The 57671-nt window shown below is 67.9% G+C and carries 54 protein-coding genes and 4 tRNA genes (2 of these 58 only partly in view); 14 read left to right on the forward strand and 44 right to left on the reverse strand.

The annotated features are described in order from the left end of the window. From HD599_RS07730 to HD599_RS07780, 11 genes are all read right to left on the reverse strand, one after another. On the reverse strand, positions 1-477 hold the 5' portion of the coding sequence (locus HD599_RS07730) for a shikimate kinase (RefSeq protein ID WP_343061961.1). Its footprint begins 39 nt before the window's first position; the window shows 477 of its 516 coding nt (coding positions 1-477); it begins with the start codon at positions 475-477; the stop codon falls past the left edge of the window. Continuing rightward, on the reverse strand, positions 470-1678 hold the full coding sequence (gene aroC, locus HD599_RS07735; RefSeq protein WP_184235572.1) for a chorismate synthase: 1209 nt from the start codon (positions 1676-1678) through the stop codon (positions 470-472). Before aroC ends, HD599_RS07730 begins: the two co-directional genes overlap by 8 nt. A gap of 35 nt (positions 1679-1713) precedes the next feature. Then, positions 1714-2325: an antibiotic biosynthesis monooxygenase gene (locus HD599_RS07740; RefSeq protein ID WP_184235575.1), complete on the reverse strand. Its 612-nt coding sequence runs from the start codon at positions 2323-2325 to the stop codon at positions 1714-1716. Positions 2326-2372: 47 nt separating this feature from the next. After that, complete coding sequence (locus HD599_RS07745) at positions 2373-3221, reverse strand: shikimate dehydrogenase (RefSeq protein ID WP_184235578.1); 849 nt, start codon at positions 3219-3221, stop codon at positions 2373-2375. Beyond that, positions 3218-4552: an endolytic transglycosylase MltG gene (mltG, locus tag HD599_RS07750; protein WP_184235582.1), complete on the reverse strand. Its 1335-nt coding sequence runs from the start codon at positions 4550-4552 to the stop codon at positions 3218-3220. The genes HD599_RS07745 and mltG overlap by 4 nt, the downstream gene beginning before the upstream one ends. Continuing rightward, entirely contained in the window at positions 4549-5016 is a 468-nt protein-coding gene (gene ruvX / locus HD599_RS07755; RefSeq protein WP_184235584.1) for a Holliday junction resolvase RuvX, read from the reverse strand. The genes mltG and ruvX overlap by 4 nt, the downstream gene beginning before the upstream one ends. A 1-nt stretch (position 5017) precedes the next feature. Next, complete coding sequence (alaS, locus tag HD599_RS07760) at positions 5018-7672, reverse strand: alanine--tRNA ligase (RefSeq protein WP_184235588.1); 2655 nt, start codon at positions 7670-7672, stop codon at positions 5018-5020. A 63-nt stretch (positions 7673-7735) separates the two neighbouring features. Continuing rightward, positions 7736-7924, reverse strand: a complete 189-nt coding sequence (locus tag HD599_RS07765) for a hypothetical protein (RefSeq protein ID WP_184235590.1) — start codon at positions 7922-7924, stop codon at positions 7736-7738. Between the two features lie 27 nt (positions 7925-7951). Beyond that, complete coding sequence (locus HD599_RS07770; RefSeq protein WP_184235593.1) at positions 7952-8320, reverse strand: DUF948 domain-containing protein; 369 nt, start codon at positions 8318-8320, stop codon at positions 7952-7954. Positions 8321-8479: 159 nt separating this feature from the next. Next, a complete protein-coding gene (rpsD, locus tag HD599_RS07775; protein ID WP_184235596.1) occupies positions 8480-9109 on the reverse strand; it encodes a 30S ribosomal protein S4 in 630 nt (209 codons plus the stop codon). 284 nt (positions 9110-9393) lie between these two features. After that, the gene (locus HD599_RS07780; RefSeq protein ID WP_184235599.1) at positions 9394-10818 is read right to left on the reverse strand and encodes a replication-associated recombination protein A; all 1425 of its coding nucleotides are present in this window, start codon (positions 10816-10818) and stop codon (positions 9394-9396) included. A 104-nt stretch (positions 10819-10922) separates the two neighbouring features. Between HD599_RS07780 and HD599_RS07785 the strand changes: the two genes are divergently transcribed. The 3 genes from HD599_RS07785 (at position 10923) to HD599_RS07795 (ending at position 13701) form a co-directional block, all read left to right on the forward strand. Continuing rightward, positions 10923-11711, forward strand: a complete 789-nt coding sequence (locus HD599_RS07785; RefSeq protein ID WP_184235602.1) for a peptidylprolyl isomerase — start codon at positions 10923-10925, stop codon at positions 11709-11711. A gap of 92 nt (positions 11712-11803) precedes the next feature. After that, complete coding sequence (locus HD599_RS07790) at positions 11804-13036, forward strand: DUF349 domain-containing protein (RefSeq protein ID WP_184235605.1); 1233 nt, start codon at positions 11804-11806, stop codon at positions 13034-13036. A 95-nt stretch (positions 13037-13131) separates the two neighbouring features. Beyond that, positions 13132-13701: a type IV toxin-antitoxin system AbiEi family antitoxin gene (locus HD599_RS07795; RefSeq protein WP_184235608.1), complete on the forward strand. Its 570-nt coding sequence runs from the start codon at positions 13132-13134 to the stop codon at positions 13699-13701. Here HD599_RS07795 and HD599_RS07800 read toward each other — a convergent pair. The 16 genes from HD599_RS07800 to HD599_RS07875 all read right to left on the reverse strand — a co-directional run bounded on the left by HD599_RS07800 (position 13680) and on the right by HD599_RS07875 (position 27646). Further along, complete coding sequence (locus tag HD599_RS07800) at positions 13680-15932, reverse strand: RelA/SpoT family protein (RefSeq protein WP_184235611.1); 2253 nt, start codon at positions 15930-15932, stop codon at positions 13680-13682. The genes HD599_RS07795 and HD599_RS07800 overlap by 22 nt on opposite strands. A 31-nt stretch (positions 15933-15963) precedes the next feature. Further along, entirely contained in the window at positions 15964-17001 is a 1038-nt protein-coding gene (gene secF, locus HD599_RS07805; RefSeq protein ID WP_184235613.1) for a protein translocase subunit SecF, read from the reverse strand. Continuing rightward, a complete protein-coding gene (gene secD, locus HD599_RS07810) occupies positions 17001-18737 on the reverse strand; it encodes a protein translocase subunit SecD (protein WP_184235616.1) in 1737 nt (578 codons plus the stop codon). Before secD ends, secF begins: the two co-directional genes overlap by 1 nt. A 97-nt stretch (positions 18738-18834) precedes the next feature. Further along, positions 18835-19356 carry a preprotein translocase subunit YajC gene (locus tag HD599_RS07815; RefSeq protein ID WP_184235619.1) on the reverse strand — a complete coding sequence of 174 codons (522 nt, stop codon included), beginning with the start codon at positions 19354-19356 and terminating at the stop codon, positions 18835-18837. A 70-nt stretch (positions 19357-19426) separates the two neighbouring features. Beyond that, positions 19427-20449 (reverse strand): Holliday junction branch migration DNA helicase RuvB, encoded by a 1023-nt coding sequence (gene ruvB / locus HD599_RS07820; protein WP_184235622.1) that lies wholly within the window; start codon positions 20447-20449, stop codon positions 19427-19429. Then, the gene (ruvA, locus tag HD599_RS07825; protein ID WP_184235625.1) at positions 20446-21060 is read right to left on the reverse strand and encodes a Holliday junction branch migration protein RuvA; all 615 of its coding nucleotides are present in this window, start codon (positions 21058-21060) and stop codon (positions 20446-20448) included. The genes ruvB and ruvA overlap by 4 nt, the downstream gene beginning before the upstream one ends. Beyond that, on the reverse strand, positions 21057-21656 hold the full coding sequence (ruvC, locus tag HD599_RS07830; protein WP_184235628.1) for a crossover junction endodeoxyribonuclease RuvC: 600 nt from the start codon (positions 21654-21656) through the stop codon (positions 21057-21059). Before ruvC ends, ruvA begins: the two co-directional genes overlap by 4 nt. Positions 21657-21659: 3 nt before the next feature. Beyond that, positions 21660-22421 (reverse strand): YebC/PmpR family DNA-binding transcriptional regulator, encoded by a 762-nt coding sequence (locus HD599_RS07835; RefSeq protein ID WP_184235631.1) that lies wholly within the window; start codon positions 22419-22421, stop codon positions 21660-21662. Between the two features lie 44 nt (positions 22422-22465). Further along, entirely contained in the window at positions 22466-23068 is a 603-nt protein-coding gene (locus HD599_RS07840) for a hypothetical protein (RefSeq protein WP_184235633.1), read from the reverse strand. Between the two features lie 23 nt (positions 23069-23091). Then, positions 23092-23694, reverse strand: a complete 603-nt coding sequence (gene pdxT, locus HD599_RS07845; RefSeq protein WP_184235635.1) for a pyridoxal 5'-phosphate synthase glutaminase subunit PdxT — start codon at positions 23692-23694, stop codon at positions 23092-23094. After that, complete coding sequence (gene pdxS / locus HD599_RS07850; protein WP_184235637.1) at positions 23684-24586, reverse strand: pyridoxal 5'-phosphate synthase lyase subunit PdxS; 903 nt, start codon at positions 24584-24586, stop codon at positions 23684-23686. The genes pdxT and pdxS overlap by 11 nt, the downstream gene beginning before the upstream one ends. Positions 24587-24631: 45 nt before the next feature. Beyond that, a complete protein-coding gene (locus tag HD599_RS17965; protein ID WP_184235639.1) occupies positions 24632-25189 on the reverse strand; it encodes an HIT domain-containing protein in 558 nt (185 codons plus the stop codon). Continuing rightward, positions 25189-27168 carry a threonine--tRNA ligase gene (thrS, locus tag HD599_RS17970; protein ID WP_184235640.1) on the reverse strand — a complete coding sequence of 660 codons (1980 nt, stop codon included), beginning with the start codon at positions 27166-27168 and terminating at the stop codon, positions 25189-25191. The genes HD599_RS17965 and thrS overlap by 1 nt, the downstream gene beginning before the upstream one ends. 198 nt (positions 27169-27366) lie before the next feature. Next, positions 27367-27438, reverse strand: a tRNA-Val gene (locus HD599_RS07865). Between the two features lie 26 nt (positions 27439-27464). Then, positions 27465-27535: transfer RNA gene (locus HD599_RS07870), tRNA-Cys, on the reverse strand. Between the two features lie 39 nt (positions 27536-27574). Further along, positions 27575-27646: transfer RNA gene (locus tag HD599_RS07875), tRNA-Gly, on the reverse strand. A 269-nt stretch (positions 27647-27915) separates the two neighbouring features. On the opposite strand from HD599_RS07875, the gene HD599_RS07880 reads away from it, so the two are divergent. Both HD599_RS07880 and HD599_RS07885 read left to right on the forward strand, forming a co-directional pair. Continuing rightward, positions 27916-27988 (forward strand) — tRNA-Val (locus HD599_RS07880). A 72-nt stretch (positions 27989-28060) separates the two neighbouring features. Continuing rightward, entirely contained in the window at positions 28061-28861 is an 801-nt protein-coding gene (locus tag HD599_RS07885; RefSeq protein ID WP_184235642.1) for an EI24 domain-containing protein, read from the forward strand. Here HD599_RS07885 and HD599_RS07890 read toward each other — a convergent pair. From HD599_RS07890 to zapE, 5 genes are all read right to left on the reverse strand, one after another. Beyond that, the gene (locus tag HD599_RS07890) at positions 28845-29624 is read right to left on the reverse strand and encodes an amino acid ABC transporter ATP-binding protein (protein WP_184235644.1); all 780 of its coding nucleotides are present in this window, start codon (positions 29622-29624) and stop codon (positions 28845-28847) included. The genes HD599_RS07885 and HD599_RS07890 overlap by 17 nt on opposite strands. Continuing rightward, positions 29611-30270, reverse strand: a complete 660-nt coding sequence (locus tag HD599_RS07895) for an ABC transporter permease subunit (RefSeq protein WP_184240452.1) — start codon at positions 30268-30270, stop codon at positions 29611-29613. The genes HD599_RS07890 and HD599_RS07895 overlap by 14 nt, the downstream gene beginning before the upstream one ends. Positions 30271-30275: 5 nt before the next feature. Continuing rightward, the gene (locus tag HD599_RS07900) at positions 30276-31091 is read right to left on the reverse strand and encodes an amino acid ABC transporter substrate-binding protein (protein ID WP_184235647.1); all 816 of its coding nucleotides are present in this window, start codon (positions 31089-31091) and stop codon (positions 30276-30278) included. A 156-nt stretch (positions 31092-31247) separates the two neighbouring features. Beyond that, on the reverse strand, positions 31248-32516 hold the full coding sequence (locus HD599_RS07905; RefSeq protein ID WP_184235649.1) for an ammonium transporter: 1269 nt from the start codon (positions 32514-32516) through the stop codon (positions 31248-31250). 286 nt (positions 32517-32802) lie between these two features. Then, on the reverse strand, positions 32803-33822 hold the full coding sequence (gene zapE / locus HD599_RS07910) for a cell division protein ZapE (protein WP_184235651.1): 1020 nt from the start codon (positions 33820-33822) through the stop codon (positions 32803-32805). A gap of 172 nt (positions 33823-33994) precedes the next feature. Here zapE and HD599_RS07915 point away from each other — a divergent pair, with 172 nt between their 5' ends. Both HD599_RS07915 and HD599_RS07920 read left to right on the forward strand, forming a co-directional pair. After that, positions 33995-34897 carry a sulfurtransferase gene (locus HD599_RS07915; protein ID WP_184235655.1) on the forward strand — a complete coding sequence of 301 codons (903 nt, stop codon included), beginning with the start codon at positions 33995-33997 and terminating at the stop codon, positions 34895-34897. An 8-nt stretch (positions 34898-34905) separates the two neighbouring features. Next, positions 34906-35343: a SufE family protein gene (locus HD599_RS07920; protein WP_184235658.1), complete on the forward strand. Its 438-nt coding sequence runs from the start codon at positions 34906-34908 to the stop codon at positions 35341-35343. Here the strand turns inward: HD599_RS07920 and HD599_RS18320 are convergent, their stop codons facing one another. Beyond that, positions 35344-36567 (reverse strand): alpha/beta hydrolase family protein, encoded by a 1224-nt coding sequence (locus tag HD599_RS18320; RefSeq protein ID WP_343061965.1) that lies wholly within the window; start codon positions 36565-36567, stop codon positions 35344-35346. A gap of 54 nt (positions 36568-36621) precedes the next feature. Here HD599_RS18320 and HD599_RS07930 point away from each other — a divergent pair, with 54 nt between their 5' ends. The 4 genes from HD599_RS07930 to HD599_RS07945 all read left to right on the forward strand — a co-directional run bounded on the left by HD599_RS07930 (position 36622) and on the right by HD599_RS07945 (position 41884). Beyond that, positions 36622-37218, forward strand: coding sequence for a DUF3000 family protein (locus HD599_RS07930; RefSeq protein ID WP_184235661.1), 597 nt, complete (start codon positions 36622-36624; stop codon positions 37216-37218). Further along, positions 37211-38467, forward strand: coding sequence for an HRDC domain-containing protein (locus tag HD599_RS07935; protein WP_184235664.1), 1257 nt, complete (start codon positions 37211-37213; stop codon positions 38465-38467). Before HD599_RS07930 ends, HD599_RS07935 begins: the two co-directional genes overlap by 8 nt. Positions 38468-38540: 73 nt before the next feature. Beyond that, positions 38541-39746 carry an acetyl-CoA C-acyltransferase gene (locus tag HD599_RS07940; RefSeq protein WP_184235667.1) on the forward strand — a complete coding sequence of 402 codons (1206 nt, stop codon included), beginning with the start codon at positions 38541-38543 and terminating at the stop codon, positions 39744-39746. After that, positions 39746-41884 (forward strand): 3-hydroxyacyl-CoA dehydrogenase NAD-binding domain-containing protein, encoded by a 2139-nt coding sequence (locus HD599_RS07945; RefSeq protein WP_184235670.1) that lies wholly within the window; start codon positions 39746-39748, stop codon positions 41882-41884. Before HD599_RS07940 ends, HD599_RS07945 begins: the two co-directional genes overlap by 1 nt. Positions 41885-42024: 140 nt before the next feature. Here the strand turns inward: HD599_RS07945 and HD599_RS07950 are convergent, their stop codons facing one another. From HD599_RS07950 to dut, 7 genes are all read right to left on the reverse strand, one after another. Further along, positions 42025-42606 carry a hypothetical protein gene (locus HD599_RS07950; RefSeq protein WP_184235673.1) on the reverse strand — a complete coding sequence of 194 codons (582 nt, stop codon included), beginning with the start codon at positions 42604-42606 and terminating at the stop codon, positions 42025-42027. A gap of 60 nt (positions 42607-42666) precedes the next feature. Beyond that, a complete protein-coding gene (locus tag HD599_RS07955; protein WP_184235676.1) occupies positions 42667-43083 on the reverse strand; it encodes a BP74-related protein in 417 nt (138 codons plus the stop codon). After that, positions 43084-45027 carry a 1-deoxy-D-xylulose-5-phosphate synthase gene (gene dxs / locus HD599_RS07960; RefSeq protein ID WP_184235679.1) on the reverse strand — a complete coding sequence of 648 codons (1944 nt, stop codon included), beginning with the start codon at positions 45025-45027 and terminating at the stop codon, positions 43084-43086. 9 nt (positions 45028-45036) lie between these two features. Beyond that, positions 45037-47847, reverse strand: a complete 2811-nt coding sequence (acnA, locus tag HD599_RS07965; RefSeq protein ID WP_184235682.1) for an aconitate hydratase AcnA — start codon at positions 47845-47847, stop codon at positions 45037-45039. 163 nt (positions 47848-48010) lie between these two features. Beyond that, entirely contained in the window at positions 48011-48745 is a 735-nt protein-coding gene (locus HD599_RS07970) for a DUF3159 domain-containing protein (protein WP_221420458.1), read from the reverse strand. A 2-nt stretch (positions 48746-48747) separates the two neighbouring features. Continuing rightward, a complete protein-coding gene (locus HD599_RS07975) occupies positions 48748-49380 on the reverse strand; it encodes a DUF3710 domain-containing protein (protein ID WP_343061966.1) in 633 nt (210 codons plus the stop codon). Beyond that, positions 49377-49835: a dUTP diphosphatase gene (dut, locus tag HD599_RS07980; RefSeq protein WP_184235685.1), complete on the reverse strand. Its 459-nt coding sequence runs from the start codon at positions 49833-49835 to the stop codon at positions 49377-49379. Before dut ends, HD599_RS07975 begins: the two co-directional genes overlap by 4 nt. Before the next feature lie 55 nt (positions 49836-49890). On the opposite strand from dut, the gene HD599_RS07985 reads away from it, so the two are divergent. Continuing rightward, the gene (locus tag HD599_RS07985; RefSeq protein WP_184235688.1) at positions 49891-50358 is read left to right on the forward strand and encodes a DUF3093 domain-containing protein; all 468 of its coding nucleotides are present in this window, start codon (positions 49891-49893) and stop codon (positions 50356-50358) included. Here HD599_RS07985 and HD599_RS07990 read toward each other — a convergent pair. Next, the gene (locus HD599_RS07990) at positions 50355-50648 is read right to left on the reverse strand and encodes a DUF4193 domain-containing protein (protein ID WP_184235691.1); all 294 of its coding nucleotides are present in this window, start codon (positions 50646-50648) and stop codon (positions 50355-50357) included. The genes HD599_RS07985 and HD599_RS07990 overlap by 4 nt on opposite strands. Positions 50649-50850: 202 nt before the next feature. Between HD599_RS07990 and sepH the strand changes: the two genes are divergently transcribed. Further along, complete coding sequence (gene sepH / locus HD599_RS07995) at positions 50851-51897, forward strand: septation protein SepH (protein ID WP_184235694.1); 1047 nt, start codon at positions 50851-50853, stop codon at positions 51895-51897. 75 nt (positions 51898-51972) lie between these two features. On the opposite strand, the gene HD599_RS08000 is transcribed toward sepH, so the two are convergent. Beyond that, the gene (locus HD599_RS08000; RefSeq protein WP_246376124.1) at positions 51973-53064 is read right to left on the reverse strand and encodes an alkaline phosphatase family protein; all 1092 of its coding nucleotides are present in this window, start codon (positions 53062-53064) and stop codon (positions 51973-51975) included. Between the two features lie 57 nt (positions 53065-53121). Between HD599_RS08000 and HD599_RS08005 the strand changes: the two genes are divergently transcribed. Beyond that, on the forward strand, positions 53122-55620 hold the full coding sequence (locus HD599_RS08005) for a DNA gyrase/topoisomerase IV subunit A (RefSeq protein WP_184235700.1): 2499 nt from the start codon (positions 53122-53124) through the stop codon (positions 55618-55620). Positions 55621-55633: 13 nt separating this feature from the next. On the opposite strand, the gene HD599_RS08010 is transcribed toward HD599_RS08005, so the two are convergent. Next, complete coding sequence (locus HD599_RS08010) at positions 55634-56029, reverse strand: hypothetical protein (RefSeq protein ID WP_184235703.1); 396 nt, start codon at positions 56027-56029, stop codon at positions 55634-55636. A gap of 37 nt (positions 56030-56066) precedes the next feature. Then, positions 56067-57671, reverse strand: the 3' portion of a protein-coding gene (locus tag HD599_RS08015) for a DNA gyrase subunit B (RefSeq protein ID WP_184235706.1). Its footprint extends 483 nt past the window's final position; only the last 1605 of its 2088 coding nucleotides appear in the window; its start codon lies off the right edge, out of view — the gene reads right to left on this strand; the stop codon is at positions 56067-56069.

The raw sequence follows: 57671 nt of genomic DNA on the forward strand, positions 1-57671 counted from the left end.
AGCGGCGATGGAATCGAGCGGCAGGTTCGACGTGTCGAAGGTGCGGTCGGCGAGTAGGTCGTAGATGGGACGGCGGACCTCGACGAGCGCGGCCCACGCCTCGACGCCGTTCACGAGGGGGCGCTTGTCACCGACGATGCGCTTCTCCACGGCCTCGCGGCTCACGGTGAGCTGCACGACCCGGTGGCCGGCGAGGTCGGCCTGTGTCGCGGCATCCAGCACCGCTCCTCCGCCGAGCGCCACGACGGCGCGTTCGGAGAGTGCCCGGGCGACCTGCTCGCGTTCGATGGCGCGGAAACGCGCCTCGCCGTGCTCGGCGAAGATCGCGGCGATCGGACCGTGCGCGGCGACGATGCGCTTGTCGGTGTCGACGAACGGCACGCCGAGCAAGCGGCCGATGCGCTTGCCGAGGCGGGTCTTACCGGCGCCGGGTGCGCCGATCAGCACGACGACGGGGCGCGCCGGCCCCTCAGGCACGCTCGTCGGCGGCCTGGGCCGTGCGCTGGGCGGCGGGGATCGCCGCGAGGTAGCCGGTGAGGTTGCGCAGGGTCTCGTCCACGGAGTCGCCCCCGAACTTCTCGAGTACCGAGTTGGCGAGCACGAGCGCGACCATGGCCTCGGCGACGACGCCGGCCGCGGGCACGGCGCAGACGTCGGAACGCTGGTGGTGGGCTTCGGCGGCGGCGCCGGTCGCGACATCCACCGTTCTCAAGGCGTGGGGAACGGTCGCGATGGGCTTCATGCCGGCCCGCACGCGGAGCACGGTGCCGGTGGACATGCCGCCCTCGGTGCCGCCGGCCTTGTCGCTGAGGCGCGAGATGGTCGAACCGTCGGTCACGAGTTCGTCGTGGGCGAGCGAGCCGGGACGCGTGGTGGTGAGGAAGCCGTCGCCGACCTCCACGCCCTTGATCGCCTGGATGCCCATGAGGGCCGCGGCGAGCTGCGAGTCGAGGCGACGGTCCCAGTGCACGTACGAGCCGAGGCCGGGCGGCACGCCGTAGGCCAGCACCTCGACGACGCCGCCGAGGGTGTCGCCGTCCTTCTGGGCCGCGTCGATGCGGGCGACCATGAGTTCGGATGTCGCGGGGTCGAAGCAGCGCACGAGGTCGGCGTCGAGCTCGCCCACGTTGCTCGGCCTCGGCAGGTCGGCGCCCTCGGGCACGCGTACCTCGCCGATCGCCAGGGTGTGGCTGACCAGCGTGATGCCGAGCTCGCCGAGGAACTTGCGCGCGACGGCGCCGAGGGCGACCCGGGCGGCGGTCTCGCGAGCGCTCGCGCGCTCGAGCACGTTACGGGCCTCGTCGAAGCCGTACTTCTGCATGCCGACGAGGTCGGCGTGGCCGGGGCGCGGACGGGTGAGGGGTGCACCGCGTCCCTTGGGGAGGCTCTCGACGTCGACGGGCGACGCGCTCATCACGTCGACCCAGCGGTGCCACTCGGTGTTGCCGATGCGCAGGGCGATCGGGCTGCCCATGGTCTCGCCGAAGCGCACTCCGCCCGAGATCGTGAGTTCGTCTTCCTCGAACTTCATCCGCGCACCGCGGCCGTAGCCGAGCTTGCGACGGGCCAGATCGGCGCGAATGTCGTCGAGGCTCACGGGGACGCCGGCGGGCAGCCCCTCGAGGATCGCAACCAATTCGGGGCCGTGGGACTCACCTGCGGTCAACCAACGAAGCATGCTCCTATCCTCCCATGAGCGGGAGGCGTGTGACGTCAGCGCCGGCGCTGCAGCCACGGGCGCAGCAGGCGCGTCACGCCCGGCAGCACCCAGTACGCCATGATCGGCGTGAGCACGCTCGTGGTGATGAGCACCTTCAGGGCGGTGGGCAGGTCGTTCCACCCGGGCACGAAGGCCGTCACCAGCAGCGTGAAGACCAGGTTCACCGGGAAGAAGCCGAGCCAGATACTCGATGCCTGCTTCCAGCGGGGCGGGGCGACGGATGCCGCGGGCTCGCCGAGCGCGGATTCCGGCGAGTCGAACCAGCCCTCGATGCCGGTGCGCTTCTCCACCCGCGACTCGCTGACCAGGTCGCGCCCGGTCTCCAGCCAGCCGAGGCGGTCCGGAGACGTCTCCCACGCGTCGAGGGTGTCCTGACTGCCGAAGCGGTAGAGCATGTGCCAGCTCTCGGAGTCCTGACTGGAGCGCACCCAGCCGGAGCCGAGGAATCCCGGGTACCGGTTGGCGAGGTTCACCCCCGCCTGCACCCAGTGGGTGACCTCGGTGATCCGCTGCGGATCGACGGTGCGGGTGATCGATACTGTGACGGGAACTCCGGGCGGTGCTTGTGGCTGCCGCGGCTCGTTCCTCCACTCTTCTGGAGACATAACTCCAGTATCGCCGTGGCGTGTTTCGGGCGGGTTACCCGACCGCGTCAGTGCGCGATGGAGGCCCGCATCGCGGCGAGCACCCGTGCCTCACGGTCCACCGCCACCTCGGGCGAGCCGCTCACGAACACGCGTACCTGGGCGAGCGCCTGGTGCAGCAGCATCTCGAGACCCGAGATGACGCGGCCGCCGACCTCGAGCCACGCGGTCGCGAACGCGCTCGGCCACGGGTCGTAGGCGACGTCGAACAGCACGGCGCCCTCGCGCACGGGGCCGGCGAAGACGAGGTCGTGCACGCCGTGGCCCGGAATCGTGCTGATGATGGCGTCGGGCACGACCAGCGAGCGGTCCTGCACCCCGAGCTCGCGCACCGTGAGCTCGACGTCGAGGGCTGCGGCGAGCGAGACCAGCGCTCCGACGCGGGAGGTGTCGCGCACCGAGACGAGCACGCGCTCGGCGCCGAGGCGCTTCACCGCGACGAGGACGGACGCCGCCGTGGCTCCCCCGCCGACGATCTGCACGTGGCCGAGCCGGTCGACGCCCGCCTCGCGGAACGCCTCGGTGACCCCGTAGACGTCGGTGTTGAAGCCGCGGAGCGCGAGTTCGCCCGAGGAGCGGTCGAACAGCAGCGTGTTCGCAGCGCCCGTGAGCTCGGCGGTCTCGTCGACGGTATCGAGCAGGGGCAGCACGTCGCGCTTGAGCGGCATCGTGAGCGACAGCCCGCGCCACTGCGGGCCGCGCGAGCCGATGAACTCGGCGAGCCGGTCGCCGGTCACGTCGACGGCGCCGTACTCCCAGTCGAGGCCGAGCTCGCGGTAGGCCGCGGCGTGCAGGTGGGGGGAGCGCGAGTGCGCGATCGGCGAGCCGAGAACTGCCAGCCGGGCGACCGGCGTCACTCCCCCGTGTCCCAATCCGGGTTGTCGCGCAGCCACTGCTGCCACACCTCGACCGCGGCGTCGTGCTCCGCGTTCGTCGTGGAGAAGACAGTCTCGCCCGTCTCGCCGTTGACGAGCACGAAGTACAGCCAGGGGCCGTCGACGGGGTTGAGCGCCGCGTCGACCGCCGCGTCGCCGGGAGCCGAGATCGGTCCGACCGGGAGCCCGTCGTTCGCGTAGGTGTTGTACGGATTGGAGGCGTCGGCGCGCTCGGCGTCGGTCGTGAAGATCGACGTGCTGCCGGCCCCGTAGCTCACCGTTGCGTCGGACTGCAGGCGCATGCCCTGGTCGATGCGGTTCTGGAAGACCCGCGCCACCTTGGGGAAGTCGGCCTCGGGGCCGCCCTCCTTCTGGATCAGACCGGCCATCGTGAGCACGTGGTGACGGTCGGCGACGGCGACCCCGCGGGCGTCGAGGCGGTTGAAGGTCTCCGTGACGAGACGCTGCAGCACGTCGTGCGCGGTCTGGTCCGGCTCGAACTCGTAGGTGGCCGGGAACAGGTAGCCCTCGAGGCTCGGCGCCTCCGCGGGCAGACCGAAGCTGGCGAGGTCGGTCGACGCGGCCTCGAAGTCGGCGAGCGGGATGCCGGTGCCGTCGGCGAGGTTCTGCAGCGCCGTCGGGAGCGTCGTCCCCTCGATGATCAGGGCGGATGCGACGACGGAGTTCGCAGGGTCCTGCAGGGCGGTGAGAGCAGCGCGGGCGCTCATCTCCTTCTGCAGGGCGTAGGTGCCGGGCATAAACGTGGGCTCTTCTTCGACCAAGAGGTCGTAGAACGCCTGCGAGGTCATAGTGACGCCCGCGTCGTACAGGGTGTCGGCGATATCCTGGCCGATGTCGCCGTCCTTGATGACGACGTTAACGGCCTCGCCGTTGCCGTCTCCCTCGTAGTCGATCGGCAGCTGCCAGCCGAAGACCTCGCGCACTTGCGTCTCGTAATTGGTCCAGGCGAAGAGCGCGACTCCGCCGGCGATGAGGGCGAGCACGAGCAGCGTGATGAGCGCCCAGAGCCAGCCCAGACGGCGCTTGCGCTTCGGCAGGCCGTCGTAGCCGCCGCCGGATCCACCGCGTCCGCGACGGGGCGGGCCGGGCGGGGACTGCGGGGGGCTCTGCCGGTCGTCGACGGGACGCTCGGGCGCGACGACGCGTTCGCGGCCCTCGGCCTCACGCAGCTGGCGCCGGGTGAGCGGGGCTGCCGGCTGTGCCGCTGTTCCGTCGGGAGCGGCAGGGTTCGCGGGTGCCGTCGAGGAGGGCTGAGAATTGAAGATCTCGTCCCAGCTGGGATCGTTGGTCACTGTTGCAGTCCTTTGTCCGGGTCAACGACGACGCCAGGCGACCGTGCGCTGGAGCGCTCGAAGTCGAGGGCATGTTGCAGAATTATAACGGCCGCGACCTGATCGATCACCGAACGCGACTGTTTCGTCGATTTTCCCGAACTCCGCACGGCCGCCTGGGCCGACACGGTAGACAACCTCTCGTCGACGAGTCTGACGGGCACGGATGCCGCGGCGGCCAGCCGCTCGGCGAATCCGACGGCATCCCCGGTGGACGCGGTGTGCCGTCCCGACAGCGCGAGCGGCAGACCGACGACGATCTCGGCGACGTCGAGCTCGGCGACGATCGCCAGCAGCCGGGCGAGATCGCCGTCCCCACGGGCGACCGTCTCGACGGGTGTGGCGAGCATGCCGTGCAGGTCGCTGCGGGCGACGCCGATCCGCACGGTCCCGACGTCGATGCCCAGCCGCACCCCCGGACGCACGCTAGCTCGCGACCGCGGAACCGATCGCGGCGAGGGCCGCGCCGATCGCCGAGACGTCGGTGCCGCCGCCCTGGGCGATGTCGTCCTTGCCGCCGCCGCCTCCGCCGAGCACACCGGCGGCGAGCTTGGCGAGCGCGCCCGCTTTCGCACCGGTCTGGCGTGCGGCGTCGTTGGTGGCGACGATGACCGCGGGCTTGCCCGCGACGTCGGCCGCGAGGGCGACGACCGCGGCGACGGAGCCGAGGCGCTCGCGCACGCTCTGCACGAGCGAGCGGAGTTCGTCGCTCGACGCGACCGTTCCGACGTTCTCGGCGACGAGCGACACCGCACCGACGGTGTGCGCTGTCGCGACGAGCGCGGGGACGCGTTCACTGAGCGCCGCGGCTTCGAACTGCGCGATGCGCTTCTCGGCGGCCTTCAGGCTCGACAGCAGGTCGGCGATGCGCGTGGAGAGCTGGTCGCGCGGGGTCTTGAGGTTGCTGGTGAGCTCGTTCACGATCGCGCGCTCGGCGGCGAGGTCTTGGAAGGCCTCGTAGCCGACGAGCGACTCGATGCGGCGGTTCGCCGAGCCGACCGACGTCTCGCTGACGAGGTTGATCAGCCCGATCTCGCTGGAGCGCGAGACGTGGGTGCCCGCGCAGAGTTCGAGCGACCACGGGCCGCCGATCTCGACGACGCGCACGGTGTTGCCGTACTTCTCGCCGAACAGCGCCATGGCGCCGAGCGACTTGGCCTGGTCGAGGTTCATGATGCGGGTGTCGACCTCGAGGTTCTCGCGCACCTTGAGGTTGGCGATCTCCTCGATCTCGCTGCGGGTCGCGGGCGAGAGCGCCTGGTTCCAGCTGAAGTCGAGGCGCATGTAGCCGGCTTTGTTGTACGAACCGCTCTGGTGCGCTTCCTGGCCGAGCACCTGTCGCACGGCGGCGTGGATGAGGTGCGTCGCGGAGTGCGCCTGCGTGGCGCCGCGGCGCCATTCCGGGTCGACGATCGTGGTCGCGGCCGCGCCCACCGACACCTCGCCGCTGGTGACCTGCACCTTGTGGCTGGTGAGCCCCTTGACCGGGCGCTGCACGTCGAGCACTTCGAGCTCGTAGCCGTTGCCGACGATCGTTCCCGCGTCGGCCTCCTGGCCGCCGGACTCCGCGTAGAGCGACGTCTCGGCGAGGATGACCTCGGCGATCTGGCCGGCGGACGCGCTCGTCACCGATGCGCCGTCGACGATGAGGCCGAGGATGGTCGTCTCGGTGTCGAGGTACTCGTAGCCGGTGAAGACCGTCTCGCCCGCCGCGCGGAACTCGCCGTAGACCGAGAGGTCGGCGAGGTGGGTCTTCTTCGACTTGGCGTCGGCCTTCGCCATGGTGCGCTGCTGCAGCATGAGCTCGTCGAACGCGGAACGGTTGACGGTGAGGCCCGCCTCCTCCGCCATCTCCAGCGTGAGGTCGATCGGGAAGCCGAAGGTGTCGTGGAGCAGGAACGCGGTGTCGCTCGCGAGCTCCTTGGCGCCCTCCGTCTTCGTCTTGGCGACCGCGAGGTCGAGGATGCTCGTGCCGCTCGCGAGGGTGCGCAGGAACGCTTCCTCCTCGGAGAGGGCGAGACGCTCGATGCGGCTGTACTCGGTCTCCACCTCGGGGTAGGAGTGCTTCATCGCGTCGCGCGACGCGGGGAACAGCTCGGCGAAGCTCGGCGCGTCGACGCCCAGCAGACGCATCGACCGGATCGTGCGGCGCATCAGGCGGCGCAGGATGTAGCCGCGGCCCTCGTTGGACGGGGTGACGCCGTCCGACATCAGCATGAGCGACGAGCGCACGTGGTCGGCGATGACGCGCATGCGCACGTCGTCGTCGTGGTCTGCGCCGTAGCGGCGGCCGGAGATCTCTGCGGCACGGTCGAGGACGGGGCGGACCTGGTCGGTCTCGTACATGTTCTCGACACCCTGCTTGAGGAACGCGACGCGCTCCATGCCCATGCCGGTGTCGATGTTCTTCTTCGGCAGCTCGCCGAGGATCTCGAAGTTCTTGCCGCTGCCCTCACCACGCAGATACTGCATGAACACGAGGTTCCAGATCTCGACGTAGCGGTCGTCGTCCGTCGCCGGTCCGCCGTCCTGGCCGTACGCGGGTCCGCGGTCGAAGAAGATCTCCGAGCACGGGCCGGCGGGGCCGGGCTGGCCGGTCGACCAGTAGTTGGTGTCCATGTCGAGGCGCTGGATGCGCTCGTCGGGCAGGCCCGCGGTCTTCTTCCAGAAGTTGATCGCCTCGTCGTCGTCCTTGTAGACGGTGACCCAGAGGTCCTTCTCCTGGAAGCCGAGCCCGCCGTCGGACTCGGACGAGGTCAGCAGCTCCCAGGCGTACTCGATCGCCTGCTCCTTGAAGTAGTCGCCGAACGAGAAGTTGCCGTTCATCTGGAAGAACGTGCCGTGACGCGGGGTCTTGCCGACCTCTTCGATGTCGAGGGTGCGGATGCACTTCTGCACGCTCGTCGCACGCGGGTACGGCGCGGGCACGAGTCCGGTGAGGTAGGGCACGAACGGCACCATGCCGGCCACGGTGAAGAGCAGTGTGGGGTCTTCGCTCACGAGGGAGGCGGAGGGAACCACGGTGTGACCGCGGTCTCCGAAGAAGGTGAGCCAACGGCGGTGAATGTCTGCGGTCTGCATGGAGTCCTGTTACGCGTGAGTGAACCGGCCGGGGTGGCCGGCCGGTTCGGAAGAAATGTGGGATTAGTCGGAGACGACGGCGCGGAGTTCGGCCTCGCGCTGCTTGTAGCCCTCGACGATGGCGTTGCCGAAGTCGTGGGCCTTGCCGTTGACGTCGTCGAAGAACTGCTTGCCCTGGGGCGTCTTGGCGATCTGGTGGGCGGCGACGAATCCGACGCCGACACCGACGATGAGCCACAGTACGTTTTTCATTCTGTCTCCCTAGAGGTCGTTTCCAGCTTACTTCTTGCGCTTGCCGCGGGGCTTCAGTCCGCTGATGCCCGCGCGCACGGCGGCCGAGAAGGCGGCCACCTTGATGAGAGGGCCACCCACGGATGCCGCGAAGAGCGACACGAGTGCGGTCACGTTGCCCGTGGTCTCGGCGATGTCGCTCGTGATGGTGTCGACCCGGCCCAGCTGCTTGTTCGACTCGCTGATCGTGGTCGTCGCCTCTTCGAGGAGGGGCGTGACGTTCTCGCCGAGGTCGCGGATCGCCTTGCTCGTCTCGTCGAACACCCGCCCCAGTTTGACCAGCGGAATGGCGAGCAGACCCACCAGAATCGCGAAAATACCCGCGGCGATGAGGCCGGCGATGTCTCCACCAGTCATTGTGTGTCTCCTTGTGTTCTGCGGCCGTAGTGCCAGAAATCACCCTAACGGGCGCGGGGGTCGAGCGTTGCCGGGTTGCAGCTGCCCGCGGCATCCCGGCGGTTAAAAAAGAAGGACCGCGGCTTTCGCCACGGTCCTTCTCTCGTAAATCGGGTTCGGCTAGCGAGCCGCGTAGTACTCGACGACGAGCTGGACTTCACACGTCACGGGAACTTCGACGCGCTTCGGGCGACGCACGAGGCGCGCCTGCAGCTTGTCGAGCTCCACCTCGAGGTACGGGGGGAGCTTCGGGAGCAGGTCGACGTGTCCGCCGGCAGCTGCGACCTGGAAGGGCTCGAGGCCTTCGCTCTTCTCGTGCACGTGCACGAGCTGGCCGGGCTTGACGCGGAACGACGGGCGGTCGACGCGCTGGCCGTCGACCAGGATGTGACGGTGCACGATCAGCTGGCGAGCCTGAGCGGTCGTACGGGCGATTGCCGAACGGACCAGGATCGCGTCGAGACGCATTTCGAGCTGCTCGACCAGGTTCTCACCGGTCAGGCCGGCGGCACGACGTGCCTCTTCGAACTGGATCTTGAGCTGGGCCTCGCGGATGCCGTACTGGGCGCGCAGACGCTGCTTCTCGCGCAGACGGACGGCGTAGTCGCTGTCCTGCTTGCGCTTGGTGCGGCCGTGCTCACCCGGAGCGTACGGACGCTTCTCGAGGTACTTGGCCGCCTTCGGCGTGAGGGCGATGCCCAGCGCGCGCGACAGGCGGGTCTTGCTACGGGTACGTGACTTAGTAGACACAGTGTCCTTTTCAGATAAATCCAACGGGAAAACCGGCTGCTCGCGAGCACTCGTGCGCGCGCAAAACAAGACCGATGAAAGTAGAGGGATTTGCCGCGGAGTCCGGTCGGCTACAGACCAGAGGCTCCTTGACCGGGATGTCGCAGCAGCCGTGCGCGAAAAACCGGTGTTAGGCGGATCAAGACTAGCATGCGGCCCCGCTGGTTGAGTAACGCCGTCTGCGGCGTGTACCGAAACCAGATTTCGATACGGGCGCGGGCGGCCTACTCAATCCCCGACGGCCATCACTTCCCGCGGATGATCCGCCGCAGCTTCGCCCAGCGTGCGAACACCTCGCGCTCGTTGCCGTGCTCGGTCGGCTCGTAGTACCGCGCCCCGAGCAGCTCGGTCGGCGGGTACTGCTGCTCGACGACGCCGATGTCGTAGTCGTGCGGGTACAGGTAGCCCTTGCCGTGGCCGAGCTTTTTGGCGCCGGCATAGTGCGCGTCGCGGATCGGCTTGGGCACGCGGCCGATCTTGCCCGCGCGCACGTCGGCGATGGCCTTGTCGATGCCGATGTAGGAAGCGGGAGACTTCGGCGCGGTGGCGAGGTACACCACGGCCTGCGCGAGCGGGATGCGGCCCTCGGGCATGCCGATGAACTGCACGGCGTCGGCGGCCGCCACCGCGATAACGAGCGCCTGCGGGTCGGCGAGACCGATGTCTTCGGAGGCGCTGATGATGATGCGGCGGGCGATGAAGCGCGGGTCCTCCCCCGCCTCGATCATGCGCGCCAGATAGTGGAGTGCCGCGTCGGCGTCGGATCCCCGGATCGACTTGATGAACGCGCTGATGACGTCGTAGTGCTCGTCGCCCTGGCGGTCGTAGCGGAGCAGGGCGCGGTCGACAGCGCGGGAGACGGTATCGCCGGTGACGACCGGCAGCTCGGCGGGCGCGGAGGGAGCGTCGTCGACGCCATCCACGTCGTCGTCGTCCTCGTCGAGGTCGAGCGTCGCCGTCTCGCGGTCGTACTCGGCCTGCGCCGCCACGGACTCGCCGGAGGCGCTGAGGGCCGAGGCCTCGAGGGCGGTGAGCGCGCGCCGCGCGTCACCCGACGCGAGGCGGATGATCGCCTCGCGGCCCGTGGGGTCGAGCACGATCGTGCCGTCGAGCCCGCGGGGGTCGCTGACGGCGCGGTCGATAACGGCGCCGAGGTCGTCGTCGGTGAGCTGTTCGAGCGTGAGAAGGAGAGAGCGGGAAAGAAGGGGCGAGATGACGGAGAACGACGGGTTCTCGGTCGTCGCCGCGACGAGGATGACCCAGCCGTTCTCGACCCCGGGCAGGAGCGCGTCCTGCTGGGCCTTGGTGAAGCGGTGGATCTCGTCGAGGAAGAGGACGGTGGAGATGCCGTAGAGGTCGCGACGGGAGAGCGCCTCCTCCATCACCTGGCGCACGTCCCGCACACCCGCGGTGACGGCCGAGAGCTCGACGAAGTTGCGGCCCGAACTGTGCGCGACGAGCTTGGCCAGCGTCGTCTTGCCCGTGCCGGGAGGGCCCCAGAGGATGATCGAGACCGACCCCTGCTCCCCCGACTTGTCGGTGGCGAGGCTGACGAGCGGCGAACCGGGCCGCAGCAGGTGCCGCTGGCCGGCGACTTCGTCGAGGGTGGTCGGGCGCATACGCACCGCGAGTGGAGTCGCCCCGCTGCGGAGTCCTGGCTGGGCGTTCATACCCGCAATGCTAACGGCGGGCACCGACGCTCATTTGGTCGCCCCCGCGTCGGCATCGTAAAGTTCATGAGGCACAAGCCGGTCGGACGTTCTCTGGAGGAACTGTGGCAGCGAGTAAAAACCAGGAACGCGACGCCCGCGAGGCGCGGGAGCGCCTCAAGCTGTACAACGCCCGCCAGGAAGTCCACGCCCACAAGGTCAAGCGCCGCCGTCGCGACAACGTGATCGCCGCCCTCGGCGCCCTCGTCGTGATCGCCCTGGCCACCGGCACGCAGCTGTTCTACTTCAACGGCGGGCCCGGGACCCCGGAAGCCACTCCCTCCTCGTCGGCGACGGCCGACCCCGAGGGCGCCAACGTCGGCGACGTGCCCGACGTCTCGGTCGCGGAGGCCCGCACCTGGACCGGTGACATCACCCTTAACGACATCCCGCTCGGTGTCTCTCTCGACGGCGCCGCCGCCCCGCAGGCCGTCGCCTCCTTCATCGGCGACGTGCAGAACGGCTACTTCGTCGGCAAGACCTGCCACCGCCTTGCCGACAGCGACGGCTTCAAGGTCCTGCAGTGCGGCTCGCTCGACGGTACCGGCGCCAGCGACCCCGACTACTCGTACGGACCGATCGAGAACGCCCCGGCCGACGACGTGTACACGACCGGCACCATCGCCGTCGCCCGCGCCTCCGACGACGCGTACAGCAACGGCCACCAGTTCTTCATCGTCTTCGGCGACACCACGATCCCGAGCGACACCGCGGGCGGCTACAGCGTCATCGGCACCGTCACCAGCGGGCTCGACGCTCTGCAGACCGGCGTCATCGACGGCGGCATTGCGGATGGCGCCACCGACGGTGCGCCGAACGTGCCGACGACCATCACCGCGGCAACGATTCAGTAACCCGAATCATTTCGAATAATCCAGCTCCGGGCCAGTGGCCTAGGCTGGAACCCGGCCGGTGACCACCGGCACGAGCAGCAAGGTGAAATCACGTGGTATCAAACGATCAGGCTCCCTGGGGACGCGTTGACGAGACGGGCACCGTCTTCGTCCGCGAGGAATCCGGCGAACGCGCCGTCGGGCAGTACCCCGACGGCACCCCCGAAGAAGCACTCGCCTACTTCGAGCGCAAGTACGTCGAACTGGCCGGTCAGGTAACCCTGCTCGAGCAGCGCACGAAGCGCGCGGCCTCCGCCGCCGACGTGTCGAAGGCCGTCAAGACCCTCTCCGCGACGATCGCGACCGCGAACGCCGTGGGCGACCTCGCATCGCTGCAGCGACGCCTCGAGGCCCTCAGCGGTGCCGTGAGCGAGCTCACCGAGAAGCAGAACGAGGAATCCAAGGCGGCCGTCGCGGCAGCCGTGGCTGAGCGCACCGCCCTCGTCGTCGAGGCCGAGACCCTCGCCGCGCAGGATCCCGCGAAGGCGCAGTGGAAGCAGGTGACCGCCGCGATCGACGACATCTTCGCCCGCTGGCAGAAGCACCAGGCCGACGGCCCCCGCCTCCCCAAGAACGAGAGCAACGACCTGTGGAAGCGTTTCCGCGCCGCCCGGTCGACGATCGACACCCACCGCAAGGCGTTCTTCTCCGAGCTCGACGCTGTGCACCGCGACGCACGCACCCGTAAGCAGGCTCTCGTCGAGAGGGCCGAGGCCCTCGTGCCCAAGGGTGTCGACGGAATTCCCGCCTACCGCGCGCTTCTCGACGAGTGGAAGCTCTCCGGCCGCGCCGGCAAGAAGCTCGACGACTCGCTCTGGGCCAAGTTCAAGGCCGCCGGCGACGAACTCTACTCGGCGAAGTCCGAGGTCGAAGCGATCGACAACGTCGAATTCGAGGCCAACCTCGCGCAGAAGCTCGAACTGCTGACCGAGGCCGAGCCGCTCCTCACCGCGACCGACCGGGTCAAGGCCAAAGAGACGCTGATGTCGATCCAGCGCCGCTGGGACGCCATCGGCAAGGTCCCCCGCGACAAGGTCAAGTCCGTCGACGACCGGATCCGCAAGGTCGAGGCCGCCGTGCGCAAGCTCGACGAAGACCACTGGCAGAAGAGCAACCCCGAGAAGCAGGCCCGTTCCGAGGGGCTCGCGAGCCAGCTGCACGATGCGATCGCGAAGCTCGAGCGCGAACTCGCCGACGCGAAGGCGTCCGGCGACAAGAAGAAGGTCGCCGAGGCCCAGGAAGCTCTCGACGCCCGCAAGCTCTGGCTGGGCGCGATCAAGAACTAGGCAGAACTAGCCGGCGAGATCTCCACAGGAGGGAGATTCTCACCGTCTACGCCCGGACGGGGGCGGGTCGTGTGCATCGAGATCATCATCGATGCATGGCACGACTCGCCCCCGTTCTGCATGTCGGAGACCTTCCGCTCGCCGAGCTCCACGCCGCACGGCTCGATGGAGAGCTGGTGGCGGTCGACGGCGGTTTCGCGCCGATCGACGTGCGTGTGGGCCCCGCCGACCGGGCCGGTGCCGCCGCCCGCGGGTGGTCGCCGCGGCTCATCGCCGAGCAGCTCAGCGCCGCGTGGATCTGGGGTGCGGCGAACGACCCGCCCGCGCGGCACCAGCTGTGCGCCGGCAGCACCGAGCGCGCCCGGCTCGCCGTGCCCGGCGCCGCGGCGGTGCGCGAGGTGGTCATCGACGCCGACGAGATCGCGGCACCCGGCGGCGTGCGGGTCACCACTCCCCTGCGCACGGTGGCGGACCTCGCGCGGTTCTCGTCGGCGTTCGGGGTGACGGAGGCCCGCGTCATCCGGAATCTCTTGGACCTCGATCGGCTCAGCCTCGCCGACTGCCGGGGCGCGCTCGACCGACGCCGCAACCTGCCCGGCAAGACGCGCGCGTGGGCGCGCATCTGCCAGGCGGTGGAGGGAGGTTATCCCGAGTTGACGCGGTAGACGTCGTACACGGCGTCGATGCGCCGCACCGCGTTGAGCACGCGGTCGAGGTGCGTCGTGTCGCCCATCTCGAAGACGAAACGCGAGAGCGCGAGTCGCTGGTTGGAGGTGGAGACGGTCGCCGAGAGGATGTTGACGTGGTTCTCGCTGAGCACGCGGGTGACGTCGGAGAGCAGTCCGGACCGGTCGAGGGCCTCCACCTGGATCTGCACCAGGAACAGACTCTTCGACGACGGCGCCCACTCGACGTCGATCATGCGCTCGGGCTCGGTCATGAGCTCTTTGACGTTCTTGCAATCGCCACGGTGCACCGACACACCGGCGCCTCGCGTCACGAAGCCGACGATCGAGTCGCCGGGAACGGGCGTGCAGCACTTGGCGAGCTTGACGAGGATGTCGGGCGCTCCGCGCACGAGCACTCCCGAATCGGCGTTGCGGATCTTGCTCGAGCGGCGCTGCGAGGCGAAGGTCAGCTCGGAGTCCTCGTTCTCGGCCTCCGACGTGATGGTGGCGAGCACCTTCTCGATGACCGACTGCGTGGAGACGTGGCCCTCGCCGACGGCGGCGTAGAGCGCCGAGACGTCTTCGTAGCGCATCTGGGCCGCGACGTCGTTGAACGAGTCCTGGCTCATGAGCTTCTGCAGCGGCAGGTTCTGCTTGCGCATGGCCCGCGCGATGGCGTCCTTGCCCTGCTCGATGGCCTCGTCGCGCCGTTCCTTGGTGAACCAGCCGCGGATCTTGCTGCGGGCCCGCGGCGACTTGACGAAGTTCAGCCAGTCCTGGCTCGGGCCCGAGTCGGGGTTCTTCGAGGTGAAGACCTCGACCGAGTCGCCGCTGTTCAGCTCGCTCTCGAGCGGCACCAGCCGGCCGTTGACCTTGGCACCCATGGTGCGGTGGCCGATCTCGGTGTGCACGGCGTAGGCGAAGTCGACCGGGGTCGCGCCGGCGGGCAGGCCGATGACCTTGCCCTGCGGCGTGAAGACGTAGACCTCTTTGGCGCCGATCTCGAAGCGCAGCGAGTCGAGGAACTCGTCGGGGTCGCTGGTCTCGGCTTCCCAGTCGGAGATGTGGGCGAGCCAGGCCATGTCGCCGTCGTCCTGCAGGGCGCTGGACGAACCGCGGCCGCCGTTGACGCGCTCCTTGTACTTCCAGTGCGCGGCGACGCCGAACTCGGCGCGCTGGTGCATCTCCTGGGTACGGATCTGGATCTCGACCGGCCGCCCCTGCGGACCGATGACCGTCGTGTGCAGCGACTGGTACAGGTTGAACTTGGGGGTCGCGATGTAGTCCTTGAAGCGGCCGGGGATCGGGTTCCACCGGGCGTGGATCGAACCGAGCACCGCGTAGCAGTCGCGCACCGAGTTGACGAGCACGCGGATGCCGACGAGGTCGTAGATCTCGTCGAACTCGCGTCCGCGCACGATCATCTTCTGGTAGATCGAGTAGTACTGCTTCGGGCGGCCGGCGACGGAGCCCTTGATCTTCGACGACTTGAGGTCGTCGTTCACCGAGTCGATGACCTGCTGCACGAACTCTTCGCGCTGCGGGGTGCGCTGGCGCACGAGGCTCTCGATCTCGACGTAGAGCTTCGGGTAGAGCACGGAGAAGGAGAGGTCTTCCAGCTCCCACTTGATGGTCTGGATACCGAGACGGTGCGCGAGGGGCGCGTAGATCTCGAGCGTCTCTTTCGCCTTGCGGGTGGCGGTCTCTTCGCTGACGAAGCCCCAGGTGCGGGCGTTGTGCAGGCGGTCGGCGAGCTTGATGACGAGCACGCGGATGTCCTTCGACATCGCGACGACCATCTTGCGCACCGTCTCGGCCTGCGCGCTGTCGCCGTACTTCAGCTTGTCGAGCTTGGTGACGCCGTCGACGAGCATGGCGATCTCGTCGCCGAAGTCGTGACGCAGAGTGTCGAGCTCGTAGTCGGTGTCTTCCACGGTGTCGTGCAGCAGGGCCGCCGCGATCGTCTTGGAACCGATACCGAGGTCGGCGAGGATCTGCGCGACCGCCACCGGGTGGGTGATGTACGGCTCGCCGCTGCGACGCTTCTGGCCCCGGTGCGCCAGCTCGGCGGCAGAGTACGCGCGCTCGATGAGCGCGATATCGGCCTTCGGGTGGTGCAGCCGGACGGTCTTGATGAGACGGTCGACCGCCCCCGCTGGCTGGGCCCGCGAGAAGATCCTCGGGATCAGGCTCCGCAGCGAGGCGGTGGTGGGAGTGGTGTCGGTCATGCGCGTCTCATCCGCCAATTGTAGTCGCGCGTCAGTTGGCAGGTTCGCTCGTCGCTACGACCGCCGGGGTGCCCGCCTTCTCGCGCGTGGCCAGCAGACGCTTGGTGCGCTTGAGGATGTCGGGCTCGTTCTCCCGCAGCTGCGAGTAGATCGGCGCCGCGACGAAGATCGTCGAGTAGGTGCCGATGAGGATACCGATGAACAGCGAGAGGGCGATGTCGCGCAGCGTGCCCGCGCCGAGCACTGCGGCACCGATGAACAGGATGGCGCCGACGGGCAGTGCCGCGACGACACCGGTGTTGATCGAGCGCACCAGGGTCTGGTTGACCGCGAGGTTGACCGACTCGGCGAAGGTGCGGGTCGAGTTGTCGCCGTCCTCCGTCGTGTTCTCCCTGATCTTGTCGAACACCACGACGGTGTCGTAGAGCGAGTAGCCGAGGATCGTGAGGAATCCGATCACCGCCGACGGGGTGATCTCGAACCCGAGGATGCCGTAGACACCCGCGGTAATGATCACGTCGTGCACGAGTGAGATGATCGCGGCGACCGACATCTTCCACGTGCGGAAGTAGAGCGCCATCACGATGGCGGCGAGCACGAGGAAGACCACGAGAGCGCGGATCGCCGAGGTGGTGATGTCCGCGCCCCACGACGGGCCGATGAAGGATGCCGTGACCTGCGTCGGCGGGACGTCGAAGGCCTCGGCCAGCGCGTCGGCGACGGCGGACGTCTCGTCGTTGGTCAACTGCTCGGTCTGCACACGCAGCCCGTCGTTGCCGACCGTCGTGACGCGGGGGGACGCGTCGGCGACGACGTCCTCGACGGTCGCGGTGGCGAGGTCCTGGTTGGCGATGAGGTCGTCGTCGAGGTTCGCGATCTCGGAGACCTGGAACTCGGACCCTCCACGGAACTCGATACCGAAGACGAATCCACCGCGGATGGCGGGGCCGACGACGGAGGCGATGATCATGACCGCGGCGATGATGTACCAGATGCGGCGGTTGCCGACGAACGCGAACGACCGTGCCCCCGTGTAGAGGTCATTGCCGAACTTGGCGAAGCCGCCCATCAGGAGTCCTTCCCGTCAACGTTGCTATCGGTGGAGGTACCGGCGCGCTCGGCGGCCTTGCGCTCGGCGATGGTCTGCCGACGCAGTGCTTCCTTGCCGGCACCGGACTTGGCCCCGACGAGCGTGGGGGTGCGGAACTGCGCGCGCCCCCGGTACACGGCACCGAGGCCGTTCGGGTCGAGCCCGGTCGCCTTGTGCCCACTGGAGAAGAACTTGTTGGTGGCGAGCAGCTGCAGCACCGGGTGGGTGAACAGCACCACGACGATGACGTCGATGATGGTCGTCACACCGAGGGTGAGCGCGAAACCGCGCACGTTGCCCACCGCGAGGATGAACAGCACGACGGCGGAGAGCAGGTTGATGCCCTTCGCGGCCACGACGGTGCGGAGCGCGCGTTTCCAGCCCGCTTCGACGGCGGAGACGAGGGCCCTGCCATCACGCAGCTCGTCGCGGATGCGCTCGAAGTAGACGATGAACGAGTCGGCCGTGAATCCGATGGCGACGATCACACCGGCCACGCCGGCGAGCGAGAGGCGGTAGCCCTCGCGCCACGACATGATCACGAGGACGAAGTAGGTGATGACCGCGGCGACGACGAGCGAGGCGACGGTGACCATACCGAGCAGGCGGTATTGGAAGAACGAGTAGATGAAGACGAGGATCAGACCGATGAGACCGGCAATGAGACCGCTCTGCAGCTGCGAGGAACCGAGCGTCGCCGAGATGACCTCGGAACTCTGCACCTCGAAGCCGATCGGCAGGGCGCCGAACTTCAGCTGGTCGGCGAGGGTCTTCGCCTCTTCCTGCGTGAACGAGCCGCTGATCTGCGGCTTGCCGTCGGTGATGATCGCGTTCGTGGACGGAGCCGAGATGACCCGGCCGTCGAGCACGATGGCGAACTGGTTCTGCACGACGCCGACGCCGTAGCCGTAGAGGCGCGTGGTGACATCCGTGAACTGCTCGGTACCGGTGGAGTCGAAGACGATGTTGACGCCCCAAGCTCCGGTGCTGACACCCTGGCTGTTCATCACCAGGCCGCTGGTGGCGTCGCTGATGGTGCTGCCGGCGACCTCGGTCGGGCCGAGGATGAACTTCGACGTGCCCGTGGAGTCGCAGGTGACGAGGGGCTCGTCGGCGGGGGCGACGTTGGCGCCTTCGGCGTCGAGTTGCGCGCAGTCGAAGTTGGTGTACTGGTCGGCGAGGGCCGGGGTGATCCAGCTCTCGTCGCTCGCGTTCGTGGGCGACGCGGTCGGGGTCGACTCGAGCGACGGGCTCGCGCTGTCCGTGGGGGTGGGCGTCGCGGTGGCAGTCGCGCCGTCGTCGCCGACGGCAGCGGTGGTCGCAGCCTCGGTGCGCAGCACGGGGCGGAACTCGAGCTTCGCCGACGACTGGATGCGCTGGAGGGTGGCGTCGTCGGGGGTACCCGGGATCGACACGACCACGTTGCGGTCGCCCTGCGTGGTGATCTCCGCCTCGGAGACGCCGCTCGCGTCGACGCGCTGCCGGATGATCGACACGGCCTGCGCGAGCTGCTCGCCGGAGACGGTCTGGCCGTCTTCGAGCTGCGCCTCGAGGATGATCTGTGTGCCACCCTCGAGGTCGAGTGCGAGCTTGGGGGTCCAGGACCAGTCGGCCCACGCCACACCGGCGCCGTTGATGCCGATCAGAGCGGCGATGAGGACGGCGAGCCAGGCCAGCGAACGCCAGGCCTTCTTTACCGGGGTGGTTCTTGCCACGTACGGACTCAGCTTTCTATGACTGTGCGAGCGCGTTCGCGCTTACGGTGACGCCTCCCGCTGTGATGCGGAAGGCGCCCATACCCAGGGGTGGTTGTTACTCGTCGACCTTTTTTGTGGTGCGGCGGACGGGCTTCTTGACGGGGGTCTCGTCGGTCCCGGTCGTGTCGGCAACGTTCTTGTCGGTGCTCACGGGCTCGTCGACGACGACGACCTCGTCCTTGTCCGCTACAACGGGCTCGGCGAGCTCGCCGAATTCGGGGTTCGCGGCCTTCTCGCGGGCCTCGGCCTCGCGGTTCGCGATCTCCATTGCCTCTTCGACCGAGCGGGGCTCGCCGCCGGCGACGGCGTCGGCCTCGGTGACGACCTTGGCGAGGGTCTGGCGGTGTACGCGCACGACGTTGCCCGGCGACGTCTCGATCTCGGCGACGTTGCTGGCCTCGTCGATCGAGAGCAGGGTTCCGAACAGACCGAAGTTCGTCATGACCTCGACACCGGGCACGATCTGCGACTTGAGCTCGGCCTGCTTCGCCTTGTTCTTGCGGCTGTTGCGGAACGCGTAGAACACGAAGAGCGCGAGCACGATGACGAGCGCGATATTAAGGATGGTGTCGTTCATGGGGAAAACCTCTCGGAAAGCGTGGGGGGCCGGGTCAGTCTAGGTGAATCGACTGAGGGGCCATTGTGAATTATAGGTCATCCCCGAAGAGGCCCTCGTTGTGCTTGGTCAGGCCGAAGTGCTTCCATGCCTCGCGGGTGGCCACGCGGCCCCGCGGGGTACGGATGAGCAGCCCGATGCGCACGAGGAAGGGCTCGACGACCGCCTCGATCGTCTCTGCCTCTTCGCCCACCGAGACGGCGAGGGTGTTGAGCCCGACCGGTCCCCCGTCGAATCGGTTGAGCACGATGTTCATCACCGCGCGGTCGAGCCGGTCGAGTCCGAGTTCGTCGACGTCGTAGAGCTCGAGCGCCGCGTTGACGGCGTCGATTCCCGCGCCCTCGCCGGTGACGATGGCGTAGTCGCGCACCCGGCGCAGCAGACGGTTGGCGATTCTCGGTGTGCCGCGGCTGCGTCCGGCGATCTCGGCGAGGGCGGGTCGGGCGATGTCCAGCTGCAGCAGGGCCGCGGCGCGCACGAGCACCTGCTCCAGCTCGCCGGTCTCGTAGAACTCGAGGTGGGCGGTGAACCCGAAACGGTCGCGCAGCGGGTTCGGCAGCAAGCCGGAGCGCGTCGTGGCGCCGACCAGCGTGAAGGGTGCGAGGTCGAGCGGGATCGACGTCGCACCGGCCCCCTTGCCCACCATGATGTCGATACGGAAGTCCTCCATCGCCAGGTAGAGCATCTCTTCGGCCGAGCGGGCCATGCGGTGGATCTCGTCGATGAACAGCACCTCGCCGGGAACGAGCGACGAGAGGACGGCCGCCAGATCTCCGGCGTGCTGAATGGCGGGACCGCTGGACATGCGCAGGGGCCGACCGCTCTCGTGCGCGACGATCATCGCGAGCGTGGTCTTACCGAGGCCGGGAGGTCCCGCGAACAGGATGTGGTCGGCGGTGGTGCCGCGCATGGAGGCGGCGGTGAGCAGGAGCTGCAGCTGACCGCGGACCTTCTGCTGCCCGACGAACTCGGAGAGCGACTGCGGGCGCAGGGCACCCTCGAAGGCGAGCTCCGCGTCCGATTCGGGTTCGGGGCTGATGACGTCGTCGCTCACTTACCCGACACCGCCTGCGGGCCGAGGTTGGCGAGGGCAAGCCGGAGCAGACTCTGCATGGTCTCGCGTTCGAGGTCGGTGGCCGCCGCATGCGCGTCTTCCACCGCCTGGAGCGCGGTGCGCTCGGGCCAGCCGAGGCCGATGAGCGCGAGCACCACGCTGTCGCGCACGGGAGTGGCGGCGACCGGTGCCGCGGCGCGGGTGCTCGGTGACACGACGAGCTTTCCGGCGAGCGACACGACGATGAGCTTGGCTGTCTTCGGGCCGATTCCGGAGACCTTGCGGAACGCGGCGTCGTCTTCGGTGGCGATCGCGGCAGCCACCTGATCGGGGTCGAGCACGGCGAGCACGCCCATGGCGCTGCGCGGGCCGACGCCGGTAACGCTTCGCAGCAGGTCGAAGACCACGAGCTCGTCGGCCTCGGCGAAGCCGAAGAGGCTGAGATCGTCCTCACGGACGATGAGAGCGGTGCGGAGGAAGGCCTCGCTGCCGACGCGGAGGGTGAGCGCGTGGCGCGGGGTGACCTGGATCGCGAGCCCCACTCCCCCGACCTCGATGACGGCGGTGGAGCCCTGGGCTGCGAGCACTGTGCCGCGCACGGAAGAAATCATGAGCCCAGCCTACGTTTGGCCGCCGACTCGGCCGCGCGCCACGCGTGCTGCGCCGGCGTGAGCCCGACCGCGGGCGCGGAAGCCGAGGTGACGGATGACGCACCGACGGTGCCGCCCGCGCTACCCCGCCAGGCGTGGCAGATGGCGAGGGCGAGGGCGTCGGCGGCATCCGCCGGGGTGGGAACGGAATCGAGCCCGAGGATCTTGGCGACCATCGACCCGACCTGCGCCTTCTCGGCCGAGCCGTAACCCGTGACCGCCGCCTTGACCTCGCTCGGCGTGTGCATCCCGACCGCGAGGCCCCGCGCGGCGGCCATGTGCATGGCGACGCCGCTCGCCTGGGCGGTGCCCATCACGGTGCGCAGGTTGTGCTGGGCGAAAACCCTTTCGAGCGCGACGGCGTGCGGCTCGTGTTCGTCCATCAGCTCGGCGATGCCGGTGCCGATGGCGAGCAGGCGCTGCTCGAGCGGCATGTCCGGCGGCGTGCGGATGACGCCGAAGTGCACGAGTGTCGCCTTGCGCGTGCTCGTGACGTCGACGACACCCACGCCGCAGCGGGTGAGCCCGGGGTCGATGCCCAACACCCGCAGGCTCACGCCCTACTCCTCGTCGTCGAGCGCTGCCTGCACGTCGGCGGGGATGGAGAAGTTGCCGTAGACGTTCTGCACGTCGTCGTCGTCGTCGAGCGCGTCGATGAGACGGAAGATCTTCTTCGCGGTCTCGAGGTCGACGTCGATCGTGAGACCGGGCACGAACTCCACGTCGGCGGAGTCGTAGTCGATCCCCGCGTCCTGGAGGGCGGTGCGCGCGGCGACGATGTCGTGCGGCTCGGTGATGATCTCGAAGCCGGGGCCGCGGTCGTTGACCTCTTCGGCTCCCGCGTCGAGCACGGCGCCGAGGATGTCGTCCTCGGTGGTGCCCTCGGTCTTCGTGACCGAGATGACGCCCTTGCGGCTGAAGTTGTAGGCGACGCTGCCCGGGTCGCCCATGGTGCCGCCGTTGCGGCTCATCACGGTGCGCACGTTGGCGGCCGCGCGGTTCTTGTTGTCGGTGAGGCATTCGATCAGCAGGGCGACACCGCCCGCGGCGTAGCCCTCGTACATGATCGTCTGGTAGTCGACCGCTTCACCGAGCTGGCCGGAGCCACGCTTGACAGCGTTGTCGATGTTCGAGTTGGGGACCGAGGTCTTCTTGGCCTTCTGGATGGCGTCGACGAGGGTCGGGTTTCCCGAGAGGTCGGCACCGCCCATCTTGGCTGCGACTTCGATGTTCTTGATGAGTTTGGCGAACGACTTTGCACGGCGCTGGTCTTTAACAGCCTTCTGGTGCTTGGTGGTTGCCCATTTGGAGTGGCCTGACATGCTGAATATTCTAACCAACGCCGCGCAGCCGGACCGCCAATGAATCAGGTGAGCCGCACGCCTGTCGACCGCAGCTCGAGGGCGGCCAGCGACCGCATGACCTCGGGGTCGCCTCGGCGCCATGCCCCCATCGGGTCGGCGTCGACGCCGGCGAGCACCGGCAGTCGCTGATTCGACAGGGCACGCAACGCGAGCAGATCCACCCCGGCGCCTCCTGAGACGAGTGCCTTGGCCTGCCCGGCCCGGCGGGCGAACCGCAGGCGGGGGACGAGCCAGAACACCAGGATCATCAGCACCGGCAGCACCGCGATTCCGACGCCGAGCCCGGTGGCGAGATTCTGCACCGCGTCCTGCTGCGCCTGCCCCGCGGACTCGAGCGTCGCTCCCGCGGAGCTCGCGCTGTCGAACGGTGCGCTGATGCCGCCGCCGATGAACGGCACGTCGCCGAGATTCTCACCGACATCCGTCATGGTCTCGCGAAAGCCCGCTCCTGCCTCTTCCATCTGCACGCCGAAGTCACTGAGCCCGAGCACGAGCGAGTAGACGAAGGCGCCGAGCCAGATCCAGGCCGCCATAAAAGCGACCGCGAGCACGTCGACGGTGATCTGCCTCGAACGGTGGGCGGCGAAATCGGAGTAGAACTTCATACGCCCAACTATCTCAGGCGGCTTCAGGCTCTGGCGCGGATCTTCTCGACGAAGTACTCGTGGAAGCGCGTCTCCCCCGTGATCTCCGGGTGGAACGACGTGCCGAGCAGGTTGCCCTGCTCGACCGCGACGATGCGGCCGTCGTCGAGTGCCGACAGCACGGTGACGCCGTCGCCGACGCTCTCCACCACGGGCGCCCGGATGAACACCGCGTGCACGGGGGTGTCGCCGAGCACCGGGATGTCGAGGTCGGTCTCGAACGAGTCGAGCTGCGATCCGAACGCGTTGCGGCGCACGACGACGTCGAATCCGCCGATGGTCTGCTGGCCGTCGATGGCGTCGAGCACCGAATCCGACAGCATGATGAGACCGGCACAGGTGCCGTAGACGGGCAGGCCGGATGCCACGGCGTTCTTCAGCGGTTCGGCAAGACCGAACAGGCGGCTGAGCTTGTCCATCACGCTCGACTCGCCGCCGGGAATCACCAGTCCGCTGACGCGGTCGAGGTCCTCGGGCCGACGCACGCTGACGGCGTCGACCCCGAGGCCCTCGAACACGGCGAGGTGTTCACGGAAGTCGCCCTGGAGGGCGAGGACTCCGACGGGGCCGAGCGGCCTACCAGCCACGTTCTGCGAGGCGGTGGGGCGCGGCGAGGTCGGCGACGTTGATGCCGACCATGGCCTCGCCGAGTCCGCGCGACGCCTCGGCGATGACGGCCGGGTCGTCGAAGAACGTGGTCGCCTTGACGATGGCCGCGGCACGCTTGGCCGGGTCGCCCGACTTGAAGATTCCCGAGCCGACGAAAACACCGTCGGCACCGAGCTGCATCATCAGGGCGGCGTCGGCGGGAGTCGCGACTCCGCCGGCGGTGAACAGCACGACGGGCAGCTTTCCGGTGCGGGCGATCTCGAGCACGAGCTCGTAGGGTGCCTGCAGGTCCTTCGCGGCCACGTACAGCTCGTCGTGGGTCTTCGCGGAGAGCGCGGCGATCTCGGCCTTGATGGTACGGATGTGCTTGGTCGCCTCGGAGACGTCGCCGGTGCCAGCCTCGCCCTTCGAACGGATCATGGCCGCACCCTCGTTGATGCGGCGCAGGGCCTCGCCGAGGTTCGTCGCACCGCAGACGAAGGGCACGGAGAACTTCCACTTGTCGATGTGGTTGACGTAGTCGGCGGGGCTCAGTACCTCGGACTCGTCGATGTAGTCGACCTTGAGCGCCTCGAGCACCTGCGCCTCGACGAAGTGGCCGATACGGGCCTTCGCCATGACGGGGATGGAGACGGCGGAGATGATGCCGTCGATGAGGTCGGGATCGCTCATGCGCGCGACGCCGCCCTGCGAGCGGATGTCGGCCGGGACGCGCTCGAGGGCCATAACGGCGACCGCTCCGGCATCCTCGGCGATCTTCGCCTGCTCGGCGTTGACGACGTCCATGATGACGCCGCCCTTGAGCATCTCCGCGAGTCCGCGCTTGACGCGGCTCGTGCCCTGCAGTTCGGTCGTTTCGCTAGTGCTCATGATTCCTGATTCTCGTGGTGGCGTGGGGGGGGTGTCTGGCTCGGGTCAGGCCGGCCAGGCGTTCGCGACTTCCTCGCGCACCTCGCCGAGGAGCCGCGGCAGTGCCTTGGTCCCGGCGATGATGGGAAAGAAGTTCGAGTCGTGGTTCCACCGAGGCACGATGTGCTGGTGGAGGTGTTCGGCGATTCCGGCGCCGGCGAGCTGGCCCTGGTTCATTCCGATGTTGTAGCCCTGGGCGTTCGACGTCGCCGTGAGCACGCGCATGGCCTCCTGGGTGAGACTAGCGATTTCCGCGACCTCCTCGGTCGTGGCCTCGTCATACGTCGCAACATGGCGGTAGGGGCAGACCAGCAGGTGTCCGCTGTTGTACGGGAACAGGTTGAGCAGCACGTACGCGTGCTCGCCGCGCTTGACGATGAGCGCTTCCTCGTCGGTCATGCTCGGTGCGACGCAGAACGGGCAGGCGTCGCTGGCCGGCTGCTGCCCGCTCTGGATGTACGCGATGCGGTGCGGAGTCCAGAGGCGCTGGAAGGCGTCGGGGACCGCGGCGAAACCGTCGAGCGACTCGACGTTCTCGTACTCGGTGCCGTCGTAGTCCCGCACTAGACCTGCGCCTTCGTCTCGATCGCTTCGAGGATCCGGCCGATCGCGTCCTCGACCGGGATGCCGTTCTCCTGATGCCCGTCGCGGAAGCGGAAGCTGACGGCGTTGTTCGCGCGGTCGTCTTCGCCGGCGATGAGCTGGAACGGGATCTTCTGCAGTGTCGCGTTGCGGATCTTCTTCGGCATCCGGTCGCTCGACGAATCGAGTTCGACGCGCACGCCCTTCGACTTGAGGGTCGAGAGGATCTCCCACAGATAGTCCTCGTACTGCTCGGCGACGGGGATGCCGACGACCTGAACCGGTGAGAGCCAGACAGGGAACGCGCCGGCGTAGTGCTCGAGCAGGATGGCGAAGAAGCGCTCGATCGAGCCGAGCAACGCACGGTGGATCATGATGGGCTGCTGGCGCGTGCCGTCGGCCGCGGTGTACTGCAGGTTGAAGCGCTCGGGCTGGTTGAAGTCGAGCTGCACCGTCGAGAGCTGCCAGGTGCGGCCGATCGCGTCGCGCGCCTGCACGGAGATCTTCGGGCCGTAGAACGCGGCTCCGCCCGGGTCGGACACGAGCTCGAGTCCGGATTCTTCGCCGACCTGGCGCAGCGTCTCGGTGGCTTCTTCCCACTGCTCGTCGGAGCCGACCGACTTCGCGGGGTCGCGGGTCGACAGCTCGAGATAAAAGTCGTTCAGTCCGTAGCCGCGCAGGGTCTCGAAGACGAACTCGAGCTGGCTCTTGATCTCGTCTTTCACCTGGTCGGGGGTCACGTAGATGTGGGCGTCGTCCTGGGTGAGGCCGCGCACGCGGGTCAGTCCCTGCAGGGTTCCGCTCTTCTCGTACCGGTAGACGGTGCCGAACTCGGCGAGCCGCAGCGGAAGCTCGCGGTAGCTGCGGCCCCGGGCGTCGAAGATCAGGTTGTGGAACGGGCAATTCATCGGCTTCAGGTAGTAGTCCTGGCCCTGCCGGGTGACGTGCCCGTCGGCGTCGGTCTCCTCGTCGAGGTGCATGGCCGGGAACATGCCGTCCTTGTACCACTGGAGGTGGCCGCTGGTCTCGAACAGGGTCCCCTTGGTGATGTGCGGCGAGTAGACCTGCTCGTAGCCGTTCGCGACAAGCCGTTCGCGCATGTAGTTCTCGATCTCGGCACGCACGACGCCACCCTTGGGGTGGAAGACCGCGAGCCCGGAGCCGATCTCGTCGGGGAAGGAGAACAGGTCGAGTTCTTGGCCGAGCTTGCGGTGGTCGCGTTTGGCGGCTTCCTCGAGACGGGCCTGATACTCGCGCAGCTCGTCTTTCGTCGCCCAGGCCGTGCCGTAGATACGCTGCAGCTGCTTGTTCTTCTCCGAGCCGCGCCAGTAGGCGGCGGCGGTGCGCTGCAGTGCCCAGCCGTTGCCGAGCTGGCGGGTGGAGGGAAGGTGCGGTCCGCGGCAGAGGTCGCTCCAGTAGACCTCGCCGGTCTTGGCGTCGACGTTGTCGTAGATGGTGAGCTCGGCGCCGCCGACCTCGACGCTCTCGTTGTCGTCGCCCAGTTCGATCTCCTCGGCCGCGCCGTCGGCACCGCCCTTGAGCCCGATGAGTTCGATCTTGTACGGCTCGTCGGCGAGCTCGACGCGAGCCGCGTCATCCGTCACCACACGACGCTGGAAGCGCTGTCCCTGCTTGACGATGCGCTCCATGGCCTTGTTGATCGCCTTGACGTCGTCCGGCGTGAACGGCGTCTCGACGTCGAAGTCGTAGTAGAAACCGTCGGTGACGGGCGGGCCGATGCCGAGCTTGGCCTCGGGGTTGATCGACTGCACGGCCTGCGCCATCACGTGGGCGGCGGAGTGCCGGAGGATGTTGAGCCCGTCGGGGCTCGAGATCTCGACCGCTTCGACCTCGTCGGTGTCGGTGACCGTGGTCGCCAGATCCCTCAGTTCTCCATTGACGCGCATAGCGACGACGCTGCGCTCGGTGAATAGGTCGAATCCGGTTTTCAGGTCACTCATTCTGACAACTTTAGTGCTGTCGGGCGGCGGCCTCCTGCCGCGTGACGGGATCGGCGCCGTCAGCGGTCGATCGCACCCGCGGCGCGCGCGTCAGCGGTGCGGACGGAGGCGACCGCGGTGTCTTTCTCGGCGGGGCGGGATGCCTGACACGGGTTAAACGACGATGGCCCCGAGGTATTCGGGGCCATCGTCTTTGTGTGAGCGATACTGGGATCGAACCAGCGACCTCTTCCGTGTCAGGGAAGCGCGCTACCGCTGCGCCAATCGCTCATGCTTTTGTACTTGTCTATCTTACGAGGTGAAGACGGGATTCGAACCCGTGTAGACGGCTTTGCAGGCCGCTGCCTAGCCTCTCGGCCACTCCACCAGAGGCGGAAGCCTCCGGCGGACCGACTGCTCCCACTCGAGCGGATGACGAGATTCGAACTCGCGACCCCAACCTTGGCAAGGTTGTGCGCTACCACTGCGCCACATCCGCATTTGCGCGCATTTCTGCGTGCTTTGAAACTATAACCAATAGATTCAAGGCGCGCGAATCCACGACACGCTCACGACACACGATTATCTCCCGGATGCCCCGATTTTCCACGGAATGGCCGGAGAAATTTGTCGGAATAAAGTTTTCCGGCCGTCAATCCCGTGATTTTCGTCGACATATGCAAGACGCGTGACGCGCCCGCGGACGCGTACGGGGTGGTCGAAATCTCCGATATAGTCGTTGTCGCACGTGTGTTCCACGCAGCACGAGGGCGATTGGCGCAGTTGGTAGCGCGCTTCGTTCACACCGAAGAGGTCATCGGTTCGAGTCCGGTATCGCCCACAGAAAACAAGCCCGAGTCCGCCACGGACTCGGGCTTTTCTGTGTCTCGGGCCCCTCCCCTACGATGAGCGCATGACGACGCCCGCGCTCCGCCGCCCCACCGTGCCCGCCCGATTCTTAGGCGGGGTCCGGCTGCTCGGCTCCGGGCTCAGAATGTGGCTGACCGACCCTCGCATCATGTTTATGGGCGCGATTCCCGCACTGATCGTCAGCGCCGTGTATCTGACCGGCATCGTGGTGCTCGTCGTCAACATCGACGGTCTCGCCTCGACCATCACCCCGTTCGCGGACAGCTGGGACGAGGGTGTGAGGACGGTCGTCCGCGCCGCCGCCTCGCTCGCCCTGCTCGCGGCAGCGCTCGTCATCGTGGTCTACACCTTCACCACCATCACCCTCGCGGTCGGCAGCCCGTTCTACGAGCGCATCTCGCGCACGGTAGAGGAGCGGCTGGGCGGCATCGACTCCCCCGTCGAACTGACCTTCTGGCGTGGCGTCGGACGCGGCCTGGTCGACGCGGTCCGCATCCTCGCCACGACGCTGGGCGTCGCGATCGTGCTGCTCGTGCTCGGATTCATCCCCGTCGTCGGGCAGATCCTCGTACCGGTGCTCGGCGCACTCGCCGGCGGCTGGTTCCTCGCGCTCGAGCTCACCGCGTTCTCGTTCGAGGCGCGCGGCTTCACCGGTTCGGCGAAGCGTCGCGCACTCTCCGCCGACCGGGCCCGCTCGCTCGGCCTCGGTGTCGCCACCTACCTGGTGTTCTTCATCCCGTTCGCCGCGGTCGTCATCATGCCCGCCGCGGTCGCCGGCGGCACCATGCTCGCACGCAGCGCGACCACCGCAGGCGACGCGGTCGCGACTACCCCAGCGGGTTGAGAATGCGGTGCAGGAACTGCTTCGTGCGTTCCTGAGTAGGGTCGACGAGGATGTCGGACGGTGCGCCGCGCTCCACGACGACTCCCCCGTCCATAAAGACGACCTCGGTCGCGACCTGGCGGGCGAACGCAAGTTCGTGCGTCACGATCACCATGGTCCACCCCTCCTCGGCGAGCTCCTTGATCACGCCGAGCACCTCGCCCACGAGTTCGGGGTCGAGGGCCGACGTGGGTTCGTCGAACAGCAGGAGGTCGGGCTTCAGCGCGAGCGCGCGCACGATGCCGACGCGCTGCTGCTGGCCGCCCGAGAGTTCGAACGGGTAGGCGTCGCGCTTCTCGCGCAGCCCCACGCGCTCGAGCAGGCGCTCGGCGTCGGCGGTCGCCACGGCCACCGGCACCTTCTGTACCTGCACGGGACCCTCGATGACGTTCTCGAGCACGGTTTTGTGCGGGAACAGGTTGTAGTGCTGGAAGACCATCGCCGACGAGTCGCGCAGCGCGAGGAGGTCGCGCTTCGAGACGGTCGTGGCGAAGTCGATGGTGAGCCCGCTCGCGAATACGACGGTACCGCCGCTCGGCACCTCGAGGCTGTTGAGGCTGCGGAGCACGGTGGTCTTACCCGAACCGGACGGACCGATGAGCGCGACGACCTCTCCCCTGCGCACCTCGAAGTCGATCCCCTTGAGCACCTCGTTGTCGCCGAAGGACTTGCGCAGGCCCCGCACGGTGATGACCGGCTGGGCGGTCGGATCAGTGGGCGACATAGCGGTCCAATCTCTTTTCGAGCGCGTTCTGCCCGCTGGAGAGGGCGAGGCAGATGACCCAGTAGACCACCGCCGCCTCGATGTAGAGCAGCATGAACTCGCTGCTGAAGGTGGCGATCTGCTCCGCCCGCCGGAAGAGCTCGGTCACCAGGATGAGCGACGCGAGCGAGGTGTCCTTCACGAGACTGATGAAGGTGTTGGACAGTGGCGGCACGGAGACCCGGGCTGCCTGCGGGAGGATGATCCGCCGGAGGGTCTGGCCCCGCGACATCCCGATCGTATGTCCCGCCTCCCACTGGCCCACGGGCACGCTGAGAATCGCCGCCCTGATGACCTCTGCGGCGTAGCCGCCCACGTTGAGGGCGAAGGCGATGATCGCGCTCGGCCATGGGTCGATCAGCAGTCCGACGGACGGTAATCCGTAGAAGATCACGAACAGCTGCACGAGCAGCGGCGTGCCGCGGATGATCGAGACGTAGACCCGCGCCGCACCCGACAGCACCCGCACCCGCGAGATGCGGGCGAGGGCGACGCCGAGGGCGATGATGAGCCCGAGCACGAAGCTCGTCAGCGCCAGCGGGATGGTTCCCGTGACCGCGCCGGAGACGATCGGACCGAGGGAACTCCAGACGAGCTCCCACTGGATATCGGTCACTCGGTGACGTCTTCCCCGAAGTACTTCTCGGAGATCACGGCGAGGGTGCCGTCGGCACGCAGCTCGTCGAGGGCGTCGTTCACCGCGTCGTTGAGGGCGGTGGAACCCTTGGCGACGACAAAGGCATTGCGCGAGGGGTCGTCGGTCTCGGCCGCGATCTTGAGGCCGGCTGCACCGTCGGCGTCGGTGGCCTTGTAGTCGAGGAAGGTCAGCTTGTCGTTGACGGTCGCGTCGACGCGGCCCTGCTCGAGCAGCGCGATGGCCTGTGCCCAGCCCTCGACCGCCTCGACGTTGGCGCCGTTCGCCTCTGCGAGCTCGTACCAGTTGCTCGACAGCGACTGTGCGGTGGTCTTGCCCTCGAGGCTGGCCAGCGAGTCGATGTCGGTGTTGTCGTCGCTGACGATGACCACGCCCGGGCTGACGGTGTACGGCTCGGAGAGCTCGTACTTCTCTTCACGCTCGTCGGTGATCGAGACCTGGTTGGCGATGATGTCGAACCGGCCTGCGTCGAGGCCTGCGAAAATCGCGTCCCACTGGGTCTCCTGGAAGTCGGCCTCGACCCCGAGCTTCTCCGCGACCGCCGTGGCGATCTCGACGTCGTACCCGGTGAGGTCGCCCGAGGCGTCGTGGTAGGTGAAGGGGCGGTAGGTGCCCTCGGTCCCGATGGTCAGCGTGCCGGCCTCCTGCACGTCGCTGAGGCTCGTGTCGGTTCCCGTGTCGCCGGACTCGGAGGCGGGCGTCGACGAGCAGCCGACGAGGGCGATGGCCGAGACGGCGAGAATTCCGACGAGGGCGAGGCGAGGCTTGATCATGGTGGTTCCTTTGCTGTGGGATACCCCGCAACGATAGTCCGGATGACGCGGAGAGCACTTTCATGTCGCAGTGTTGCACCGCGGACGCCAAACGGGGGTGCCGCCTCCGAAGAGCCGGCACCCCCGTCGAGTGCTGTGATTGGTCGTGCCTGGCGGTTAGGCCCGAGCGTCGGAGAGGACGTAGCCCTCTTCGCCGTGGACGACCGTGTCGATGCCGGCCACTTCGTCTTCGCTCTTCACGCGGAAGCCCATCGTCTTCTCGATGATGAAACCGATGAGGAAGGCGAGCACGAAGGAGTAGACCAGAACCGACAGGGCGGCAATGAGCTGTACCAGCAGCTGGGTGAACTCGCCGCTGTAGACGAGGCCCGTGCCGTTGGCGAAGAACCCGAGGTACAGGGTTCCGATGAGGCCACCGACGAGGTGGATGCCCACGACGTCGAGCGAGTCGTCGAAGCCGAGCTTGAACTTGAGGTCGATCGCGAGTGCACAGATGGCACCGGCGACGAGACCCAGGAGGATGGCGTAGCCGGGGGTCAGCGAGCCACACGCGGGGGTGATGGCAACGAGACCGGCAACCGCACCGGAGGCCGCACCGACGGAGGTGGGCTTGCCGTCCTTGATCTTCTCGACGAGGAGCCAGGCGAGCAGAGCCGCCGCGGGAGCCGCGATCGTGTTGATGAAGGCCAGAGCCGCGGTGCCGTCTGCAGCGAGCTCGGAGCCGGCGTTGAAGCCGAACCAGCCGAACCAGAGGAGACCGGCGCCGAGGAGGACGAACGGCGGGTTGTGGGGAACGCTGACGCCCTTGGCGAAGCCGACGCGCTTGCCCAGCACGAGGGCGAGAGCGAGAGCGGCGGCACCGGCGTTGATGTGCACGGCGGTTCCACCCGCGAAGTCGATCGTGCCGACGCCGAAGACGTCCTGCAGACCGTGGGTGAGCCATCCGCCGTAGGCGAAGGTTCCGTCTTCGGCGAGACCGAAGTTGAAGACCCAGCTAGCGACGGGGAAGTAGACGACGGTTGCCCAGACGCCGGCGAAGACCATCCACGCGCCGAACTTGGCACGGTCGGCGATTGCACCGGAGACCAGCGCGACGGTGATGATCGCGAAGGTGGCTTGGAAGGCGGCGAACGCGAGCGGCGGGTACGCCGCGCCCTCGGGGACGTCGACGAGGCTGCTCAGTCCGAGGGCGGTGGTGTCGATCGACCAGGGGGCGACCGTACCTTCCGCGCCGGGGAACGTGATCGCGTAGCCGTACAGAACCCACAGAACACCGATAAGTCCCAAAGCGCCGAAGCTCATCATCATCATGCTGATAACGCTCTTGGCCTTGACGAGTCCTCCATAGAAGAACGCGAGACCAGGGGTCATCAGCAGGACGAGAGCCGCACAGATGAGAATGAAGGCGGTATTGCCTTGATCCATTGTCATACCTCTCTTACGTTTGCAAAGGATGCACCGTCGGGGTAACCGCACGCAGGAGCGATACGGGTCATCCGGTACGCAGCCAGTTTGCTGTGGCCAAGTTTCGGGGGCTGTGTTGCCATGTTTCGGTTGTGTTACGCGAATCCCGCGAATGTAAACAACATGTTTCCGACACCTGTCGGGAGCCCGAAGACGCGACGATAAAGTGCGCCGAGAACGCCCAGACGATGCTGAACTGCCGGCCGAAGCGGCAAAACGTGCGTTTGTCTTCCTCTCGAAGAATGCTCTACAAACCCTCGCCCGAGGTCAGTGCGATCATCCGCGAGACCGCGCGCAGGTATTTCTTGCGGTAACCGCCCGCCAGCATGTCCTCGGCGAAGACCTGGTCGAGTGCCGTGCCGCTCGCGAGGATCGGCACCTGGGCGTCGTACAAGCGGTCGATGAACGCGACGAGCCGCAGGGCGTCGGTCTGACTGGTGAGGACGTGCACGTCGGTGAGCGCGACAGCGTCGAGCCCATCGATGAGCGTCACGTAACGCGAGGGGTGCACCTTGGCGAGGTGCGCGAGCACGTCGTCGAACCGGTCCACGGTGAGCGCGCCGCGGAAGCTGTCGACGGCCGCCCGCAGCTCGTCGTCTCCGAGCGTGGTCGCGTGGCCCTCGACGTCGCGGCGCCGGTAGTCGAGACCGTCGATGCGGATCGTGGTGAACTGCGCCGAGAGAGCGTCGATCTCGCGCAGGAAGTCGGCGGCCGCGAATCGCCCCTCGCCGAGCGCGTTGGGTGGCGTGTTCGAGGTGGCGGCAATGCGGGTGCCGGATGCCGCGAGCTCACCGAGCAGCCGGGACATGATCCGCGTGTCCCCCGGGTCGTCCAGCTCGAACTCGTCGATACAGATCAGCGACGCGCCCTTGAGCACGCCGACCGCGCCGGCGTATCCCAGAGCACCGACAAGCGCCGTGTACTCGATGAACGTGCCGAAGTACTTGCGACCGGGTGCCGCGTGCCAGAGAGAGGCGAGGAGGTGGGTCTTGCCGACGCCGAAACCGCCGTCGAGGTAGAGGCCGGGCAGGGTGTCGCGGTTGCGGCGGCGCGAGAACAGGCCGCCCGGCTGCCAGGACGCGACGAACGCGAGGACGGCGGAGACGGCCTCGGCCTGCGACGGGTAGTCGAGATCGGGACGGTAGCTCTCGATCGTGGCGGTGGTGAACTGCCGCGGCGGTACGAGGTGGTTGACCATCTGTTCGCCGGTGAGGCTCGGCAGCCGGTCGACGAGGTGATCGTGGTGACGTGTCGCGTCGCTGCTCATGGCCGCCTTGCTGTATCGGGACAATCGATAGAGGAAACTGTGTCGAAGTCTTACACCCGGCCAGCGCGTTCCAGAACGAGTGCGTATCGTCGAGGTCGCGGCGGCTCGGCTTTCCAGCCTAGACCGCCCGCCGCACAGGATTTTCGCGAGCGAGACCCACACAGGAGGACCCATGGCAGTCGAAACCGACCAGAACCCGAGATTCGCGGAGTACGCCCACCCGGAACGCCTCGTCAGCGGCGACTGGGTCGAGGCCAACCTCGACAACCCCGACGTCGTCGTCGTGGAATCCGACGAAGACGTGCTGCTCTACGAAACCGGCCACATCCGCGGCGCGGTCAAGATCGACTGGCACACCGACCTCAACGACCCGGTGGAACGCGACTACATCGACGGCGCCGCGTTCGCCGCGCTGCTCGGATCCAAGGGCATCTCGCGTGACACCACCGTGGTCATCTACGGCGACAAGAACAACTGGTGGGCGGCCTACGCCCTGTGGGTCTTCACCCTGTTCGGCCACGCCGACGTCCGCCTGCTCGACGGCGGGCGTGCGAAGTGGGAGGCGGAGGGCCGCGAGTACACGACCGACGCCGAGTCGGCGGAGACCGTCGAGTACCCCGTGGTCGAGCGTGACGACTCCGCGATCCGCGCCTACAAGGAGGACGTGCTCGCGCACTTCGGCAACCCGCTCATCGACGTGCGTTCCCCCGAGGAGTTCAGCGGCGACCGCACCACCGCGCCCGCCTACCCCGAAGAGGGAACCCTCCGCGCCGGGCACATCCCGAGCGCCCAGAACGTGCCGTGGGGCAAGGCAGCGGCGGAGGACGGCACCTTCCGTCCGCTCGCCGAGCTGAACGCGCTGTACCGCGACGGTGCCGGCCTCGCCGACGGTGATAACGTGATCGCGTATTGCCGAATCGGTGAGCGCTCGAGCCACACCTGGTTCGTGCTCACCCACCTTCTGGGCTTCGAAGGGGTCCGCAACTATGACGGGTCATGGACCGAGTGGGGTAGCGCGGTGCGCGTCCCCATCGTCAAGGGTGCGGAACCCGGCGTCGCCCCCGCACCACGCTAGGGGAACCGATGACTGAGCCTCTTCCCGACGCTCTCGAACAGATCAAGACGGACTTCCGCGAGCTCGGGCTCAAGGACCGCCTTCAGCTGCTGCTCGAGTTCTCGAACGAGCTGCCCGAGCTGCCCGCGCACTATCTGGAGCACCCGGATCTCCTCGAGCGCGTGGAAGAGTGCCAGTCGCCCGTCTTCATCTTCGTGGAGGTGGACGACAGCGATGTCGTCCACCTGTTCGCGACCGCTCCGAAGGAGTCGCCCACGACCCGCGGGTTCGCGTCCATTCTCGTGCAGGGCCTGGCCGGGCTGACCGTGGCGGAGGTGCTCGCCGTGCCCGACGACTACCCCTCCGACCTCGGGCTCACCGAGGCCGTGAGCCCGCTCCGCATCCGCGGCATGACGGCGCTGCTCGGCCGCACCAAGCGGCAGGTCCGCGAGAAGATCGCCGCGTAGCTACTCGACGTCGTCCGTTGCCTCGGTCGAGATCGTCATCAGGAACGCCGCGATGTCGAGGTTCCAGCGTGGGGCGTCATAGTTCCAGAGCTTGGTGTGCCTCGCGACCGCGAACGCGTCGAACGTGACGATGTCGGGCCGGGCGTCGGCGAGTGCGTGGGACGACGTGGCGGGGACGTACCCGTCGTCGTCGCTGTGCATCAGCAGGATCGGCTGCACCAGCTCGTCGGCCCGTGCGACGAAGTCGAGACGGCGCAGGTCGATCGACTCGGCCTGACCCGTGAGCCGTCGCCCCCACGTGTTGCCAATGACGGCGAGGACCGCCTTGCTGGCCGCGACGGGCAGGCGCATCTCCGCGCCCTGGAAGCCGAGCACACTCGCCCAGTCGATGACCGGCGAATCCAGCACGATTCCCCGGATCAGATCCGCGTGGAGCGACCGCGTCGCGGTCTGCAGAACGATCGCCCCGCCCATCGACCAGCCCATCAGCACGATGTCCGTGGCGCCGCGCTGTCGCGCGAACCTGATGGCCGCGTCGACGTCGCGCCATTCGACGTCGCCGAGTCCGTAGCGGTTGTCCTCGCTGCCCGGAGCGTCCCCGTCGTTGCGGTACGAGACCAGAAGAGAGGTGTAGCCCGCCTCCCGGAACACGGGCACGGCCCGGAGCGTCTCTGACCGGCGCACGGCCCGTCCGTGGACCTGGATCACCCAGCGTCCCGTCTCCTCTTCCGCCGGGATCAGCCACGCGGGGGCGGCTCCGAGTTCGGTGTCGATCGCGACATCCTCGAATTCGTAGCCGAGCTCTTTCGGACCCAGGTAGTACCAGCCGCTGAGCCGTGCCTTGGCGCCGGCACCCAGCACGCCGAAGTCCACCGAGGTGAGCTCGCGGGTGACGGTGGTGGCCGTGCTGTCGACGATCGCCCCGATGCGGGCGTGGCCGTCGCCGCCGTCGAACCAGAGACCGTACCGACCGGGCAGGAGCGAGTCCTTCGTCGCCGTCACCGTGATCGTCGACGGTGCCACCGCGAGGACGCGCAGGTCCTCGTCCTTCGTGCGGGGCGGTGTGACGACCTGTCGGGCCACTTTCACCGTGAGGGCGGCGGCTGCCACCGAAGCGAGCGCGGCTGCGCCGACGACCCCGAGTGCGGCGATCCCGACGATGCGGCCCGCTATCGAGTCAGGTTGCTGTGATGTCGCGATGGAATGCTCCTGACGATTGCGCACGAGGCGGCGGCGTGCCTTCGCCTCAAAAATACCAAGAAAGCCTAATCTTCTGGTGTGCCCGACACACTCTCAGGAAACCCGGTCCCGGCGGACTTCGCAGCCGCCCTCGAGGCCGTTCGACGTGCACAGACCCGTGCCGAGCTCGTCGTGACCGAAATCCCGGCTCCTACCGGGTTGGCCCCGTGGTCGATCGCGCTCGCCGCCGACGTGCGGCCGTCACAGCACTCGACGGACTCCGACTACGGCACCGGTCGCTTCATCCTGCTCTACGACCCGTCGGCTCCTGAGGCGTGGGGCGGCGTCTTCCGCATCGTCTGTTTCGCGCAGGCCCCGCTCGAGACCGACATCGGACTCGACCCCTTCCTGGCCAGCGTCGCCTGGTCGTGGCTGGTCGACGCCCTCGACTCCCGCGACGCCCGCTATACCGCCGCCGCGGGCACTGCGACCCGCATCCTCTCGAGCGGCTTCGGCGAGCTCGAGGAACAGGGCGACGGCGCTCAGATCGAACTGCGCGCCTCCTGGACTCCGCTCGACCACGATGTGACCACACATGTGGAAGGCTGGAGCGAACTATTGTGCATGCTGGCCGGCTTCCCGCCGACAGCCGAAGGAGTGAGCGTGTTGTCAACTCGTCGAGCGTCGCGTGAGTAACGAGACCGAAGAAACCGTCGTCTCGAGCACGGAGCCCGCCGTCCAGGCACCGCACACCGTCGTCGACGTCATCGCGACGCGCGAGGAGTACCTCGCCGCCGTCGACGCGATCGCCGCCGGACACGGCCCGATCGGCATCGACGCCGAGCGCGCCAGCGGGTACCGCTACTCGCAGCGCGCCTATCTCATCCAGATCTACCGCCGCGGTGCCGGAACCTTCCTCTTCGACCCGCCCGCGATCGGCGACTTCAGCGAGCTGAACGACGCGATCAAGGACGAAGAGTGGATCCTGCACGCGGCGAGCCAGGACCTCACCTGCCTGCGCGAGATCGGCCTGAATCCCACCCGCATCTACGACACCGAGCTCGCCGCGCGCCTCGCCGGCCTCCCCCGCGTGGGACTCGGGACCGTCGTCGAAGAGCTGCTCGGCATCCACCTGGCCAAGGAACACTCCGCGGCCGACTGGTCCACCCGGCCGCTCCCCCAGGCCTGGCTCGTCTACGCCGCCCTCGACGTCGAGCTGCTGCCCGACCTCCGCGAGAAGATGGGCGAACTGCTCGAGGCCGACGGAAAGACGTTCATCGCCGACCAGGAGTTCGCCTCCGTCGCCCTGCGCGACTTCACGATCGTGCGGGTCGAACCGTGGCGCCGCCTCAGCGGCCTCGCCTCCATCCGTGGACAGCGCGGCCTCGCCGTCGCCCGCGAACTCTGGGAGGCCCGCGACGAGTACGCCCGCGAGATCGACACGGCGCCCGGCCGTCTGGTCCCGGATGCCGCACTGACGGCGGCCGCCAAGGCGCTGCCCGCGACCAAGCGCGAGCTGTCGGCGATCAAGGAGTTCACCGGCCGCGCGAGCCGCTCGCAGCTCGACCGCTGGTGGGCCGCCATCGAACGCGGCGTCGCCACGACCGATCTGCCCGCCACCCGCGCACCCGGAGAGTCGATCCCCGCTCCGCGCATCTGGTCGGACCGCAACCCCGAGGCCGACAAGCGACTGAAGGCGGCGCGGGCCTCGCTCACCGAGCTGTCGGAGTTCTTCCACATCCCATTGGAGAACCTGCTGACGCCCGACACGCTGCGCCGACTGGCCTGGTCTCCGCCCGCGGAGCTCTCCGTCGAGTCCATCTCCGCGGCGCTCGCCGAATCCGGCGCTCGGCCGTGGCAGATTGACGCAACCGCACAGAAGATCCTCGTTGCCTTTGTCGAAGCCAGCCAAAGCATCGAAGCACCCGAGGAACCCGCTTCGTAGAAACAATCAACGGATTCTCCGGCAAAATCGGCCCCACGTAGTATCGACAACACGTTCAAGTGTTGGAGGCAAAGTGGCCGAGAAAGCTGAAGTCGTCTTCGTCGACGGGGTCCGTACCCCGTTCGGTCGAGCCGGCGAAAAGGGTATGTTCTGGCAGACCCGTGCGGACGATCTCGTGGTGAAAGCCATGATCGGACTCATGGAGAGGAACCCGACCCTTCCCCCCGACCGCGTCGACGACGTGGCGATCGCTGCAACCACCCAGACGGGCGACCAGGGTCTCACCCTCGGCCGCACCGCGGCGCTGCTCGCCGGGCTGCCGAAGTCGGTGCCCGGCTACGCGATCGACCGCATGTGCGCGGGTGCCATGACCAGCGTCACGACGATCGCCGGCGCCATCGCCTTCGGCGCGTACGACGTCGCCATCGCCGGCGGCGTGGAGCACATGGGCCGCCACCCGATGGGATTCGGCGCCGACCCCAACCCGCGGTTCCTCTCGGAGAAGCTCGTCAGCGGCGAAGCGCTGAACATGGGCAACACCGCCGAGCGCATCCACGACCGGTTCCCGCAGCTGACGAAGGAACGCTCCGACCGCTTCGCGATGCGCAGCCAGCAGAAGGCGTTCGCCGCCTACGAGAACGGCAAGCTGCAGCCCGACCTCATCCCCGTCGCCACCCGCACGGAGTCCGGCTGGGGCCTCGCCACCCGCGACGAGGCCCTGCGCCCCGAGACGACGATGGAGGGGCTCGCCGCCCTGAAGACGCCGTTCCGCCCGCACGGTCGCGTGACCGCCGGCAACTCGTCGGGCCTCAACGACGGTGCCACGGCAAGCCTCCTTGCCAGTGCGGATGCCGCGAAGGAACTCGGCCTCACGACCAAGATGCGCATGGTGAGCTTCGCGTTCGCCGGCGTCGAGCCCGAGATCATGGGCATCGGCCCCGTGCCGTCGACCGAGAAGGCCCTCCGCAAGGCGGGGCTGACCATCGACGACATCGGCCTGTTCGAGCTCAACGAGGCGTTCGCGGTGCAGGTGCTGTCGCTGCTCGACCACTTCGGCATCGACGACGAGGACCCCCGGGTCAACCAGTGGGGCGGTGCCATCGCCATCGGACACCCGCTCGCGTCATCCGGTGTTCGTCTGATGATCCAGCTCGCGGCCCAGTTCGCCGAGCGTCCCGACGTGCGTTACGGCCTCACCGCGATGTGCATCGGCCTCGGCCAGGGCGGCAGCGTCATCTGGGAGAACCCGCACTACACGGGAAAGAAGGGCAAGAAGTAATGGCCTACGAATTCAACGCCGCCGACTTCGCGGAACTCGCCTCTTTCTCGGGAGACGAGGTCGTCACGCACTCGTTCGTGCGCGACATCCCGATCTCCGACGGCAAGACGCTCGCCCTCATCACCCTCGACAACGGCCGCGACCACACGCGCCCGAACACGCTCGGGCCGGTCACCATGCTCGAACTGGCCGGGGTGCTCGACCACCAGAAAGCGCGCGCCGCCCGCGGCGAGATCGCCGGCGTCGCCATCACCGGCAAGCCGTTCATCCTCGCGGCCGGCGCCGACCTGTCGAAGGTCAGCGACATCCCGAGCCGCGCCGCCGCCAAGCAGATGGCGCAGCTCGGGCACTGGACGCTCGGCAAGCTGAGCGAGCTCGGCGTGCCGTCCTTCTGCTTCATCAACGGGCTCGCCCTCGGTGGCGGCGTGGAGATCCCCCTCAACGCCGACTACCGCACGATCGACCGCTCGATCCCCGCGCTCGCGCTGCCCGAGGTATTCCTCGGCATCATCCCTGGCTGGGGCGGCGCGTGGCTGCTGCCCAACCTCATCGGCATCGAGAACGCCCTCAAGGTGGTCGTCGAGAACCCGCTCAAGAACAACCGCACGCTCAAGGGCCAGGAAGCGTTCGACCTCGGCATCGCGGACGCGATCTTCAACCCGGCCTCGTTCCTGGAAGACTCCATCACGTGGGCCGACGGAGTCATCGCCGGCACCATCAAGGTCAAGCGTCCCAACGAGCCGGGCAAGATCGAACGCGCGGTCAAGTGGGACGTGGCGATCGGCATCGCCGAGAAGATGCTCAAGAGCCGCATCGGCGAGGTGGCGAAGTCGCCGTACCGGGCGCTCGAACTGCTCAAGGCCGCGAAGAACACGGACAAGCACACCGGATTCCGCGCGGAGGACGAGGCTCTCGCCGACCTCATCAGCGGCGACCAGTTCCGGGCGAGCATCTACGCCTTCAACCTCGTGCAGAAGCGGGCCAAGCGTCCCGCCGGAGCGCCGGACAAGGCGATCGCTCGCAAGGTCACCAAGGTCGGCATCGTGGGCGCGGGCCTGATGGCCAGCCAGTTCGCCCTGCTGTTCGTGCGCCGCCTGCAGGTGCCGGTGGTCATCACCGACCTCGACCAGGGACGCGTGGACAAGGGCGTCGCCGGCATCCGCTCGGAAATCGACGCGCTGCTCGGCAAGGGCCGCATCTCGCCCGACGAGTCGAACCGGCTCAAGGCGCTCGTCACGGGCACCACCGACAAGGCGGACTTCGCCGACTGTGACTGGGTCATCGAGGCGATCTTCGAAGAGCTCGCGGCCAAGCAGGACGTCTTCGCGGAGATCGAGCAGTACGTCTCCCCCGAGGCCGTGCTCGCCACCAACACGTCGTCGCTCTCGGTCGAGCAGATCGGCTCGAAGCTGGCTCACCCCGAGCGACTGGTCGGCTTCCACTTCTTCAACCCGGTGGCCGTGATGCCGCTGATCGAGGTAGTGAACACGCCCAGCACCGACGAGGCGACGCTGTCGACGGCGATGGTCACCGCGGCCAAGCTGCGCAAGAACGCGGTCATCACGCGCGACACCCCCGGGTTCGTCGTCAACCGCATTCTGGCGAAGGTGCTCGGCGAGGCGATGCACGCCGTCGATACCGGAACTCCCTTCGAGGTCGTCGAACAGTCGACGAAGCCGTTCGGGCTGCCGATGACGCCGTTCGAACTGCTCGAGCTCGTCGGCCTCAAGGTGGGGGCGCACGTGCTCGACACCCACCACTCGGCGTTCCCCGAGCGGTTCTTCGACAGCCAGAACCTGCACAAGCTGGCCGACCTCGGCCACATCTTCGAGCGCGACTCCAAGGGCAAGATCAAGGGCGTCGACAAGAAGGCGCTCGCGATCGTCAAGGGCGGCACGACTCCGATGACGGCCGAGCAGCTGCAGACCCGTATCGAAGACGGCCTCGCCGACGAGATCCACCGGATGCTCGAGGACAAGGTGGTCGCGGCCGCCGAAGACATCGACCTCTGCCTCATCCTGGGCGCGGGCTACCCGTTCCAGATGGGCGGAGCGACGCCGTACCTCGACCGCGTCGGAGCCTCCCAGCGGGTGTTCGGCGGCACCTTCCACACACCGCCGATCCGCGGGGTCGAGTAGCGCCAGCCGTGGGTTGACGAGCCTGTCGGGATGTCCTCCGCGTTATGCGGGGTGGTGTCTCGACAGGCTCGACCGGCTTAAGCGGCTTCGGGTTCGGGTTCCGATTCGGGCGCGGGCGGCCGACTCAACCAGCGGCAGCGTCAGGGGGCGCGGACCGCAGCCAGCGAGTACTCGACGGTGATCGTCGAGGGGTCGCGCGTGCACCCCTTGGAGACGGCGTCCGGGGTGACGGTGTCCGTGTAGACGAGCTCGCCGGTGAGCGTCGTGGCCGTGCCGCCGTCGGGCGCGACCGCGGTGAACGTCGTGGTCTGCTCGTACTCGAAGCCGTCGACGACGAGCACTCCCCCTGTGGCGGTGTTCATGCAGTCGAGGGTTCCGACGAATTCGTAGCCGAAGCCGCCGTCGGTCTGGATCAGGTCGGTCTGCTCGCGGGCCTCCATGGCGGCGCCGCTCGATACCGTTCCGGGACAGAGGGCGGTCTCGCAGTCGTCGCGGACGACGGAGACGTACCGCACCGACGTTGCGCCGACCGCGTGCAGCGGGTCGGTGACGTCGGTGCTCGACACGACCGTGCGGGTCACGACCCATTCGCCGCTGATGTCGGCCTGCGGGGTCGTCACGACCGGTGTGGAGTCCGTGTCGGGTGCTCCCGTCGTGCAGCCAGCGATGGCCAGGAGGGCTGTCGAAGCGAGCAGGAGGGCGACGACGGGGCGGGAGAGCATCAAAGAATCATCTCAGCAGAGTGCGGTGCCCACCAACTCGCCGCCCGACCGACTCGCCGCTCAGCCGAGCGGCTGCAGGTCGACGACCGTCGCGCTCCACGGGCAGTAGGTGTCGGAGGTGAGCGTGCCGTCCTCGACGTACGACGGCAGACCGTCGCACACCTCGGTCGTCATGTCGGCGAACTCGAGCGTCTCGGGGTCGATGTGCCAGCTCCACGGCGCGTTGACCCCGCCGTCGCCGTCGCGCACGATCGTGCCCACCGGGATGCGCCCCTCCTCACCGCCGTTCTGCAGCTCGACCACGTGCGCGACGAGTTCGTCGGTCCGCAGTTCGACGGAGAACTCCCCCTGGTCGGCGACCTCGAAGGTGACCACCGCGGGTGCGGCGGGCACGTCGTCGGCGGGCGGCTCGTCGGCCGCGCAGCCGGTGAGGGCGAGCAGCCCCGCGGCGAGAACGACGAGCGCCCGGGCACGCATCTAGCTCGGGTCCTGGCTGACCGACTCGACTCCCGCTTCGTCGGGGAGCGGACGGGCGACGGGGATCTTGCTGCCGAGCACCTGCGACACCAGGTCGCGGGCGATGTGCTGCGGCGTGAGGCCGACGCGCTCGAGGATCTGCTCGCGGGTACCGTGGTCGAGGAACTCGTCGGGCAGGCCGAGCTCGGTGACCGCGGTGTCGACACCGGCGGCGCGCAGGTCCTGACGGATGCGCGTGCCGATGCCGGCCACCCGCACGCCGTCCTCGATCGAGACGACGATGCGGTGCTCGGCCGAGAACGCGATGATGCTCTCGGGGACGGGGACGACCCAGCGCGGGTCGACCACGGTGGCGCCGATGCCCTGCGCGGCGAGGCGTTCTGCGACCTGGAGGCCGAGTTTCGCCATGGGCCCGACCGTGACGATCAGGACGTCTTTGTGCGGAGCCTCGCGCAGCACGTCGACGCCGTCGTCGGTGCGTCGCACGGCTTCGAACTCGTTGCCGACCGAACCCTTGGAGAAGCGCACGACCGTGGGACCGTCTTCGACCACGACGGCCTCGCCGAGTTCCTCGCGCAGACGCGTGGCGTCGCGGGGCGCGGCGATGCGGATATTGGGGACCACCTGGAGGATCGCCAGATCCCACATGCCGTGGTGGCTGGGACCGTCGGGCCCGGTGACACCCGCGCGGTCGAGCACGAAGGTCACGCCGGCCTTGTGCAGAGCGACATCCATCAGGACCTGGTCGAATGCCCGGTTGACGAAGGTGGCGTACATGGCGACCACGGGGTGTAGCCCACCGAAGGCGAGGCCGGCGGCCGAGGTCACGGCGTGCTGCTCGGCGATCCCCACGTCGAGCACACGCCCCGGGAACCTCTCGGCGAAGCGGTGCAGACCGGTGGGGCGCAGCATCGCGGCGGTGATGCCGACGATGCGCGGGTTGGCCGTGGCGAGGTCGAGGATCTCGTCGGCGAAGACCGAGGTCCACGAGGGCTTGCTCGCGACCTCGATGGGTTCGCCCGTCTCGGGGTCGATCTGGCCGACGGCGTGGAACTGGTCGGCGGTGTCGGCGAGGGCGGGCTCGTAGCCGCGGCCCTTCTCCGTGATCGCGTGGACGATCACCGGGGCGCCGTAGTTCTTGGCCTGCTGCAGTGCCGCCTGCATGGCGACGAGGTCGTGGCCGTGGACCGGGCCGATGTACTTGATGTCGAGGTTGGAGTAGAGCGCCTCGTTGTTGGTGAACCGGCTGAGGAACCCGTGGGTGCCTCCGCGGATGCCGCGATAGAAGGCCCGGCCGGGTGTGCCGAACCGCGCGAACAGCTTCTCGCTCGACCGGTGCAGGTGGCGGTACGAACTGCGGGTGCGCACGTCGTTGAGGAAGTTGGCCATACCCCCGATGGTCGGAGCGTAGGAGCGGCCGTTGTCGTTGACGACGATCACGAGGTTGCGCGAGTTGTCGTCGCTGATGTTGTTCAGCGCCTCCCACGTCATGCCGCCGGTGAGCGAGCCGTCGCCGACCACGGCCACGACGTGCCGGTCGCCCTGCCCCGTCATGGTGAAGGCGCGGGAGATGCCGTCCGCCCAGGACAGCGAGCTCGAGGCGTGCGAGCTCTCGACGATGTCGTGCACCGACTCCGAACGCTGCGGGTAGCCGGCGAGCCCGTCTTCGAGGCGAAGCTTGCTGAAGTCCTGGCGGCCCGTGAGCAGCTTGTGCACGTAGGTCTGGTGCCCCGTGTCGAAGACGACCGCGTCACGGGGCGAGTCGAACACCCGGTGGATCGCGAGCGTCAGCTCGACGACACCGAGGTTCGGACCGAGGTGCCCGCCGGTCTTCGAAACCTCGGTGACGAGGAACTGGCGGATCTCCGCGGCAAGCTCGACGAGTTCGCTCGGTGACAGGCCGTCGAGGTCGCGCGGCCCTGTGATGTTCTCGAGCAAGCTCATTCTGCGAGCCTAGACCAGCGACCTCAGAACGTACTGCAGGATTCCGCCGTTGCGGTAGTAGTCCGCCTCGCCGGGGGTGTCGATGCGCAGCACGGCGTCGAACTCGATCGTCTGCTTACCGGCTGCCGAGTTCGCGGTGGGCTCGGCGACGACGTGCAGTGTCTTCGGCGTGCGGCCCTCGTTGAGTTCTTCGACACCCGAGATCGAGATCGACTCGGTGCCGTCGAGGCCCAGCGACTCCCACGTCTCGCCGGCCGGGAACTGCAGCGGGAGGACGCCCATTCCGATCAGGTTGGAGCGGTGGATGCGTTCGAAGCTCTCGGTGATGACGGCCTTCACGCCGAGCAGCGAGGTTCCCTTCGCGGCCCAGTCGCGGCTCGAGCCGGAGCCGTACTCCTTGCCGCCGAGGATCACGAGCGGGGTGCCCTGCGCCTGGTAGTTCTGGCTGGCGTCGTAGATGAACGACTGGGGTGCGCCATCCTGCGTGAAGTCACGGGTGTAGCCGCCCTCGACGCCGTCGAGCAGCTGGTTCTTGAGACGGATGTTCGCGAACGTTCCACGGATCATGATCTCGTGGTTGCCGCGACGCGAGCCGTAGGAGTTGTAGTCCTTGCGCGCGACACCGTGCTCGTCGAGGTACTTGCCGGCGGGGCTGTCGGCCTTGATGTTTCCGGCCGGGCTGATGTGGTCGGTGGTGACCGAGTCGCCGAGCTTCGCGAGCACGCGGGCCCCGACGATGGAAGTCACGGGGGTGAGCTCCATGGTCATGCCGTCGAAGTACGGGGGCTTACGCACGTAGGTGGACTCGGCGTCCCACTCGAAGGTGGCGCCGACCGGGGTGGGGAGGTTCTGCCAGCGCTCGTCGCCGTCGAAGACGCCGGAGTACTCGTGGTTGAACATCTCGGTGTCGATCGAGGAGTCGATGGTCGACTGCACCTCGGAGGCGTCGGGCCAGATGTCCTTGAGGTAGACGTCTTCGCCGTCGAGGCCGGTGCCGAGGGCGTCCTTATCGAAGTCGAAGTTCATCGACCCGGCGAGGGCGTAGGCGATGACCAGCGGCGGGCTCGCCAGGTAGTTCATCTTCACGTCGGGGTTGATGCGTCCCTCGAAGTTGCGGTTACCGGAGAGCACGGCGGTGACGGCGAGGTCGTTGTCGTTGACCGCGGCCGAGATCTCGTCGAGCAGCGGGCCCGAGTTGCCGATGCAGGTGGTGCAGCCGTAACCGACCGTGTAGAAACCGAGGTCCTCGAGGTACTCGGTGAGTCCGGCCTTCGCGTAGTAGTCGGTGACGACCTTCGACCCGGGGGCGAGCGTGGTCTTGACCCACGGCTTCGACTTGAGGCCCTTCTTGCTGGCGTTGCGAGCGAGGAGACCGGCGGCGAGCATCACCGAGGGGTTCGACGTGTTGGTGCAGGAGGTGATCGCCGCGATGGCGACGGCACCGTGGTCGAGCGTGAAGCCGGTTCCGTCGTCGAGCGAGACGCGGGCCGGGTTGGTCACGGTCGAGGGGGCGTGGCTCGTGTGCACGTGGGCGTGGGCGGTCTCCTCGTCCTGCGGGGTGAGGCCGATCGGGTCGGACGCGGGGAACGTGCCCTCGAGCGCCTCGTCGACGAGCGAGTGGTCGGCCGACGCGTAGGCGTCGAGGTCGAGGATGAACTGGTCCTTGGCGCGGCTGAGTTCGACGCGGTCCTGGGGACGCTTCGGGCCGGCGATGGAGGGGACGACGGTGGCGAGGTCGAGTTCGATGTACTCGCTGAAGACGGGCTCGACGCTCGCGTCGTGCCAGAGCTTCTGCAGCTTGGAGTACTGCTCGACGAGGGCGACCTGCTCTTCGCTGCGGCCGGTGAGGCGCAGGTACTCGAGCGTGACGTCATCGATGGGGAACATGGCGGCGGTGGAGCCGAACTCGGGGCTCATGTTGCCGATGGTGGCGCGGTTCGCGAGCGGCACCTGGGCGACGCCCTCGCCGTAGAACTCGACGAACTTACCGACGACGCCGTGCTTGCGCAGCATCTGGGTGATCGTCAGCACGACGTCGGTCGCGGTGACGCCGGTGGGGATGGCGCCGGAGAGCTTGAAGCCGACGACCTTGGGGATGAGCATGGAGACGGGCTGGCCGAGCATGGCCGCCTCGGCCTCGATTCCGCCGACGCCCCAGCCGAGCACGCCGAGGCCGTTGACCATCGTGGTGTGCGAGTCGGTGCCGACGCAGGTGTCGGGGTAGGCGCGCAGCGCACCGCCGATCGTGCGGGTGAAGGTGACCTGCGCCAGGTACTCGATGTTGACCTGGTGCACGATGCCGGTTCCGGGCGGCACGACCTTGAAGTCGTCGAATGCCGTCTGGCCCCAGCGGAGGAACTGGTACCGCTCGCCGTTGCGCTCGTACTCGAGCTCGACGTTACGTTCGAGGGCGTTCTCGCTGCCGAAGAGGTCGGCGATGACCGAGTGGTCGATGACCATCTCGGCGGGCGACAGCGGGTTGATCTTCTTCGGGTCGCCGCCGAGGTCGACGACCGCCTCGCGCATGGTGGCGAGGTCGACGATGCAGGGGACGCCGGTGAAGTCCTGCATGACCACGCGGGCCGGGCTGAACTGGATCTCGGTGTCGGGCTCGGACTCGGGGACCCACGAGCCGAGGGCCTCGATCTGGCTCTTCGTGACGTTGGCACCGTCTTCGGTGCGCAGCAGGTTCTCGAGCAAGACCTTGAGGCTGAATGGAAGCTTTTCGTGACCGGCGACGCTGTCGATCCTGAAGACCTCGTAGTCGGTCGAACCGACCGTGAGGGTGTCCTTGGAATTAAAGCTGTTTACTGCGGACATAGTGCCGTCTCCCTTGCTGACCTGACTCCATCATCGCGGTCAGCCTGACCGTGTGCTAGCAAGGCAAGCCTAAGCCTCGCGGGCACCGTCGGACGGGTCTTCACCGTGTGGAATACAGCCAGTATATATCTTGACGTCAAGATACTTTGACCGCTGCGGCGAGCTAGACGGCGGGCTTTCGGGGGGCGGATGACGCGGCATCCGTCTTCGCATAGACCGCACGCACCAGCAGCCAGGTGACCCACAGCGTCGCGGCGTAGAGCGGAAGGCCCATGATCAGCTTCGTGGCACCGAGCCACTGGGTCTGGTCGGCGAGGTAGAGGGGCACCTGCACGACGAGGCGCGCCGCGAACATGCCGGTCCAGAGCACGGTCGCCACCGTGGCGACGCGGAACTTGGCCTTGTCGGTGCGCCACTCGGCCCCCTCGCTGCGCAGCAGGCCGACGATGATGCCGATGACCGGCCAGCGCACGGCGAGGCTGATCAGCAGGGCGATGACGTAGCCGCCGTTGAGGAAGAAGCCGAGGATGAAGTTCTCTTTGGCGTCGCCGGTGAAGATCGCCAGGGCGGCGGAGACGGCGATACCGAGCAGGCCGACCAGCGCCGGCACGACGGGCGTGCGGGTGATCAGTCGGACGATCACGAACAGCACGGCGATTCCCGCGGGAACCAGCACGGCCGGCAGGGTCTCCTCGGTGATCGCGTAGACCACGACGAAGAGGAAGCCGGGCAGCAGCGATTCGACGATGCCGCGCACTCCCCCGATGGCGCCGAGGAGGGCGCCCGCAGTGGGGGTCTCGCCCGGCGTCACCTGGCCGAAGCCGGACTTCTGCGCGGCGGCGGAGAGCGACTCGGAGAAGGTCGGAGGGGTCGGCTGGTCGCCGCGGTCGTCCGTCACGGTCAGACCGTCTGGATGGGTGCCGCCGGGGCGTCGCCGGTGGGAGCGGCGGCGGGCATGTTGAGCGGGATGAGGTCGCGCGGGGGCATCGGGGTGTTGCCACGCACGACGACGATGCTGCGGAAGAGGTCTTCGACCTGGGCGGCGGCCGCGGGGTCGACTGCTCCCTCGCCGGCGATGACGCCGCGCAGGAACCAGCGCGGACCGTCGACGCCGACGAAGCGCGCGAGTCGCGTACCGGCCTGGCCGCCGTTGTTCACGGGGATCTCGGCGAGGACCTCGGGACCGAACGGCCCGCCGGAGATCGTGGTGGTGCCACCCTGCTTGTGGATCTGGTCGACGATCTGCGCGCGGATCTCGTTCCAGAGGCCGCTCGAGCGCGGGGCCGCGAACGGCTGCACCTGCAGCGACGATCCGGCATAGTCGAGGCCGACGGCGACGACGCGCTTGCTTCCCTCTTCTACTTCGAGGCGCAGCTGCAGATCGGCGCGGGGCACGATCTTGACGCCGCCGAGGTCGACGTAGGGGCGGACCGCGTTGGCTTCGCTCTCGTCGAGCGGGCCGTTGGTCTCCCGGTCGGCCGGGGCCGACTTGGCGTCGTCGTCGGCGATCGGGCCGATTTCGTTGTCGCTCACGCGTTTTCTCCTGACTGGACTGCGGTGTACCCGGTCGATCCGAAGCCGGATTCGCCTCGGATGCTCTCGGGAAGTGTGGGTACCGGGATAAATGTCGCGCGCGACACCGGCATAACGATGAGCTGCGCGATGCGGTCACCGACGGCGACAGAATACGCCACGGAACTGTCCGTGTTCAGCAGGGTCACCCGGATCTCGCCGCGATAGCCGGCGTCGACGGTGCCGGGGCTGTTGACGACGGTGATGCCGTGCTTCGAGGCGAGGCCGCTGCGGGGCACCACAAACGCGGCGTACCCCTCGGGCAGGGCGATCGACACGCCCGTGCCGACCGTGGCGCGCTCGCCCGGAAGGAGTTCGACGGCTTCGGAGGCGACGAGGTCGGCTCCGGCGTCTCCCGGGTGCGAATACGCGGGAACGGAATCGGACGAAATGAGCACCTCTACGGAATCTGACACGTCACGAGGGTAGTGCAGAACATCCGGGCACCAGAAAGTCTGATCGAATAGGTGCATGACCAACTATCGCGAGAAACTGTGGCCTGCGCCCTGGCTCTTCATCAGCACGGCCCTAGTGATTCCCGCGAGCCTGCTCGTCTTTCTCCCCATCAACACGACGGCGGGCATCGTGGTGGCGATCGTCCTCTATCTCGTCTGCGTCGCGCTGCTCATCCTAGGAGCGCCGACCATCGAGGTCACCGACACGGAGTTTCGGGCCGGACGGGCGAGCCTTCCGCTCTCCATCGCGGGAACCGTCGAAGGGTTCAGCGGCGAGGAGGCACGGGCGGAACGTGGGACCCGGCTCGACGCCCGTACGTGGCTGCTCATCCGTGCCTGGATCTCACCTCTGGTGAAGATTCAGAACCTGGACGAACGAGACAGCGCTCCGTACTGGGTTGTGTCGACGCGGCATCCCGATGCCGTTGTCGCCGCCGTCGAGACGGCGAAACAACGCATCGCTGGTGGTAGTGCGGCTGATTAGGCGGCGCACTCCAGGCAGATCGGCCCGAGCTTGGTCTCGTGGTCGATCTGCGAACGGTGCTTCACGAGGAAGCATTCCACGCAGGTGAATTCGTCTGCCTGCGCGGGAAGCACGACCACGTCAAGGTCGTGCTCACTGAGGTCCCCACCCTCGAGTTCGAAACTGCCAGGGTTATCGGCGTCATCAACGTCGACTGAGCCAGACATCTTGTCTGGAACGCGCTCCTTCAGGGCCTCGATCGACTCTGTGTCGTCGTCGGTCTTACGGGGTGCGTCGTAGTCGGTTGCCATGCCCATCCACTTCTTGTATGCGTCTAGTTATCTAAATCGGCGGCCACAGTTTGCATCATTGGTATGCGAATAGCAAACCCAAATAGACACGTGTCGCGGCGCCAGGATTGGTAACTTACGGCGCGCCCACGGTATTCCCGGATTACCCGTCATAACCGTGGCATCCTTAGCGGGAATATCGAGCGCTGGAGGGTATCTCAGCATGCAAGACCTGCGAGTAATCGGAGTAGAAAACGGGGCACTCCTCGTCTCTTCCGTCGACGGCACCCGTTACCGGATCCCCATCGACGAGGTGCTGCAGTCACGGCTGCGACAGGCCGTCCCCGACCCCGGATCCGGGCGCAAGCTCGCCCCGAGGGAGATCCAGGCCCAGATCCGGTCCGGTATGTCGGCCCAGGATGTCGCGGCTGTCACCGGCGTGCCTCTGGAATACATCCAGAAGTTCGAGGGCCCGGTTCTCGCCGAACGCGAGTTCGTCGTGGAGACCGCACTGGGTGTGGCCGTGCACACGGCGAACGAGCCCGACCCGATGAGCATCGGGCGCACCTTCGGCATCGTCATCCGCGAGCGTCTGGTCGGCCTCGGCGCGGTCAACGAGCGCTGGGCGAGCTGGAAGGATGCGGAGACCGGCTGGATCGTCAAGCTGGCCTTCACCGCCGACCAGATCGACCACGACGCTCGCTGGAGCTTCGACCCCAAGCGCCTCACCCTCGCGCCGCTCAACAACGAGGCGATCACGCTCTCCCAACAGGGCGAAGCGGCGAGCACGCTCGTGCCGCGCCTTCGCGCCGTGAATGGCGACGACCGCGAGGCGGACAACTCCCGCTTCGACAGCGGCGCGTTCGATATCGACGACGAGTCGCTCGCCCACGACCACGCGCCTCTCTCCCAGGGACAGCAGGCGTCGCGGTTCGCCTCGACCGCACCCGTGGAGCAGACACAGGACCACAACCAGACCGCAGACCTCCTGGAGGCGCTCCGTCGCCGCCGGGGCGAGCGCGAAGCCGCGTCGTTCGGCGAGGACGAGCCGTCGGCCCACCCGAGCCGCTCCCCCAACGCCACCGGCGGCATCCGTCTCGTCGACGTTCCTCTCGGAGATTTTCTGACGGATGACGCGGACGACGACGGTCGCGCCACGGCCCCGCAGCCGGTCATCCCGACCAAGAGCACCGCACGCAAGGGCCGCACGGCCATGCCGAGCTGGGACGACATCGTCTTCGGCGCGCGGCCGGACGACGATCTGACGTAAGCGTCGCAGCGGGTTGAGCCTGTCGAAATCCCGGCTGAGGTCGGGGTTTCGACAGGCTCGACCCGCTTGAGGGCGCTACCTCCTGAACGCGCCCAGCCGCAGCAGCGGCACGCGCAGCTCCTCGGGCGACCACGAGCCGTGGTACCCGACCATGCGGGTGCCGTGGCCGAGCGTGCGTCCGTCGTAGTAGGCGATGCCCTTGCGTGCCGCGACGAGCAGGTCGCCGATGCGCGGCAGCACCTCGTCGCGCACCTCGCCGAACCAGCCGGCGGCGATGGCCTCGTCGCGCGTCGCGATCCAGGCGCGGTGCCCCTCGGCGGCACGCCAGGCGTCCACCACCGCGGCGCGCTGCCCGGCGCTCGCATCGGGCTCGAAGTGCAGCTGCAGGCAGCGCGGCTCCCCCGCCACGTGGCGCACACCGTCGACGAGCGCGGCCTCGCCGTCGAACAGCACGTGATTGTGCTCGGCGATGTCGACGACACCGTGGTCGGCGGTGATGATCAGCCCGTCGTCCGGGCCGAGCGCGTCGGAGAGCTCCCGCACCGCGGCGTCGAGGATCTCGAGCCAGTTGGTCCACTCGGACGATTCCGATCCGGTGGCGTGGCCCGCGACATCCAATTCGGGCACATAGACGTAGGCGATGCCGGACGTGCCGGGCTCACGCAACCAGTCGACGACGGTGGCGAACCGGTCGCCGATCGTCGATGCGCCCAGATAGCGGGCACCGCGCAGCACGGCCTTGCTGAAGCCGCTGTCGCGGTAGCGCTCCGGGCCGATCGCGACGGCGTCGAGGCCGCGGTCGACCGCACGCTCGAACACGGTCGGCATCGGCTGCCACGCGAACGGGTCGACCTTCGAGTCCCAGCCGGAGAGCTGCTTGAGCACGCGGTCGTTCGCGGGGTCGAGCACGGTGTAGCCGACCATGCCGTGCTGGCCGGGGTCGGTACCGGTGGTGAGCGTCGCGAGGGCCGCGGCGGTCGTGGTGGGGAAACCGGAGTCGATCACGGCCTTCGGCGTCATCAGCGAGACGAGCGTGCGGGCGTGGCCGGCGCGGGCCTTGAGCGCGGCCGCTCCGAGCCCGTCGACGAGCAGGACGACGACGCGTGCTGCCCGCGGCAGGGCGAGCGGATTGTCACCGCCGACGATTGCGGACAGACACGCCGGCATTACATCGGCGAGGCTGAGGCGGTCTGATTTCGGCGCCGGTAACATGGGGGCAATCTTATGGCTACTCCCGTGACTCCCCCTGCCCCCGTGCCCTCCGACTCCTCCGGCGGGGAGCGCATCGACGAGGTCGACGTCTCCGCAGAGATGCAGGGTTCGTTCCTCGAATACGCCTACTCCGTCATCTACTCGCGGGCCCTCCCCGACGCCCGTGACGGCCTCAAGCCCGTGCAGCGGCGCATCCTCTACCAGATGGCCGAAATGGGCCTGCGCCCCGACCGCGGCCACGTGAAGTCGGCGCGCGTCGTCGGCGAGGTGATGGGCAAACTGCACCCGCACGGCGACGCCTCGATCTACGACGCCATGGTGCGGCTCACCCAGGACTTCATCCTGCGCGTGCCCCTGATCGACGGCCACGGCAACTTCGGTTCGCTCGACGACGGCCCCGCCGCTCCGCGCTACACCGAGGCACGCCTGCACGCCACGGCTCTCGCCATGACGGAGAACCTCGACGAAGACGTCGTCAACTTCATCCCCAACTACGACAACCAGCTGACGCAGCCCGAGGTCCTCCCTGCGGCGTTCCCGAACCTGCTGGTGAACGGCGCGAGCGGCATCGCGGTCGGTATGGCCACGAACATGGCCCCGCACAACCTCATCGAGGTCATCGGCGCCGCCCGCCACCTCCTGCACAATCCCCGGGCGACCCTCGAAGACCTCATGGAGTTCGTGCCGGGTCCCGACCTCCCCACCGGCGGCACCATCAGCGGCCTCGCCGGCATCAAGGACGCCTACGCCACCGGCCGCGGCGCCTTCAAGACCCGCGCCAAGGTCACGACGGAAAGCATCTCGGCCCGCAAGACCGGTCTCGTCGTCACCGAGCTTCCCTACATGGTCGGCGCCGAAAAGGTGATCGAGAAGATCAAGGACGGCGTCACCTCCAAGAAACTCAGCGGCATCTCCGACGTCACCGATCTCACCGACCGCCGGCACGGCCTGCGGCTCGTCATCGGCATCAAGACCGGCTTCAGCCCTGACGCCGTGCTCGAGCAGCTGTACCGCTACACGCCGCTCGAAGACTCGTTCAACATCAACAACGTCGCGCTCGTCAACGGCGGCCCGCAGACCCTCGGCCTGCGCGACCTGCTCCAGGTCTACGTCGACCACCGCCTCGACGTCGTGACGCGCCGCAGCCGTTACCGCCTCGCCCGCCGTCTCGAACGACTGCACCTCGTCGAGGGCCTCCTCATCGCGATCCTCGACATCGACGAGGTCATCCAGGTCATCCGCCAGAGCGACGACTCCGAGGCCGCCCGCGCCCGCCTGCGCACCGTCTTCGACCTGAGCGAGCTGCAGGCCGAGTACATCCTCGAACTGCGCCTGCGCCGCCTCACCAAGTTCAGCCGCATCGAGCTCGAGAAGGAGCAGGAACAGTTGCGCGCCGAGATCGCGGAGCTCGAAGAGCTGCTGACGAGCCCGGCCAAGCTGCGCCAGCTGGTCTCCGACGAGCTCGAGGAGATCTCCGACCGGTTCGGCACCCCGCGCCGCACCCTGCTCACCGAGGCGCGGCCGTCGGTCGCGACATCCGCCTCGTCTCGTAAGAACGCGCCGGTCCTCGAGATCGCCGACACGGCGTGCCGCGTCTACCTCTCCACCACCGGTCGTGCCATCCGCGTCGATATCCCGGTGCCCGCCGAGGGCGAGACCGAGGGCGGGGCGGATGCTGCGGCTCCCGTCGCCCGCCGGCGCACCAAGCACGATGCCATCGCGTCGTCGGTGGTGACCACCAGCCGGTCGGAGATCGGCGCGGTCACCAACCTCGGCCGCCTCATCCGCTTCACCGCGGTCGACCTGCCGAACGTGCCCTCCAACTCAATCCAGCTCGGCGCGGGAGCCCGCATCTCCGACTACCTCGCGCTGACCAATAAGAAGGAGCGAGTTCTCGCGTTCGTCTCTCTCGATTCGGAGGAGACGATCGTCGTCGGCACGAAGCAGGGCGTCGTCAAGCGCGTCGCGACCGGCGCGTACCCGAACAAGCCCGACTTCGAGGTCATCTCGCTCAAGGCCGGCGACGAGGTCGTGGGGGTGTCGCAGGGCACCGACGCGGCGGAGCTCGTCTTCGTCACCTCCGACGCTCAGCTGCTGCACTTCTCGGCGGCGGTCGTGCGTCCGCAGGGTGCCGCCGCCGGCGGTGTCGCGGGCATCAACCTCGGAGCGAAGGCCAGCGCGATCTTCTTCGGTGTAGTCGACCCGGCGCAGGAGATCGTCGTCGCGACCGTCTCCAGCTCGACCGACGCGCTGCCCGGGGTCGACCCCGGCCGCGCCAAGGTGTCGCTGCTCGGCGAGTTCCCCGGCAAGGGGCGCGCGACCGGCGGTGTGCGGGCGCACTCGTTCCTCAAGGGCGAAGACGTGCTCGCGCTGGCCTGGGCCGGTCCCGCACCGTCTCTCGCCGTCGGCCCCGACGGGTCGGTCCGCCAGCTGCCGGAGGCCGGCGCCAAGCGCGACGCCTCGGGCGCGCCGCTCGACGCGGTGGTCGGATCGATCGGTACGTCGCTCTAGGACGCCCGTAGGGCTATTCGGCGGTGTACGCATCGACCCGCAACCGCAGCCCCGCGCGCGCGATCAACGCGGCGTCGAGCGGTTCGAGGTCGAAGACGAAGCCGTGCTCACGAGCGGTGAGCGAGATCGACAGGCTGCTGTACAGCACGCCCTCGAAGGGCACGTAGGCCATGCGCTCGAGCACCGGGCGGATCATGGCGAGGTGTGGTTCGAGCAGCGTCGTGTCGCCCTCCACCCCGGAATCGAGATGCCACTGCGAGATCTCGCGCGCGGGCCCCGCCGGGTCGAACTCGTGCACGGGCTCGCCGATGCCCGACCAGCGCGTCGCGTGCGCCCCCGTGAACTCGTCGAGCTCCTCGAGGGTGCGGGTGGCCGTGGCGATGTTGATGCTGACGCGGAAGATACTCACTCCCCCATGATGCAGCACCGCCGGCTACACGGGCGGATCAGACGTCGATACGGTCGCGGTCGAGACCCTCGCCCGCGATGATGAACTCTTTGCGTGGCGCGACATCGTTGCCCATCAGCAGTTCGAAGACCTTCGACGCGTTCTCGGCGGCCTCGGCGTCGACGACCGTGACGCGGCGGAGCGTGCGGTAGCGGCGGTCCATCGTGGTCTCCGACAGCTGGTCGGCGTCCATCTCTCCGAGGCCCTTGTAGCGCTGGATCGGGTCCTGGTACTTCTTGCCCGAACGCTTGAGGCCGGCGAGCACGCCCTCGAGTTCCTTCTCGGAGTAGGTGTAGATGGTCTCGTTCGGCTTCGACCCCGGATTGATCACCACCACGCGGTGCAGCGGCGGCACGGCGGCGTAGATGCGGCCCTCGTCGATCATCGGGCGCATGTAGCGGAAGAAGAGCGTGAGCAGCAGTGTGCGGATGTGCGCACCGTCGACGTCGGCGTCGCTCATGATGATGATCTTGCCGTAGCGGGCCTGCGTGATATCGAAGCTACGGCCGGAACCGGCACCGATCACCTGGATGATCGACGCGCACTCGGCGTTGGACAGCATGTCGGAAACCGAGGCCTTCTGCACGTTCAGGATCTTGCCCCGAATCGGCAGGAGCGCCTGGTACTCGCTGTCACGGGCGAGCTTCGCGGTACCGAGGGCGGAGTCACCCTCGACGATCATCAGTTCGCTGTTCGCCACGTCGCTGGATCGGCAGTCCACGAGCTTCGCGGGCAGCGAACTCGACTCGAGCGCGTTCTTGCGGCGCTGCGTCTCTTTGTGGGCGCGGGCGGAGATGCGCGACTTCATCTCGGCCACGATCTTGTCGAGCACGAGCGCGGTCTGCGCCTTTCCGTCGCGCTTCGACGACGAGAACCGTTCGGCCATGGCCTTGGCCACGACGTTCGCGACGATGTTGCGCACGCCGGGGGTGCCGAGGATCTCTTTGGTCTGGCCCTCGAACTGCGGCTCGGGCAGGCGCACCGTCAGCACGGCGGTGAGGCCGGCGAGGATGTCGTCCTTGTCGAGCTTGTCGTTGCCGACCTTGAGGCGTCGGGCGTTGAGTTCGACCTGGGAGCGCAGGAATTTCATCAGCCCGGCTTCGAATCCGGCCTGGTGTGTGCCGCCCTTGGGCGTGGCGATGATGTTGACGAAGCTGCGGAAGACGGTCTCGTAGCCGGTGCCCCAGCGCAGCGCGATGTCGACCTCGACGTCGCGGGTCAGCTCGGTGGGCATCATGGCACCGGTGGGCTGCAGCACGGGCACCGTCTCGACGAAGGTCCCCGCCCCCTGCAGCCGCCAGGTGTCGGTGAGGGGCGCGTCGGCCGCGAGGAAGTCGACGAACTCGGAGATACCGCCGTCGAAGCGGAAGGTCTCGGTGGTGGGCGTCTCGCCGCGTTCGTCGGTGATATCGATCGCGAGTCCGGGGACGAGGAACGCGGTCTGGCGCGCACGGCCCGTGAGCTCGTCCGTCTGGAAGGCGGCGCCGCGGGTGAAGATCTGCGGGTCGGCCCAGTAACGTACCCGGGTCCCGGTGACGCCCTTCTTGACCTTGCCGACGACGCGTAGTTCGCTGCCGGACACGAACGGGGTGAACGGCGAGTC

Origin of the sequence: Conyzicola lurida, from assembly GCF_014204935.1 — a bacterium.
GTDB lineage: Bacteria > Actinomycetota > Actinomycetes > Actinomycetales > Microbacteriaceae > Conyzicola > Conyzicola lurida.

Excerpts from the sequence above, each read along its gene's own strand:
- acnA (WP_184235682.1), bottom strand. The coding sequence starts at position 47,847 with ATGTCCGCAGTAAACAGCTTTAATTCCAAGGACACCCTCACGGTCGGT.
- HD599_RS07990 (WP_184235691.1), bottom strand. The coding sequence starts at position 50,648 with ATGGCAACCGACTACGACGCACCCCGTAAGACCGACGACGACACAGAG.
- HD599_RS07795 (WP_184235608.1), top strand. The coding sequence starts at position 13,132 with ATGGCACGACTCGCCCCCGTTCTGCATGTCGGAGACCTTCCGCTCGCC.
- HD599_RS07740 (WP_184235575.1), bottom strand. The coding sequence starts at position 2,325 with ATGTCTCCAGAAGAGTGGAGGAACGAGCCGCGGCAGCCACAAGCACCG.
- HD599_RS07835 (WP_184235631.1), bottom strand. The coding sequence starts at position 22,421 with ATGTCAGGCCACTCCAAATGGGCAACCACCAAGCACCAGAAGGCTGTT.
- aroC (WP_184235572.1), bottom strand. The coding sequence starts at position 1,678 with ATGCTTCGTTGGTTGACCGCAGGTGAGTCCCACGGCCCCGAATTGGTT.
- zapE (WP_184235651.1), bottom strand. The coding sequence starts at position 33,822 with ATGAGCAGCGACGCGACACGTCACCACGATCACCTCGTCGACCGGCTG.
- ruvA (WP_184235625.1), bottom strand. The coding sequence starts at position 21,060 with ATGATTTCTTCCGTGCGCGGCACAGTGCTCGCAGCCCAGGGCTCCACC.
- HD599_RS07885 (WP_184235642.1), top strand. The coding sequence starts at position 28,061 with ATGACGACGCCCGCGCTCCGCCGCCCCACCGTGCCCGCCCGATTCTTA.
- HD599_RS08000 (WP_246376124.1), bottom strand. The coding sequence starts at position 53,064 with ATGCCGGCGTGTCTGTCCGCAATCGTCGGCGGTGACAATCCGCTCGCC.
- HD599_RS07900 (WP_184235647.1), bottom strand. The coding sequence starts at position 31,091 with ATGATCAAGCCTCGCCTCGCCCTCGTCGGAATTCTCGCCGTCTCGGCC.
- HD599_RS07890 (WP_184235644.1), bottom strand. The coding sequence starts at position 29,624 with ATGTCGCCCACTGATCCGACCGCCCAGCCGGTCATCACCGTGCGGGGC.
- sepH (WP_184235694.1), top strand. The coding sequence starts at position 50,851 with ATGCAAGACCTGCGAGTAATCGGAGTAGAAAACGGGGCACTCCTCGTC.
- HD599_RS07985 (WP_184235688.1), top strand. The coding sequence starts at position 49,891 with ATGACCAACTATCGCGAGAAACTGTGGCCTGCGCCCTGGCTCTTCATC.
- HD599_RS07945 (WP_184235670.1), top strand. The coding sequence starts at position 39,746 with ATGGCCTACGAATTCAACGCCGCCGACTTCGCGGAACTCGCCTCTTTC.
- thrS (WP_184235640.1), bottom strand. The coding sequence starts at position 27,168 with ATGAGTGACCTGAAAACCGGATTCGACCTATTCACCGAGCGCAGCGTC.
- HD599_RS07815 (WP_184235619.1), bottom strand. The coding sequence starts at position 19,356 with ATGAACGACACCATCCTTAATATCGCGCTCGTCATCGTGCTCGCGCTC.
- pdxS (WP_184235637.1), bottom strand. The coding sequence starts at position 24,586 with ATGAGCACTAGCGAAACGACCGAACTGCAGGGCACGAGCCGCGTCAAG.
- HD599_RS07915 (WP_184235655.1), top strand. The coding sequence starts at position 33,995 with ATGGCAGTCGAAACCGACCAGAACCCGAGATTCGCGGAGTACGCCCAC.
- dxs (WP_184235679.1), bottom strand. The coding sequence starts at position 45,027 with ATGAGCTTGCTCGAGAACATCACAGGGCCGCGCGACCTCGACGGCCTG.
- HD599_RS07765 (WP_184235590.1), bottom strand. The coding sequence starts at position 7,924 with ATGAAAAACGTACTGTGGCTCATCGTCGGTGTCGGCGTCGGATTCGTC.
- HD599_RS07800 (WP_184235611.1), bottom strand. The coding sequence starts at position 15,932 with ATGACCGACACCACTCCCACCACCGCCTCGCTGCGGAGCCTGATCCCG.
- HD599_RS07920 (WP_184235658.1), top strand. The coding sequence starts at position 34,906 with ATGACTGAGCCTCTTCCCGACGCTCTCGAACAGATCAAGACGGACTTC.
- alaS (WP_184235588.1), bottom strand. The coding sequence starts at position 7,672 with ATGCAGACCGCAGACATTCACCGCCGTTGGCTCACCTTCTTCGGAGAC.
- secF (WP_184235613.1), bottom strand. The coding sequence starts at position 17,001 with ATGGGCGGCTTCGCCAAGTTCGGCAATGACCTCTACACGGGGGCACGG.
- HD599_RS07840 (WP_184235633.1), bottom strand. The coding sequence starts at position 23,068 with ATGAAGTTCTACTCCGATTTCGCCGCCCACCGTTCGAGGCAGATCACC.
- HD599_RS07770 (WP_184235593.1), bottom strand. The coding sequence starts at position 8,320 with ATGACTGGTGGAGACATCGCCGGCCTCATCGCCGCGGGTATTTTCGCG.
- HD599_RS07905 (WP_184235649.1), bottom strand. The coding sequence starts at position 32,516 with ATGGATCAAGGCAATACCGCCTTCATTCTCATCTGTGCGGCTCTCGTC.
- HD599_RS07955 (WP_184235676.1), bottom strand. The coding sequence starts at position 43,083 with ATGCGTGCCCGGGCGCTCGTCGTTCTCGCCGCGGGGCTGCTCGCCCTC.
- HD599_RS07780 (WP_184235599.1), bottom strand. The coding sequence starts at position 10,818 with ATGAACGCCCAGCCAGGACTCCGCAGCGGGGCGACTCCACTCGCGGTG.
- HD599_RS07950 (WP_184235673.1), bottom strand. The coding sequence starts at position 42,606 with ATGCTCTCCCGCCCCGTCGTCGCCCTCCTGCTCGCTTCGACAGCCCTC.
- HD599_RS08005 (WP_184235700.1), top strand. The coding sequence starts at position 53,122 with ATGGCTACTCCCGTGACTCCCCCTGCCCCCGTGCCCTCCGACTCCTCC.